The sequence below is a fragment of the Halovibrio sp. HP20-59 genome, from assembly GCF_033052795.2.
Lineage (GTDB): Bacteria > Pseudomonadota > Gammaproteobacteria > Pseudomonadales > Halomonadaceae > Vreelandella.
This window is the reverse complement of sequence record NZ_JAWJUW020000002.1, coordinates 114,916-172,586: the sequence shown is the minus strand read 5'-3', so window position 1 is coordinate 172,586 and position 57,671 is coordinate 114,916. Positions and strand designations below refer to the sequence as shown.

At 54.7% G+C, this 57,671-nt stretch carries 52 protein-coding genes and 1 tRNA gene (2 of these 53 only partly in view); 34 read left to right on the top strand and 19 right to left on the bottom strand.

All coding sequences use genetic code 11. The features are described from left to right. Together RZA33_RS02980 and RZA33_RS02975 are read left to right on the top strand one after the other, a co-directional pair. Nucleotides 1-734, top strand: partial view of a histone deacetylase gene (locus RZA33_RS02980; RefSeq protein WP_317506363.1) — the 3' portion only. Its footprint begins 367 nt before the window's first position; only the last 734 of its 1,101 coding nucleotides appear in the window; its start codon lies beyond the left edge, outside the window; its stop codon occupies nucleotides 732-734. Between the two features lie 208 nt (nucleotides 735-942). Then, nucleotides 943-1,398, top strand: coding sequence for a GNAT family N-acetyltransferase (locus RZA33_RS02975; protein WP_317506362.1), 456 nt, complete (start codon nucleotides 943-945; stop codon nucleotides 1,396-1,398). Nucleotides 1,399-1,768: 370 nt separating this feature from the next. On the opposite strand, the gene RZA33_RS02970 is transcribed toward RZA33_RS02975, so the two are convergent. The 4 genes from RZA33_RS02970 to RZA33_RS02955 all read right to left on the bottom strand — a co-directional run bounded on the left by RZA33_RS02970 (nucleotide 1,769) and on the right by RZA33_RS02955 (nucleotide 3,969). Continuing rightward, nucleotides 1,769-1,845: transfer RNA gene (locus tag RZA33_RS02970), tRNA-Pro, on the bottom strand. 135 nt (nucleotides 1,846-1,980) lie between these two features. Continuing rightward, on the bottom strand, nucleotides 1,981-2,796 hold the full coding sequence (locus RZA33_RS02965) for an inositol monophosphatase family protein (RefSeq protein ID WP_317506361.1): 816 nt from the start codon (nucleotides 2,794-2,796) through the stop codon (nucleotides 1,981-1,983). A 96-nt stretch (nucleotides 2,797-2,892) separates the two neighbouring features. Next, a complete protein-coding gene (locus RZA33_RS02960; RefSeq protein WP_317506360.1) occupies nucleotides 2,893-3,321 on the bottom strand; it encodes an anti-virulence regulator CigR family protein in 429 nt (142 codons plus the stop codon). A 114-nt stretch (nucleotides 3,322-3,435) separates the two neighbouring features. Further along, nucleotides 3,436-3,969: a pilin gene (locus RZA33_RS02955; protein ID WP_317506359.1), complete on the bottom strand. Its 534-nt coding sequence runs from the start codon at nucleotides 3,967-3,969 to the stop codon at nucleotides 3,436-3,438. Between the two features lie 240 nt (nucleotides 3,970-4,209). On the opposite strand from RZA33_RS02955, the gene pilB reads away from it, so the two are divergent. From pilB to RZA33_RS02925, 6 genes are read left to right on the top strand one after another with little or no spacing between them, the layout of a single operon-like run. Continuing rightward, a complete protein-coding gene (gene pilB, locus RZA33_RS02950) occupies nucleotides 4,210-5,967 on the top strand; it encodes a type IV-A pilus assembly ATPase PilB (RefSeq protein WP_317506358.1) in 1,758 nt (585 codons plus the stop codon). Nucleotides 5,968-5,970: 3 nt separating this feature from the next. Then, nucleotides 5,971-7,203 (top strand): type II secretion system F family protein, encoded by a 1,233-nt coding sequence (locus RZA33_RS02945; RefSeq protein WP_317506357.1) that lies wholly within the window; start codon nucleotides 5,971-5,973, stop codon nucleotides 7,201-7,203. Nucleotides 7,204-7,235: 32 nt separating this feature from the next. Further along, a complete protein-coding gene (locus RZA33_RS02940) occupies nucleotides 7,236-8,087 on the top strand; it encodes an A24 family peptidase (protein WP_317506356.1) in 852 nt (283 codons plus the stop codon). A gap of 32 nt (nucleotides 8,088-8,119) precedes the next feature. Continuing rightward, nucleotides 8,120-8,722 (top strand): dephospho-CoA kinase, encoded by a 603-nt coding sequence (gene coaE, locus RZA33_RS02935; protein WP_317506355.1) that lies wholly within the window; start codon nucleotides 8,120-8,122, stop codon nucleotides 8,720-8,722. 33 nt (nucleotides 8,723-8,755) lie between these two features. Then, on the top strand, nucleotides 8,756-8,989 hold the full coding sequence (gene yacG / locus RZA33_RS02930; protein WP_317506354.1) for a DNA gyrase inhibitor YacG: 234 nt from the start codon (nucleotides 8,756-8,758) through the stop codon (nucleotides 8,987-8,989). Nucleotides 8,990-9,007: 18 nt separating this feature from the next. Then, nucleotides 9,008-9,895 (top strand): DNA replication terminus site-binding protein, encoded by an 888-nt coding sequence (locus RZA33_RS02925; protein ID WP_317506353.1) that lies wholly within the window; start codon nucleotides 9,008-9,010, stop codon nucleotides 9,893-9,895. 27 nt (nucleotides 9,896-9,922) lie between these two features. Here RZA33_RS02925 and RZA33_RS02920 read toward each other — a convergent pair whose 3' ends face one another. Then, nucleotides 9,923-10,273 carry a hypothetical protein gene (locus RZA33_RS02920; RefSeq protein ID WP_317506352.1) on the bottom strand — a complete coding sequence of 117 codons (351 nt, stop codon included), beginning with the start codon at nucleotides 10,271-10,273 and terminating at the stop codon, nucleotides 9,923-9,925. 365 nt (nucleotides 10,274-10,638) lie between these two features. Between RZA33_RS02920 and RZA33_RS02915 the strand changes: the two genes are divergently transcribed. Continuing rightward, nucleotides 10,639-11,472 (top strand): helix-turn-helix transcriptional regulator, encoded by an 834-nt coding sequence (locus RZA33_RS02915; RefSeq protein WP_317506351.1) that lies wholly within the window; start codon nucleotides 10,639-10,641, stop codon nucleotides 11,470-11,472. Nucleotides 11,473-11,554: 82 nt separating this feature from the next. Here the strand turns inward: RZA33_RS02915 and RZA33_RS02910 are convergent, their stop codons facing one another. The 8 genes from RZA33_RS02910 to RZA33_RS02875 form a co-directional block, all read right to left on the bottom strand. Then, nucleotides 11,555-11,929, bottom strand: a complete 375-nt coding sequence (locus tag RZA33_RS02910) for a histone-like nucleoid-structuring protein, MvaT/MvaU family (protein WP_317506350.1) — start codon at nucleotides 11,927-11,929, stop codon at nucleotides 11,555-11,557. 300 nt (nucleotides 11,930-12,229) lie between these two features. Beyond that, nucleotides 12,230-13,912, bottom strand: coding sequence for a 30S ribosomal protein S1 (gene rpsA, locus RZA33_RS02905; protein WP_317506349.1), 1,683 nt, complete (start codon nucleotides 13,910-13,912; stop codon nucleotides 12,230-12,232). Nucleotides 13,913-14,095: 183 nt separating this feature from the next. Continuing rightward, complete coding sequence (cmk, locus tag RZA33_RS02900) at nucleotides 14,096-14,791, bottom strand: (d)CMP kinase (protein WP_317506348.1); 696 nt, start codon at nucleotides 14,789-14,791, stop codon at nucleotides 14,096-14,098. Next, the gene (locus tag RZA33_RS02895; protein ID WP_317506590.1) at nucleotides 14,784-17,063 is read right to left on the bottom strand and encodes a bifunctional prephenate dehydrogenase/3-phosphoshikimate 1-carboxyvinyltransferase; all 2,280 of its coding nucleotides are present in this window, start codon (nucleotides 17,061-17,063) and stop codon (nucleotides 14,784-14,786) included. Before RZA33_RS02895 ends, cmk begins: the two co-directional genes overlap by 8 nt. 5 nt (nucleotides 17,064-17,068) lie before the next feature. After that, the gene (gene pheA, locus RZA33_RS02890; RefSeq protein WP_317506347.1) at nucleotides 17,069-18,160 is read right to left on the bottom strand and encodes a prephenate dehydratase; all 1,092 of its coding nucleotides are present in this window, start codon (nucleotides 18,158-18,160) and stop codon (nucleotides 17,069-17,071) included. 5 nt (nucleotides 18,161-18,165) lie between these two features. After that, on the bottom strand, nucleotides 18,166-19,269 hold the full coding sequence (serC, locus tag RZA33_RS02885) for a 3-phosphoserine/phosphohydroxythreonine transaminase (protein WP_317506346.1): 1,104 nt from the start codon (nucleotides 19,267-19,269) through the stop codon (nucleotides 18,166-18,168). Continuing rightward, nucleotides 19,253-21,979: a DNA gyrase subunit A gene (gene gyrA / locus RZA33_RS02880; protein ID WP_317506345.1), complete on the bottom strand. Its 2,727-nt coding sequence runs from the start codon at nucleotides 21,977-21,979 to the stop codon at nucleotides 19,253-19,255. Before gyrA ends, serC begins: the two co-directional genes overlap by 17 nt. Nucleotides 21,980-22,130: 151 nt before the next feature. After that, entirely contained in the window at nucleotides 22,131-22,565 is a 435-nt protein-coding gene (locus RZA33_RS02875) for a thioesterase family protein (protein WP_317506344.1), read from the bottom strand. Nucleotides 22,566-22,713: 148 nt separating this feature from the next. Between RZA33_RS02875 and RZA33_RS02870 the strand changes: the two genes are divergently transcribed. The 11 genes from RZA33_RS02870 (at nucleotide 22,714) to nth (ending at nucleotide 33,554) form a co-directional block, all read left to right on the top strand. Further along, nucleotides 22,714-23,643: a recombination-associated protein RdgC gene (locus RZA33_RS02870; RefSeq protein WP_317506343.1), complete on the top strand. Its 930-nt coding sequence runs from the start codon at nucleotides 22,714-22,716 to the stop codon at nucleotides 23,641-23,643. Between the two features lie 99 nt (nucleotides 23,644-23,742). Then, complete coding sequence (locus RZA33_RS02865; RefSeq protein ID WP_317506342.1) at nucleotides 23,743-24,924, top strand: 1-acyl-sn-glycerol-3-phosphate acyltransferase; 1,182 nt, start codon at nucleotides 23,743-23,745, stop codon at nucleotides 24,922-24,924. A 107-nt stretch (nucleotides 24,925-25,031) separates the two neighbouring features. Beyond that, entirely contained in the window at nucleotides 25,032-25,313 is a 282-nt protein-coding gene (locus RZA33_RS02860) for a hypothetical protein (protein ID WP_317506341.1), read from the top strand. Between the two features lie 120 nt (nucleotides 25,314-25,433). After that, nucleotides 25,434-27,470, top strand: a complete 2,037-nt coding sequence (metG, locus tag RZA33_RS02855; protein WP_317506340.1) for a methionine--tRNA ligase — start codon at nucleotides 25,434-25,436, stop codon at nucleotides 27,468-27,470. 127 nt (nucleotides 27,471-27,597) lie between these two features. Then, a complete protein-coding gene (gene rsxA, locus RZA33_RS02850) occupies nucleotides 27,598-28,179 on the top strand; it encodes an electron transport complex subunit RsxA (RefSeq protein WP_317506339.1) in 582 nt (193 codons plus the stop codon). Nucleotides 28,180-28,194: 15 nt separating this feature from the next. Then, on the top strand, nucleotides 28,195-28,806 hold the full coding sequence (rsxB, locus tag RZA33_RS02845; protein WP_317506338.1) for an electron transport complex subunit RsxB: 612 nt from the start codon (nucleotides 28,195-28,197) through the stop codon (nucleotides 28,804-28,806). Beyond that, nucleotides 28,790-30,481, top strand: coding sequence for an electron transport complex subunit RsxC (rsxC, locus tag RZA33_RS02840; RefSeq protein WP_317506337.1), 1,692 nt, complete (start codon nucleotides 28,790-28,792; stop codon nucleotides 30,479-30,481). Before rsxB ends, rsxC begins: the two co-directional genes overlap by 17 nt. Continuing rightward, complete coding sequence (locus RZA33_RS02835) at nucleotides 30,478-31,518, top strand: RnfABCDGE type electron transport complex subunit D (protein WP_317506336.1); 1,041 nt, start codon at nucleotides 30,478-30,480, stop codon at nucleotides 31,516-31,518. The genes rsxC and RZA33_RS02835 overlap by 4 nt, the downstream gene beginning before the upstream one ends. Further along, nucleotides 31,515-32,150, top strand: a complete 636-nt coding sequence (rsxG, locus tag RZA33_RS02830; RefSeq protein ID WP_317506335.1) for an electron transport complex subunit RsxG — start codon at nucleotides 31,515-31,517, stop codon at nucleotides 32,148-32,150. Before RZA33_RS02835 ends, rsxG begins: the two co-directional genes overlap by 4 nt. Beyond that, nucleotides 32,147-32,863: an electron transport complex subunit E gene (locus tag RZA33_RS02825; protein ID WP_317506334.1), complete on the top strand. Its 717-nt coding sequence runs from the start codon at nucleotides 32,147-32,149 to the stop codon at nucleotides 32,861-32,863. Before rsxG ends, RZA33_RS02825 begins: the two co-directional genes overlap by 4 nt. 52 nt (nucleotides 32,864-32,915) lie before the next feature. Then, nucleotides 32,916-33,554: an endonuclease III gene (gene nth, locus RZA33_RS02820; RefSeq protein ID WP_317506333.1), complete on the top strand. Its 639-nt coding sequence runs from the start codon at nucleotides 32,916-32,918 to the stop codon at nucleotides 33,552-33,554. A gap of 23 nt (nucleotides 33,555-33,577) precedes the next feature. Here the strand turns inward: nth and RZA33_RS02815 are convergent, their stop codons facing one another. Then, nucleotides 33,578-34,636 carry a tRNA-queuosine alpha-mannosyltransferase domain-containing protein gene (locus RZA33_RS02815; RefSeq protein WP_317506332.1) on the bottom strand — a complete coding sequence of 353 codons (1,059 nt, stop codon included), beginning with the start codon at nucleotides 34,634-34,636 and terminating at the stop codon, nucleotides 33,578-33,580. A 203-nt stretch (nucleotides 34,637-34,839) separates the two neighbouring features. On the opposite strand from RZA33_RS02815, the gene RZA33_RS02810 reads away from it, so the two are divergent. From RZA33_RS02810 to RZA33_RS02795, 4 genes are read left to right on the top strand one after another with little or no spacing between them, the layout of a single operon-like run. Next, nucleotides 34,840-35,214: a response regulator transcription factor gene (locus tag RZA33_RS02810; protein ID WP_317506331.1), complete on the top strand. Its 375-nt coding sequence runs from the start codon at nucleotides 34,840-34,842 to the stop codon at nucleotides 35,212-35,214. Next, nucleotides 35,211-37,274 carry an exonuclease domain-containing protein gene (locus RZA33_RS02805; protein WP_317506330.1) on the top strand — a complete coding sequence of 688 codons (2,064 nt, stop codon included), beginning with the start codon at nucleotides 35,211-35,213 and terminating at the stop codon, nucleotides 37,272-37,274. The genes RZA33_RS02810 and RZA33_RS02805 overlap by 4 nt, the downstream gene beginning before the upstream one ends. Continuing rightward, entirely contained in the window at nucleotides 37,271-37,480 is a 210-nt protein-coding gene (locus RZA33_RS02800) for a hypothetical protein (RefSeq protein ID WP_317506329.1), read from the top strand. Before RZA33_RS02805 ends, RZA33_RS02800 begins: the two co-directional genes overlap by 4 nt. Nucleotides 37,481-37,482: 2 nt before the next feature. Beyond that, nucleotides 37,483-40,239, top strand: a complete 2,757-nt coding sequence (locus tag RZA33_RS02795; RefSeq protein WP_317506328.1) for a sensor histidine kinase — start codon at nucleotides 37,483-37,485, stop codon at nucleotides 40,237-40,239. Here the strand turns inward: RZA33_RS02795 and RZA33_RS02790 are convergent. The 3 genes from RZA33_RS02790 to RZA33_RS02780 all read right to left on the bottom strand — a co-directional run bounded on the left by RZA33_RS02790 (nucleotide 40,236) and on the right by RZA33_RS02780 (nucleotide 43,060). Then, a complete protein-coding gene (locus RZA33_RS02790; RefSeq protein WP_317506327.1) occupies nucleotides 40,236-41,363 on the bottom strand; it encodes a DUF294 nucleotidyltransferase-like domain-containing protein in 1,128 nt (375 codons plus the stop codon). The genes RZA33_RS02795 and RZA33_RS02790 overlap by 4 nt on opposite strands. A gap of 28 nt (nucleotides 41,364-41,391) precedes the next feature. Further along, nucleotides 41,392-41,724: an HlyU family transcriptional regulator gene (locus tag RZA33_RS02785; RefSeq protein WP_317506326.1), complete on the bottom strand. Its 333-nt coding sequence runs from the start codon at nucleotides 41,722-41,724 to the stop codon at nucleotides 41,392-41,394. Between the two features lie 115 nt (nucleotides 41,725-41,839). Next, on the bottom strand, nucleotides 41,840-43,060 hold the full coding sequence (locus RZA33_RS02780) for an argininosuccinate synthase (RefSeq protein ID WP_317506325.1): 1,221 nt from the start codon (nucleotides 43,058-43,060) through the stop codon (nucleotides 41,840-41,842). A gap of 203 nt (nucleotides 43,061-43,263) precedes the next feature. Between RZA33_RS02780 and rnt the strand changes: the two genes are divergently transcribed. Together rnt and RZA33_RS02770 are read left to right on the top strand one after the other, a co-directional pair. Next, nucleotides 43,264-43,932, top strand: coding sequence for a ribonuclease T (rnt, locus tag RZA33_RS02775; protein WP_317506324.1), 669 nt, complete (start codon nucleotides 43,264-43,266; stop codon nucleotides 43,930-43,932). Between the two features lie 206 nt (nucleotides 43,933-44,138). Beyond that, nucleotides 44,139-45,398, top strand: coding sequence for a 6-phosphofructokinase (locus RZA33_RS02770; protein WP_317506323.1), 1,260 nt, complete (start codon nucleotides 44,139-44,141; stop codon nucleotides 45,396-45,398). A gap of 296 nt (nucleotides 45,399-45,694) precedes the next feature. Here the strand turns inward: RZA33_RS02770 and RZA33_RS02765 are convergent, their stop codons facing one another. Further along, nucleotides 45,695-47,410, bottom strand: coding sequence for a protein kinase domain-containing protein (locus tag RZA33_RS02765; RefSeq protein ID WP_317506322.1), 1,716 nt, complete (start codon nucleotides 47,408-47,410; stop codon nucleotides 45,695-45,697). 249 nt (nucleotides 47,411-47,659) lie between these two features. Between RZA33_RS02765 and ppa the strand changes: the two genes are divergently transcribed. The 8 genes from ppa to purH all read left to right on the top strand — a co-directional run bounded on the left by ppa (nucleotide 47,660) and on the right by purH (nucleotide 56,607). Continuing rightward, a complete protein-coding gene (gene ppa, locus RZA33_RS02760; protein ID WP_317506321.1) occupies nucleotides 47,660-48,190 on the top strand; it encodes an inorganic diphosphatase in 531 nt (176 codons plus the stop codon). A gap of 216 nt (nucleotides 48,191-48,406) precedes the next feature. Further along, on the top strand, nucleotides 48,407-50,266 hold the full coding sequence (gene dsbD / locus RZA33_RS02755) for a protein-disulfide reductase DsbD (RefSeq protein WP_317506320.1): 1,860 nt from the start codon (nucleotides 48,407-48,409) through the stop codon (nucleotides 50,264-50,266). 332 nt (nucleotides 50,267-50,598) lie between these two features. Next, nucleotides 50,599-51,060: an acetyl-CoA carboxylase biotin carboxyl carrier protein gene (accB, locus tag RZA33_RS02750; protein WP_317506319.1), complete on the top strand. Its 462-nt coding sequence runs from the start codon at nucleotides 50,599-50,601 to the stop codon at nucleotides 51,058-51,060. A gap of 31 nt (nucleotides 51,061-51,091) precedes the next feature. Further along, on the top strand, nucleotides 51,092-52,432 hold the full coding sequence (gene accC, locus RZA33_RS02745) for an acetyl-CoA carboxylase biotin carboxylase subunit (RefSeq protein WP_317506318.1): 1,341 nt from the start codon (nucleotides 51,092-51,094) through the stop codon (nucleotides 52,430-52,432). Nucleotides 52,433-52,511: 79 nt separating this feature from the next. Beyond that, a complete protein-coding gene (gene prmA, locus RZA33_RS02740; protein ID WP_317506317.1) occupies nucleotides 52,512-53,426 on the top strand; it encodes a 50S ribosomal protein L11 methyltransferase in 915 nt (304 codons plus the stop codon). A gap of 93 nt (nucleotides 53,427-53,519) precedes the next feature. Beyond that, entirely contained in the window at nucleotides 53,520-54,572 is a 1,053-nt protein-coding gene (gene dusB / locus RZA33_RS02735) for a tRNA dihydrouridine synthase DusB (protein ID WP_317506316.1), read from the top strand. Between the two features lie 104 nt (nucleotides 54,573-54,676). Further along, nucleotides 54,677-54,976 carry a DNA-binding transcriptional regulator Fis gene (fis, locus tag RZA33_RS02730; RefSeq protein WP_416337840.1) on the top strand — a complete coding sequence of 100 codons (300 nt, stop codon included), beginning with the start codon at nucleotides 54,677-54,679 and terminating at the stop codon, nucleotides 54,974-54,976. A gap of 50 nt (nucleotides 54,977-55,026) precedes the next feature. Next, entirely contained in the window at nucleotides 55,027-56,607 is a 1,581-nt protein-coding gene (gene purH, locus RZA33_RS02725) for a bifunctional phosphoribosylaminoimidazolecarboxamide formyltransferase/IMP cyclohydrolase (protein WP_317506314.1), read from the top strand. 121 nt (nucleotides 56,608-56,728) lie between these two features. Here purH and RZA33_RS02720 read toward each other — a convergent pair whose 3' ends face one another. Then, nucleotides 56,729-57,671, bottom strand: partial view of an NAD-dependent succinate-semialdehyde dehydrogenase gene (locus tag RZA33_RS02720; protein WP_317506313.1) — the 3' portion only. Its footprint extends 515 nt past the window's final position; the window shows 943 of its 1,458 coding nt (coding positions 516-1,458); its start codon lies beyond the right edge, outside the window — the gene reads right to left on this strand; the stop codon is at nucleotides 56,729-56,731.

Sequence of the window (57,671 nt, the reverse complement as noted above, 5' to 3'; positions counted from 1 at the left end):
CTGCTGGAACGGCGATCGCCGCTGTCAAGGCGGTGGTAGAAGGGAGAGCCGAGAGTAGCTTTGCACTGGTAAGACCCCCTGGGCACCACGCTGAACCGGTGCGCGCCCGGGGCTTTTGCCTGTTCAATAACGTGGCAGTGGCAGCAGCCCATGCCCAGGCGGCGCTGGGCTGCGAACGGGTCATGATCGTCGATTGGGATGCTCATCACGGAAACGGCACCCAAGACATCTTTTTGGCAGACCCGAATGTGCTGTTCTTCGATATCCACCGCTCTGCCCCCTTCTATCCCGGCACAGGGAGCCTTGAGGAGGTCGGTATGGGACTTGGAGAGGGTACCACCGTCAATGTCCCCATGCCTGCCGATGCCGACGACGCTGCCTATCTCAAGGCTTTCCGCGATATCTTGGTGCCTGCGGCCCAGTGGTTCCGCCCGGACCTAATCCTGGTCTCGGCAGGATTCGATCCCCACATTCATGATCTCGCGTTGAATGTCTCCTATGATGGCTTTGCCGCCATGACGGGGATTCTCCAGCAACTCGCACGCCAGCAGTGCGGAGGAAGATTGGTCTTCGTTCTGGAAGGCGGCTACAACCTGATATCGCTGTCGCATGGCGTTAGGTCGGTGCTCCAGGTACTGACCGGCGAAGAGCCACCGGAACCTGGCCTGCGTGGCCTTGCCGAGGTGGAGGCCGCGCAGGTCTTCCACCGCGGCGCCTTCGATACCAAACCGTAAGCTTTGGCTGCTTCCTCAGAGCCAGTAAGGACAGCCAATAAAGAGTGGCGTCAGCTAAACAACCTCACCAGTTACAGAGCGGCCGTGTCTCTCGGCTCATCCGACTCAGCCATCCGGCCCTTATCCTAGGTGATCCTGTTTTGGTCGAGGTGACCGTGCGTTTCGGCAGCCCGCGGCTGGATCCAATATCCAAATGGAGGAGCATACGATGGGTGTAACACTAAAGAACATCACCCGAGAGAACTTCGAGGCCGTCATTGCGCTGGAGCTAGCGACTTCACAACGTGACTATGTCGCTAGCAACCTGTACTCCATTGCCGAATCGAGCTTCCATCCAACCTATCAACCTCGCGCTATACATTGCAGTGGGGAAGCGGTCGGCTTCCTCATGTACGAGTCCTTCCACCACAACGGGCAACTGCCTGCCTACAACATCTTCCGGCTCATGGTCGACCGACACCATCAGGGAAGAGGCTTCGGGCACGGAGCCATGAAGTGCGTGCTGGACGAGATCAGAGCACATGGCCCTTTCGAGAGAATCGCGATCTGCTATGTGCCAACCAACCAAGTGGCCCGCGACTTCTACGCCAGTCTCGGCTTCCAAGAGGCAGGGCTGAGCGAAGAAACCGGCGAGATCATCGCCGAGATACGGATGCATGAGTAGCTTAAGCTATCACCGATGACGATTACGGAGTGCGCGGGGAAAATCCCTGAATCTGGAGAAGGCCACCTGAATGCTCCATGACCTTTTCGATATACATCATTGCCTGCTGCAAGCAGGAGTATGAGTAAACCAAAAGGGTTGGACAGATTTATTCAAGCTATCCGGTCGGCAGATGCAGTTGCGGGGCAAGAAGCACTTAAATATGGAATTGGCGAGCTACTTAAGGATGCAAGCAGTTAATTTATGTCGATAGTGCCAAAGCTGACGCACGCTTACACTATTAAGTAGCCTTCCGATGGAACCCAGGACGGCTAGACAGAAAAAAGCCGTTTATAGATTTAACTATAAACGGCTGATTTATATATTCTTTTGGTCGGAGCGACAGGATTCGAACCTGCGACCTTTGCAACCCCATTGCAACGCGCTACCAAGCTGCGCCACGCTCCGCTGTCTTTATTGGCCCTTACATCTTTGCCTCAAGACGGTGCGTATACTAGCCGTTTCTGGGTTAAATGAAAAGCCCTTATAGCGCTTTCTTTTCAAGTATTTGTCACGTATCACTCTGATTCGCGCGGTCATTGATTATTTTTTATCTGCCGCAAGCAGTAGCTCTTCCATGGCATCGTAAACGCCGGATGCGGTTATTAATAAATGCTCAGGGTAAAGGTCAGCAGGTATGGCTTGCGGTACTTCGTACAAGTGCCCGACTCTGGCGCCCGCTTCGCGAGCAATCACCCAGCCGCCCACAAAGTCCCACGGTGAAACCGTTTCGTAATAGGCATCTAAACGCCCGCAGGCAACATCGCAAATATCTAGCGCAGCGGCACCATTACGGCGAATATCTTGGCAGTGATCCAACACGGCCTCTAAGCGCTTGAGCAGCTGCTTTCGCGCTTCTTTACGGTAGGGAAATCCCGTTCCCACCAGCGTGTGCGCTAAGGAATCCGCACCGCTTGGTTTGATAGGCTGACCATTGCAAAAAGCCCCAAGCCCTTCCGCTGCGCTAAAGGTTTCAGCTAGGAACGGGGCATGCACCACACCCACTTTGGCGACGCCATTTTCCATCCAGCCAATGGAAACCGCGACATGGCGTAATCCTTGGGCGAAATTGACCGTTCCATCGATAGGATCGACGACCCAAAGCCGTGGCGCGTCCACCTGCAAAGCGCTCTCTGGCGCGAGCTCCTCGCTCAGCCGCGCCTCACCAGGGAAGTGCTCTTCCAAACGCTGACGAATAAGCTCATCAACGGCCACATCAACATCGGTGACCAGCTCATTATCCTTCTTTAAGCGTTTAGCAAAGTCTTGCTGCTCCCGCGCCTTAGTGATCATCTCCCCAGCTTCTTCAGCGATAGCGATAGTAATATCACGACGTGCGGCTAGCGTATGGTCGCTCATTGAGTCTCCCTTTTAGAACGGTGTAAGCAATAGATACCTTCACCATAAGCCGCCGAGATGTAATTTTCGAGTCACATCGCCGTTCCGTTCCCGGGATTAGCGCAAAACATCGGCAATCACATCCACCACAATGCGCGTAGCGGCTTCAATTAGCACCACGTCAGCACCCACCCGTTCCCACTCATAACCGGGGTATTGCGGCAACTGAGACGCTAACTGCCCGTCAAAACGCTTGGCGATGCCCGGCGGCAATGGTTTACCACGCTCAAGGTTGCGCTGAATACCTGGCGGCAATGATTCTGCTCGCGGCGCATCGTACTGGCGAAACAGCCGACGTAGTTCACGCTCGTTGATACGGGGCAGATCAACCCGCTCATCACGTAAATTTCCAGGCCGGTGAGATTCATGCGGCTGGCCCTTATCACGGGCACCGTGAGCCGGAGCATGGTCAGGCTGGGCAAAGGCAGCGCTATTAAGCAGCAATGCGCCAAGCGCGCTTGTGGCAATCAGTTTGATGGGGTTCACTGTAAGCTCCTTGCTTAAGGTCAGAATTAACAGTGTACTGGGTGAATAAGCAGGAAGTATGGAAATCAAAAAAGGGCCCAACGGCCCTTTTTTGATAAAAGAAATAACTAATAGTTATTCGACATTGCCCCGACAGCTTGCAGGCAAGAAACGTTGGGGAATTGCCAAACCACCTATACCAGAGCGACAAGTCCATTCTATAGAGCCACTGTTTAATTCTTCATTTTCTGATGGCTGAAAAACCAGTTGGTTATTGGCTATATCACTAACAACATCGTCGCTCTTCATTGTCACCACAATGCCACCCTCCTGACCATTACCAAGCGCCTGAATATTAACACTCTGAACATAGTTCCCTTGGATCTGATCGCTTTCTGCAAGACCTGCATCAGCGTTGCTAGTGGGCCAGCTACCAGTAGTAATATACTGCTCAGAGACAGCAGTTTTCGCTGATGAGGCAAGGCTAATTGCCTCACTTACCTGAGCCCGGCCTACGTAATTCTGATATTGCGGCACGGCTAGAGAAGCCAACACCCCGATAATCGCCACGACGATCATCAGCTCAATCAGCGTGAAGCCGCCTTGCTTGGTGCTCTGCTGAATGCCTTGATGAGCATTGGGGGTGGCCAGTTGTGCAGATTTCTGCATGTAGGCATCTCCTGTGGAGTTGAATAAATCTTTTGTAAGAAATGTACTTCCTTAAAAAGAATTAAAAAAAGTGACCCCACATTAGCTGACGGGCTATTTTTTTACAACCAGAGAACTTCATGCTATCAGCTTAACTTCCTCCCTCTTTATAGGGTTTTAGTGACCAGCCATTTAATGCCTGACAGCGCTCATTTATGGTACTAATAGGCTGTACACGCCGACGTCAAACAGGTCTTTTTGATGAGCCAGTCCCCCTACGAGTCAACGTTAAGCCACGCCGCTGCCCGCGGCGGGCTTCGCGGCATTGCCCAGCGCTTGGTCAAGCATGAATTGTTGACGGACGCCCAGGCCGCGACGGCTGAAACGACGGCGTCTGATCTGGGAATATCATTACTTCAGCATGTTATTGAAAGTGGCTTGGTTGAAACGATGGCGGCGACGGTCGCCGCTGGTTGGGAATATGGCCTACCGGTGATTGATTTAGAGGCATTGCGCCTGACAACGCTACCGCCTGCTGCTGACTACCCCATCAAAGTACTTCAAAACCTGAATATTCTGCCGCTAGCACGCCACGGCCATCGCCTCACGGTGGCAGTGCCCTACCCGGCTACGTTAACGCAATTGGATGAGCTGCAGTTTGCCACGGGGCTCAGCGTAGAAGGCATTCTCGCGCCCGCTGACCAAATCTCGGTTGCCCTTAACAGCTACCTTGCTCAAAACGAACGCGGCCTGCTTGATGAGCTAGACAATATCGACGACGCCGTTAGCTCGTTAAATATTGCGAATCACAGCGATGGCAACGAAGTGCCGCTGGATGAATCGTCACAGAATAGCGATGACGCGCCCATCGTTAAGTTTGTGAACAAGATTCTTTTAGACGCGATTCGCAAGGGCGCGTCCGATATACATTTCGAGCCTTATGAAACGCTCTACCGAGTGCGTTTTCGTGTTGACGGCATGCTGATTGAAGTCGCCAGACCACCCTTTGCGATGCGCAACCGTATTGCGGCGCGCCTGAAAATCATGGCGCGCCTGGATATTTCTGAGCGCCGCTTGCCACAGGATGGCGCCATCAAGCTTAAGCTTTCACGCACCCGCTCACTGGATTTTCGGGTTAACTCGCTGCCGACGGTATACGGGGAAAAACTGGTCCTGCGGATATTAGATCCTAGCGCTGCTCAGTTGGGTATTGAGCAACTGGGCTTTACCGATGAGCAGCGCAACCACTATGAGCACGCGCTAAAACAGCCCCAAGGCATGATCCTGGTAACCGGCCCAACGGGCAGCGGTAAAACCGTCTCGTTGTATACCGGGATTAATATACTCAATAAAGTCGAGCGCAATATTTGCACGGCAGAAGACCCGGTTGAAATTAAAGTGGCCGGCATTAACCAGGTCAACGTGCTGCCTAAAATCGGCCTGGATTTTGCCAATGCGCTGAGAGCCTTTCTGCGCCAAGACCCCGACGTGGTGATGGTCGGGGAAATCCGCGACCTTGAGACGGCTGAAATTGCCGTCAAGGCGGCCCAGACAGGTCACTTGGTGCTTTCCACGGTGCACACTAACTCGGCGGCCGAAACGCTCACCCGGCTGGCGAATATGGGGGTGTCTTCATTTAACATCGCCAGCGCCGTTAGTTTAATCATCGCGCAACGGCTAGCCCGTAAGCTTTGTAAACACTGCAAAGAACCGGTGGAGATACCCCACGCAGCACTGCGCAAAGAAGGCTTTAGCAATCAAGAAATTAGTCAAGCGACCATTTACAAGCCCGTGGGATGTAAACACTGTACCCATGGCTACAAAGGCCGTGTCGGCGTCTATGAGGTCGTGCCCGTCACTGAAGCTGTGCGTCAATTAATTATGCGCGACGCTAATGCGCTGGATATTGATCACCAGGCGCGTCGTGAGGGCCATCCAAGCCTTCATCGCAGCGGCTTGCTAAAAGTCATGCAGGGCATTACCAGCCTTGAAGAGATTAATCGAGTGAGCAAGGAGTAAGGCATGGCTAAAACGGCACGTCGACGCCAAACGCCCGCTATCAAACTATCCCGCTGGAAATGGGTCGGTAAAGGTCCGCAGGATAGAACGCTAAGCGGCGAGATGATTGGGCGCAGCAAAACCGAAATAGCCGCTGAACTGACTAAACAGAATATTGTGATTCGGCGTATAAGCAAAAAAGGCGGGTTAGGCGGTTACGGGCGTATCAACGCCAATGACATTATGGTGTTCGCACGCCAGATGGCGACCATGATTCGGGCAGGTATCCCGCTTCTGCAAGCGCTTCAGGTCGTGGCTGAAAGCTTGAAAAAACCCGCTATGGTGGCGTTGGTTCAACATATGATGAGTGATGTTTCCTCGGGCGCCAGTTTTTCAGACGCCTTACGCCGTCATCCCAATCATTTTGATCGCTTGTTTATTAACTTAGTGGATGCGGGTGAACAAGCCGGCGCGCTCGATAAGATGCTTGATCGCGTTGCGACCTACAAAGAAAAGGTTGAATCGCTAAAAGCGCGCGTAAAAAAAGCCCTTTGGTACCCCACCGCCGTAATGACCATTGGGATTGCGGTGACCATGCTGCTGTTGATTAAAGTGGTCCCCGAGTTTGAAAGCATGTTTCAAAGTTTCGGCGCCGAACTACCTGCGCTTACACAGATGACGGTTAATCTATCCGAGCTTGCCCAGCGTTATTGGCTAGCAGCACTGGGCGCCATTATCGCCTTCGTTATTGTGCTTAAAGCCGGTATTAAGCGCTCACCGAAAATCGCCTACCGCATGCACTCATTCCTCCTGCACTTACCGGTCATTGGCGATATTTTACATAAATCTGCCATCGCCCGTTTTTCGCGCACATTAGCCACAACCTTTGCCGCCGGCGTGCCACTCGTTGAAGGGTTAGATACCGCTGCCGGCGCCACCGGCAATAAGGTGTATGAACGCGCAGTCGTGCAAACACGCCAGGATGTTGCGACCGGGCAGCAGTTGCACTTTGCAATGCGCATGACCAACCGCTTTCCTCCCCTGGCCATTCAGATGGTCAGTATCGGTGAAGAGGCGGGGTCGCTGGATGCCATGTTAAACCGCGTCGCTGACTATTATGAAGAAGAGGTTGAGAACAAGGTCGATGCGCTAACGTCATTGATGGAGCCGGTTATTATTGTCGTGCTGGGCATTCTGGTAGGTGGCGTTGTTGTTTCCATGTATCTGCCGATTTTCGATTTAGGCTCCGCCCTTTAAATAAACTCTGCTTATGAACGTTAAGGAGCTACATGCCTCTCCCTTCACTATTCCTGTGGTTTATCGTTTTACTGACCGGGCTATGTCTAGGCAGCTTTCTCAATGTGGTGATTACACGCCTGCCCGTGATGCTGATGCGCCACTGGCGCAGCGAAGCGCGAGCAGCGCTTGAGCTGAGCGCAGAACCCTCACCGCGGTTCAATTTGGCTACCCCCGGTTCCATGTGCCCGCGCTGTGAAACACCCATCGCTTGGCACGACAACCTACCGCTGATTGGATGGCTAAAACGGCGCGGGCGCTGCGCAACGTGTCAGACCGCTATTAGCCTCCAATACCCGTTAGTCGAACTAGCCAGTGGCCTACTGGCTTTGGTGGTTTTAGTACTCCACGGCGCCACAGCAGAATCGGTATTTCTTTACGGTGCCTGTCTCGCGTTGTTGGCGCTCGCGGTTATCGATTTTCGCACCCAACTGCTACCCGACGTCATCACCCTGCCGCTGCTTTGGGCAGGCTTGCTGTTTCAGCTACTCTTCCAGCCGTTTATGCTGCCGAATGCGGTTATTGGCGCGATGGTCGGTTACTTAACGCTTTGGAGCTTTTACTGGCTATTTAAACTCGTCACCGGCAAAGAGGGCATGGGCTTTGGCGATTTTAAGCTACTCGCTGCACTGGGGGCCTGGCTGGGATGGAGCTTTTTACCACTGATTTTAGTGATTTCCGCAGGGCTTGGAGCCATCATTGGCCTCTGTGCACAAGCCTTTTTACCGCGTTTGCGGGGCACACCACTACCCTTCGGCCCCTTTCTGGCCCTCGCTGGCTGGGTGGCGTTACTCGTCGGTGATGAGCTGATGGCGCTGTATATCAACCTAATGATTTACAATTAAGCTATTGGTACATTCACTATTTGAGGTAGACGATGATTATCGGCTTAACCGGTGGTATTGGATCAGGTAAATCAACCGTTGCGCGAGCCTTTGAAACACTTGGCGCTGCCTGGGTCGATGCCGACGATGTTGCTAGAGAAGTTGTCGCCCCAGGGGAGCCAGCTCTGTTAGCCATCAAACAACGCTTTGGCGATTCAGTGATACATCAGGATGGCAGCCTTAATCGTGCCGCACTGCGTGACATCGTGTTTAAAGACCCAGCCCAACGGCAGTGGCTAGAATCCGTTACGCACCCAAAGGTTCGAGAGCGATTATGGCAACATTTAGAGCGACTTAACGCAGAAGGCGCGCCCTATGTGCTGCTGGTATCACCGTTATTATTTGAGTCGGGACAAGATGCGCTTGTCGACCGCAGTATCGTTGTCGATGTTCCTCAACACGTACAGTTATCGAGAACGCGAGAGCGAGATGGGGTGAGCGAAAGCCAGGTGCATGCTATTCTCGCCGCCCAGCTGCCTCGCGAACAACGGCTATCCAAGGCAAATGACGTCATCGATAACAGCGGTGACCACGCCAGCATGATGGCCCAAGTGGCACGCTTGGACGAACGCTTTCGCCAACTAAGTAGCGACTGAAATACCGCGCCTGTTAACCCAACTGGAGTTTTTATGATTCGCCCTGCCAACGATGCCCCACTTGAAGTTAATTGCCCCCAGTGCGCCAAGCGGGTGCCTTGGCTGCCCGAAAGCACTTACCGGCCTTTCTGCAGCAAGCGCTGCCAGCTGCTCGACTTAGGTGCCTGGGCCGAAGAATCGCACCGCATATCGGGCGAATCTGCGATGGATGAAGCCGATATAGAGACGCTGCTAGCGCAAGCGGACAAGGATGCACCGCTCTCTTAGTGAGATTGATAACTGACTATGCCTGTAACTAAACCTGACGATTCGCCACCTTCGGCCTACCACTTGGTGCTGCAATTAGATCAGCAGTTTGATGATCTACTCGACACCATTGAGGCCGCTGTATCGCTATATGAACAGCAGTTTCCTCCTACCTGGGTGTTTCACCAAGCGACACCCAGCCGCCATTGGCTGCGCGAAGCGCTGTTTGATATGTGGCACCAGCAAGATCAGGATGGCCGTGAAACGCGCAATTATATTGCCATTGTGGCCGCTGACGACGAACTACTTAACGCAATAGACGCTGTTAATCGATCTAAAAGACGTTTTAGCGAGATGCTGCAGGCTATAAAACAGACGTACCCGCAGGCATTTAAGGAGGCTAAACATCGCCTAGCGCAGCGCCACCCGCATATCGACGAAGTATTACGCCGTAGTGGACTAGCCAGGTTACATCTTAAACAAAGTTGGCGTCAGTTACCCATTGCTGAAGCACCTGTCTCACGCGTTCGCTTTGCCTGGTATAGCAGCGGGCGTTCGATTAAGCGGCTAACAGTGCAAGAAGCAGAACATAAGCTTTTACAACTTGATACCGACGCGCCGCATGTGCGTATTCAACTGCGTAAACTAGCCAGCCTACCAAGCGGGGAAATACTGGCGCAGGTTCAAACCCAAGCACCGCTTATGCGTGCTAATTTATTTTTTACTGAACCGCTCGCCGATGGACATACACGACGAGCCCTAAATGCAGCCATGCCGATCTTTGTGCCTGCTAATCATCAGCGCCTGCCGCACATTAACTTGCCAGCTTTGCACCCGCCAACCACTCGCACGCGCGCTAGACGCCGCGATGAAAAACTAGAAGACGAAGTGTTCCTGGCTAGTTTACGCATTTACCGTTATCGATAATACGTAACTCAGCGACAAGAAAAGACGTTACGAGCGCTCACTGCCTGGAACCACATCTTGCTGCCAGAGCCCGTAAGTGAGCAGTGTGTCAGCCAGCTCGGCGACGTCTTCATGCCCCAGGTCATATTCGCTCAGCAAAGCGTCAAAACGCTGCTTGAAAGCACGCGCTTGCTCTTGTTGCTGTTGATGTTGCTGAGCGTCTACATCCTCTTTTTCTAACGCCGCAAGCGATCTTACCGGCGGCCCTGTCGGTATATCAAAGTCACTGTTAGGGTCGTCTAACTGGCGTAGAGCTTGCGAAAATGCGTCATCCAGTTCACGGAACTTGCGCAGTTTATCGCGCTCATCTAATTGCTTTTCAACCTTTTGATATTTCATTGACGTTTCATTTACACCTTGCTTGAAATGGTCGATATGACTGCCAACGTAGCGTTTTAAAAAACTGTGCACAAACGCGTAAAACTACCGAGCAAACTTGCCTTTGTCACCCACTTACCAGCATAAAGACACACGCATTTTGCACCTTTTGGGGATAAGGACGTCTACCACATAGCCAACGATGACGCATTACCTTGATGAACAGCATCAACACTACCCAAAAGTAGCCAAAACAGAGCGTTAGCCCTTATTTGTACGCTGATCGTTATTTTCCATCAGCCAGGCTATCTACACGTACAAACACCAGAAGAGTGCTTTTACAGGCGAGATAAGTGCGACCTGTATAATTAACAGGAGGCCAGACAATGTTCAACGCGATGACAAGAGCTGAGATCTGGCTGCAGGATACACTGGATAAACCGATCGGGCTTGAAGATCTGGCTAATCACTTAGGATACTCTGCTTCTCAAGTCCGGCGCCAATTCCGTCAAAGATTCCAGCTTTCCCCAAGCGCCTATCGCGAAAAAAGACGCCTAGAGCGCGCCGCTGTATTGCTGGCGTTTACACCTCTTAATATAGCGCAAATCGCACAGCCCTGCGGCTACCATAATCATTCTTCTTTTTCACGTGCCTTTCAGCGCCATTATCAAGTAACACCGCGCGACTATCGGCGAACGCCGACAACCACAACGCACCAGCGTCCAGCAACTGATGCTGAGTTTGAAACGTGCATTAGAAAGTCTGACAACCGCCAGATGCTCCTGATGCGCCTTTACGAGTCGCATGAGCACATCAATGGGCCCTGGGACCCCTACTGCCATAAAAGGCATCTAGCCTGCCTTCAGGCGCGCTTACGCCTCGCTACTACCACCATTGCACTGCCTGATTTGCTCGCTGATAAAGCCGGTGCGCTCAATGGTGAAACTCACCTGTTTAACCGTACTGACATTGGTCTTTACTTAACACCAAACAACAATGCTCAAGACATAGCAATACCTGTTCCCTATCGGCGCGTCGATCTTCCAACGCATTACTACGTAAAGACGTGCTTTAAAGAGTTAGCCAATCTATCCAATGCATTGGCGTACACTATTACATTCTTGCTGTACAGGCAGGATGAGTACTATGTTAGCGGCCATGCCCCCCAGGTACTGTGGAAAGACAATCATTTGGAGCTGCGGATTCCACTGTTACGGTAGCGATGACACGTTGGTGCTTGGACGAGTATTTCGACAATACAAAACCGGCATTTCTGGATAGAAATGCCGGTCATTAAACGACTTAATCTTCCATGCGTACCAGCCAAGATTCAACGGCCTCATCACCGTACTGATCTTTCCAGCTACGCAAGCCTTTATGATTCCCGCCCCGCGTTTCAATTACTTCACCCGTTTTAGGGTTTTTGTAAATTTTTAGACGACGCTTGCGGCGAGCATTGCCACTTGCTGTGGTTTTAGTGCTGCGCTGATCAGCGGCGGGATCTAACAAAGCAATAACATCGCTGGGGCGCTTGTCGAATTCAGTCATCAGCGCTTCAAGCTTAGCTTTGAACTCTAGCTCGCTTTTAAGACGTTGATCGCCCTCTAAGCGCTGAAGGTCTTCCTGAAGCTGCTTTAGCTGCTGCTCTTTTTGAATATATTCGTTAAGTAATGACATCGGGGGTCCTTTAACATCGGTTCTAACAGAACGGGGGATAACTGTTCCAGCTGCTTACTAGACAACCTTAGCAACCACTAGTTCAGAATGCCGAGCTATTATTACTGTAAAAAAGCTAGCTGACAATAGTCTAGTTGGTTTTCACTCAATTACTAATTGTTTTTTTAAACTCAGCCACTGTTTAATAGCCTAACTCATAAAAGCCAATAGCCCATATTAACAATAGAAATATTTAGCTATTCAAAACAAAAGCGCCGCCCTTACGGGCGGCGCTTTTACATACCAGTCACTAATTTACGATTAGTCTTGGCCCATCTGCTGCTTAATTAGCTCGCCGATAGTGGTCGGACCACCACCTGGGGCTTCTGGCTCTTGCTCACGCATCTTCTTCAGATTCTGACGCGTGTCGTCCTGGTCTTTCGCTTTAATCGACAGATTAATCTGACGGCTCTTGCGATCGACACTGACAATGCGTGCTTCAACACTGTCACCTTCGTTTAGCACGTTACGCGCATCTTCAACGCGATCAGCGCTAATTTCAGACGCCTTCAGTACCGCAATAACGTCAGTCGCCAATTCAACTTGTGCTTCTTTAGCGTCGACTTCAACGATACGACCGGTAACGATGCTGCCCTTGTCATTAACTGACAGGTATTCAGCAACCGGATCGGAATCCATCTGCTTGATGCCCAGCGAGATACGCTCACGCTCTGGGTCAATCGACAGAATAACCGCTTCGGCTTCGTCACCTTTCTTGAAGTTGCGTACCGCTTCTTCGCCAGTATCCGTCCAAGAGATATCAGACAGGTGAACTAAACCGTCGATACCGCCTTCAAGGCCGATAAAGATACCGAAGTCTGTAATTGACTTGATGGTACCTGAAACACGGTCGCCCTTGTTGTATTCACTGTTGAAGGTTTCCCACGGGTTAGCAGTGCACTGCTTAATACCCAGCGAGATACGACGACGCTCTTCGTCGATATCCAACACCATGACGTCAACATCATCGCCCACTTGAACGACTTTAGACGGATGAATGTTTTTATTGGTCCAATCCATTTCAGAAACGTGAACCAGACCTTCGACACCCTCTTCCAGCTCGGCAAAGCAACCGTAGTCAGTCAGGTTAGTGACGACAGCGTGTACTTTCATACCTTCCGGGTAACGCTCTTTGATGTTGACCCACGGATCTTCGCCCAACTGCTTCAGACCCAATGAAACGCGATTACGCTCACGGTCGAACTTCAACACTTTGACATTGATCTCGTCGCCGACAGCAACTATTTCAGACGGATGCTTAATACGCTTCCACGCCATGTCGGTGATGTGCAGCAGGCCGTCGACGCCGCCCAGATCTACGAAAGCGCCGTAGTCTGTTAGGTTCTTAACGATACCTTTAATCTGCTGACCTTCTTGCAGAGTGGCCAACAGCGCTTCGCGCTCGGCACTGTTCTCTGCTTCCAGAACCGCACGACGCGATACCACGACGTTGTTACGCTTCGGATCGAGCTTGATGACTTTAAAGTCCAGCTCTTTATTTTCCAGGTGCGCAGTGTCACGAACTGGACGAACATCAACCAACGAGCCTGGCAAGAAGGCACGAATAGAGTCAACTTCGACCGTGAAGCCGCCTTTAACCTTACCGTTGATAACACCCTTGATAACTTCGTCTTTCTCAAAGGCTGCTTCCAGAATCTTCCAAGCTTCAGCGCGCTTGGCTTTTTCACGGGACAGGCGAGTCTCACCGAAACCATCTTCCACGGCTTCAAGTGCAACATGCACGTCGTCACCGATGGCGATGTTTAGATTGCCATTTTCATCGCGGAATTGTGACGCCGGGATTTGGCCTTCAGACTTCAGACCAGCGTTGACAGTAACCCAGTCACCGTCAATGTCGACAACCTGAGCGGCGACAATAGCGCCTGGCTCCATGTTGATGTCGTTAAGAGACTGTTCAAACAGCTCAGCAAAGCTTTCGCTCATGGTGTTCCTACGTAATTACGTTGTTGAGGCATAAATGCCTTCTCCGCACCACCAGCAAGTGCGGGCCTAATGTCACTCAGCCTTTGGGGGTGTTAACGCTGGTTAGACCTGACCGGGCTCACCGATGTGAGTTTAGTGCCCTGCCACGTCGTGACACCTATCCAAAAGCGCCGCAAGGGAGAATCACACGCCGCTTACCAGCCCTTTTTGGGCGAGCAGTTCGGTCAGTCGATCTACCACTTCCGGTATGCTCAGGCGCGTGGTATCAAGCGTAATGGCATCGTCTGCCGGCTTGAGAGGAGCCACATTGCGCTGCGTGTCGCGTGCATCGCGTGCCTGAATCTCCTTTAAAAGACTCGAAAGACTAGCATCCACGCCGGCTTCCTGCAACTGTAGATAACGCCGACGCGCTCTTTCATCGGCGCTCGCGGTTAAAAAAATCTTCAGCATTGCATCGGGAAATACCACTGTTCCCATATCACGACCGTCGGCCACTAATCCGGGAGATTGGCAAAAATCACGTTGTCGCTGTAGCAGCGCTTGGCGGACCGCGGGCAATGCGGCAACTTGTGAAGCGCGCTCGCCGGCCTGTTCGGTACGGATCAATTGGCTCACATCTTCACTTTCAAGGAAAGTGCGTGGCTGACCATCTTCAACCGGAAATGCGACATCGAGTCGCTGCGCTAAAGATGCCAGCCCTAATTCATCATCGAGAGCGATATGGTGTTTAACCGCTGCCTGGGCAGTTAACCGGTACAGCGCGCCGCTGTCCAGCAAATGCCAACCTAACCGCTCTGCTACTAAACCGCTGATAGTGCCTTTACCGGCGCCGCCGGGACCATCAATGGTAACCACGGGGATTGAAGCGCAATTACTCATGGGCACCCTCTACGCTAACGCCCATGCCAATGCGCGTGGCCAATTCAACAAAATCAGGAAAAGAGGTCGCTACATTGGCACAATCTTCAATCACAATGTCTTCATCGGCGCGAAGCGCGGCAATCGCAAACGCCATAGCAATACGGTGATCACCTAAGCTATCGATACGGCCACCGCCGTAGCTTGCCTGTTGCGTATTACCGTTGCCGGTAATATCGATGCCGTCTTCGACTACACGGTGCTGGACACCTAAAACAGCTAAGCCATCGGCCATGGCCTGAATGCGATCTGACTCTTTAACACGTAGCTCTTCAGCACCGCGCAGACGGGTCACGCCTTCAGCGTTAGCGGCGGCAATAAACAGTGCAGGAAACTCATCGATTGCCAACGGCACTTGATCGACGGGGATATCAATACCTTTAAGCGGCGCGTAGCGAATATGGATATCGGCCACTGGTTCCCCACCTACTTCGCGCTTATTTTCTAGCGTTAAATCGGCTCCCATCAGGGTCAAAATATTAATCACGCCAATCCGGGTGGGGTTAATACCCACGTGTTCAAGGGTGATATCGGCGCCAGGTGTAATGGCCGCCGCGACCAGAAAGAACGTCGCAGAGGAAATATCCGACGGCACATCAATCGGCCCTGCGGTCAGCTTGCCGCCCCCTTGAAGCCAGCAGGTATCGCCTTCGCGGGAAACCGCATAGCCAAAACCATTAAGCATGCGTTCGGTGTGGTCACGGGTCGGCGCGGGTTCGCGCACACGAGTTTCACCTTCGGCATACAGTCCCGCTAAGAGGAGGCAAGATTTAACCTGGGCACTGGCCATGGGCATATCGTAATAGATGCCCTTAAGGTTAGCGCCACCACGAATCTTCAGCGGCGGACGCCCGCCCTCAGCGGTATCGATGATAGCCCCCATTAAACGCAGCGGATCAGCCACGCGGGCCATCGGGCGTTTAGTCAGTGACTCATCGCCGGTTAGCTCACTATCAAACGCCTGGCCAGCGAGCAGCCCTGAGAACAGCCTCATAGCGGTACCCGAATTACCCACATAGATCGGACCAGCGGGCGCTTTTAAGCCGTGCATGCCGACGCCATGAATCGTCACACGGCCCTGATGCGGGCCTTCAATCGCCACGCCCATTTCACGAAACGCCTGCAGCGTCGCTAAGCTATCCTCGCCTTCCAGAAAGCCTTTTACCTCGGTGGCGCCTTCAGCCAGCGCCCCTAGCATAATGGAGCGATGCGACATTGATTTATCGCCGGGAACGCGCAAGCGCCCTTGGGCCTGACCGCCCGGCTGCACACGGTAGCTGACCTTACCTTGTGGTTGCATATGATATTCCGCCTGATAACTGGTTTTATTCAATAAAGTGTCAAAATAGTGCCGGGCATGACTGGCCCGATCAAAGGTAGCAATCAGCGCATCACTGTCACCGGTTTCTACCGCATGGCGCAATCGAGATAGCCCCGCTTCAAAATCATTCAGCGACGCTAAAACCGCCTGCTTATTGGCAATAAAAATATCTCGCCACATGACCGGATCGCTACCTGCGATACGGGTAAAGTCGCGAAAGCCGCCCGCAGCGTAACGGAAAATATCCAACCGCTCATCCTGACGCGCCAGCGTATCTACCAATGAAAAAGCCAGCAAATGGGGCAGGTGACTGGTGCGCGCCAGCACTTGATCGTGGCGCTCCACGTCCATTTCCAGCACCTCGGCGCCGCAGGCTTCCCATAGGCAGCGCACGCGCTGTAGAGCATTCGGGTCTACGCTGGGCTCCGGGGTCAAGATCACCTTGTGATCCACATAAAGACGCGGATTCGCCGCCGCCACACCGCTTTTTTCTGAACCGGCAATGGGATGCCCCAGCACCATATTGGTAGGCACTTGACCGAATACTCGCTGGGCGCAGGCACGAATAGTCGCCTTGGTACTGCCGACGTCGGTGATCACAACGTCAGCCGACGCGTTAGGTAGTGCGTCGGCCAAGCTTGCCATCACGCTCTCCATGGCAAGCACCGGCACCGCTAGCACCACCATGGTGGCGCCATTGACCTGCTCAGCTAGGTGGGTGCCGCCTGAGTCGATCAGCCCCATCTCAATACCGCAACCAATCTCACTACTATCAGGATCACAGGCAACAATTTGCCCCTGAAACCCGGCTGCGCGCAATGCTGCCGCTAGCGAACCACCAATCAATCCCAGACCAACAACCAATATGCGCGACTCATGGCAACTTGATGTTTTAACGCTACCTTCGGCCATTAACGTCACAGCACGCCTATGGGGTAGGAGCCGAGCACGCGCAGATCCGCCGCCCGTAGCTGCACTTCTTCAAGCACTGCTGCAACCTTGGGTTCATCACGATGGCCTTTAAAATCAATGAAAAAGACGTAATTCCAAACCCCGGTATGCGATGGCCGCGTTTCAAGGCGAGTTAAATCTATTTGGTGACGATGAAACGGCTCTAACAACGCATGCAGCGTCCCTGGCTGGTTGCGCATAGCGACCACAATTGAGGTTTTGTCCTCTCCCGCCATGGGCACATCCTGGTTGCCAATAATCAAAAACCGCGTGGAGTTGTCTGGGCTGTCTTCAATTTTTTCGGCAATATGGTCAAGGTCATAGAGCTTAGCGGCCATATCGCCGGCAATTGCCGCGCTATGCCACTCGGTTTTGACTAACTTAGCGGCTTCGGCATTAGAAGAGACCGGTACGCGCTCAGCATGCGGAAAGTGCGCATCAAGCCATTTACGACACTGGGCGAAAGACTGCGGGTGCGAATAGATACGCGAGACTTTGTCCCGGCGCGTGGTTTCGCTAACCAGCAAGTGGTGGTGGATACGCAGCACCACCTCGCCACAAATTTTGATCGAGGAGCCCATAAAGGTATCCAGGGTGTGATTAACCACCCCTTCGGTGGAATTTTCCACCGGCACCACGCCGTAGTGAACGGCGCCCGCCTCCACTTCACGAAACACTTCGTCGATGGCGGCCATGGGCAAACTTACTGCACTTTCGCCAAAGTGTTTAAGTGCCGCTTGCTGAGTAAAGGTCCCCTCAGGGCCTAAATAAGCCACCTTGACCGGCTGCTCAAGCGCCAAACACGCCGACATGATTTCGCGGAACAAGCGCGCCATCTCTTCTGAATCAAGCGGACCTTTGTTCAACGCCATGATGCGCCGCAACACCTGAGCCTCACGCTCGGGGCGATAAAACACCGCGTCGTTATCTTCGGCCAGCTTGACGCGGGCTACCTGCTGGGCGCAGCTGGCGCGCTCGCTGATCAGATTGAGAATATCGCTATCAAGTTGATCGATGCGCTGACGCAGCTCATCAAGATTAGTCGACATATCGGACATGGTGGTTAGCCCCTTGTTTGTTCAAAATCGGCCATAAATGCAATTAATGCATCTACTGCAGACTCGGGCACCGCGTTATAAAGGCTGGCACGCATACCGCCCACACTGCGGTGACCTTTTAAATTCAGCAGCCCCGCCGCATCGGCCTGCTGTAAAAACGCTTTATCCAGCGCCGAGTCGGCCAATACAAAGGGCACGTTCATGCGCGAACGGTTTGCTTTAGCAATGGGATTGCTATAAAACTCGCTTTCATCAATCGCGGCGTAAAGTTTATCGGCTTTACGCTGATTGATAGCATCCATCGCTTCTAACCCGCCGATATCGTCTTTCAGCCACTGAAAAACTAGCCCAGCTAGGTACCAGGCGTAAGTGGGGGGCGTATTGACCATCGACCCAGCGTCCGCCAGCATTTGATAATCAAAGAGCGAAGGAATACCCGCTTGCGCCTTGTCTAATAGGTCGTCACGCACAACCACCAGTGTTAACCCAGCGGGGCCGATATTTTTCTGTGCCCCAGCGTAGATGACGCCAAATTGGCTAACGTCGATCGGCCCAGAGAGGATATTAGACGACATATCACAGACCAGCGGCACGCTTGCGCCGTCGGCACGCTGAACCTGAGGCGTGTAGTCAAACTCTAAACCGCCAATGGTTTCGTTAGAGGTGTAGTGCAAATAAGCAGCGTCGGCACTTACCTGAAGACTGTCACGCGCGGGCACCGCCGTATGGCCATTGGGCTCACTACTGGCAGCCACATGACAACCAAAACCAAGTCGCTTAGCCTCAGCAATCGCTTTTTTGCCCCAAATACCGGTCTGAATAAAGTTGCCGCTACCGCCTTGGCCCAGTAAGTTCATCGGCAGCATGGCGAACTGCATACTGGCGCCACCTTGCAAAAACAGCACTTTGTAATTATCCGGCACGCCCAGAAGCTTTCGAAAATCCGCTTCGGCGCGCTCGGCAATAGCGACAAACTCGTCGCTACGATGGCTCATTTCCATTACCGAAAGGCCGCGGCCATGATAGTCCAGCAGCTCTTCCCGGGCGCGTTCAAGCACCACTACCGGCAGGGCCGCAGGCCCTGCGCAGAAATTATAGTGACGTGTCATCGGTCCCTATGTCCTGTGCGTTATCGGATGATTCGCTCGCCTGGGAGTCGTCAAGGCTGGCTTCTTCAAGATCGCTTACCTCATCGCTCTCTTCCGGCTCATCAACACGCACCGTTTTGACCAGCTTCTCTTCTTTGCCGAGGCGAATCAGCATCACACCCTGCGTATTACGCGACGTGGTCGAGACTTCTTCCACACGAGTACGCACCAGCGTGCCGCGGTCAGTGATCAGCATCATTTCATCGCTGTCATAGATCTGCATCGCCGCCACTAGCGAACCGTTACGCTCACTGGTCTGCATGGCGATGACACCCTGGCCACCACGGCCACGCAGCGGGAACTCTTCCAAGCGAGTGCGCTTGCCGTAACCGTTCTCGCTGGCGGTCATAATGTAGATTTGACCATCAGACGTTTCGGCCACAACACCCTCTTGTTCGCCGCCCTGCGCTTCGGTCTCGGCATCCGCTTCAGCGTCGATCTGCTGACTCTTGGGAATAATCAGGCTGATAACTTCCGCATCGCCAGCCAGACGCATACCGCGAACGCCACGGGCGGTACGACCCATGGAACGGGCATTGCCCTCTTCAAAGCGAATCGCCTTACCATTAGACGACAGCAGCATGGCATGGTCATTACCCGTGGTAATCGCCGCACCCACTAAGCGGTCACCCTCTTCAAGATCAATGGCAATCAAACCAACGCTGCGCGGCCGCGAGAACTGCTCAAGGCTAGTCCGCTTGACGGTGCCTTTGGCCGTGGCGAAGAAAATATAGTTATCGGGGTTGTAGTCACGCACCGGCAAGATGGCGTTAACCGCCTCACCTTCTTCCAACGGCAGCATATTCACCAGCGGTTTACCCCGCGAGCCGCGACTGGCGTTAGGCATTTCATACACTTTCAACCAGTACACTTTGCCGCGATTGGAGAACAGCAGCACGGTATCGTGAGTTGACGCTACCAACAGGTGCTCAATCACGTCTTCATCTTTCATAGCGGTAGCAGACTTACCGCGGCCGCCACGGCGCTGGGCCTGGTAATCCGACAACGGCTGCGTCTTGGCATAGCCAGAGCGCGACACGGTGACCACCATGTCTTCTTCGGCGATCAAGTCCTCCATGGAAAGATCCAGATGACTGGCCTGAATCTCAGTACGGCGGTCGTCGCCAAACTGATCACGCACGGCATGCAACTCTTCGCGAATGACTTCCATCAAGCGGTCAGCTGATGCCAGAATCTCAGTCAATTCAGCAATTTTCTCAAGAATCGACAGGTACTCATCAAGCAGCTTCTCTGTCTCAAGCCCGGTCAAACGGTGCAGGCGCAATTCGAGAATTGCCTGCGCTTGGGCTGGCGATAGGCGATAAGAAGTGGCCGTAGGGTTTAAACCAAAGCCTTCTTCCAAGTCTTCGGGTTTGCAGGAAGTCGCCCCCGCCCGCTCAAGCATCGCGGTCACTTGGCCGGGTTGCCAGGTTTTAGCCAGCAGTTTTTCACGCGCCTCAGCAGCGTTGGGCGAGGCTTTAATCAGCTCGATGACTTGATCGATATTCGAGATAGCCACTGCCAGGCCTTCTAACAGATGGCCACGCTCACGGGCTTTTTTCAGCTCATACAGCGTGCGCCGGGTAACCACTTCGCGGCGGTGGCGAATAAAGGCTTCCAGCATTTCTTTAAGATTGAGCGTGCGCGGCTGTCCGTTTTCCAGCGCGACCATATTGATGCCGAAGACATTCTGCAGCTGTGTCTGGGCAAACAGGTTATTGACCACCACGTCGCCGGACTCACCGCGCTTGATCTCGATGACAACACGCAGGCCATCTTTATCCGACTCATCGCGCAGTTCTGCGATGCCATCTATTTTCTTTTCTTTAACCAGCTCAGCGATTTTCTCGATCAACCGCGCCTTATTCACCTGATAAGGCAGCTCGGTGATGATGATGTGATCGCGACCGGTTTTGTCGTGGTGCTCAATGGTGTGGCAGGCGCGCACATAAATACGCCCGCGGCCAGTGCGATACGCTGACAAAATACCCGCACGGCCGTTAATAATCGCGCCGGTAGGGAAATCCGGACCGGGGATGTACTCCATCAAGTCATCCACCGAAAGCGTGTAGTCGTCGATTAACGCCAAACAGCCGTCGATGACTTCGCGCATGTTATGCGGCGGGATATTGGTCGCCATGCCCACCGCAATACCCGACGAGCCGTTGATCAGCAGGTTGGGCGTTTTGGTAGGCATTACCGCGGGAATACGTTCAGTACCGTCGTAGTTATCGACCCAATCGACGGTATCTTTTTCCAGGTCAGCGAGCAGCTCGTGAGCAAGGCGCGACATGCGCACCTCGGTATAACGCATGGCCGCCGCGTTATCCCCATCGATAGAACCGAAGTTACCTTGGCCGTCGACCAGTACATGGCGCATCGAGAAGTGCTGCGCCATGCGTACGATAGTATCGTATACCGCGCTATCGCCGTGCGGATGGTATTTACCGATGACATCGCCGACGACACGCGCCGACTTCTTGTACGGTTTATTCCAGTCATTACTCAGTTCATGCATGGCAAACAGCACACGCCGGTGAACTGGTTTTAGGCCGTCCCGCACATCGGGAAGCGCGCGGCCGATAATGACGCTCATCGCATAGTCGAGATACGACTGTTTAAGCTCGTCTTCAATATTGACGGGCAAGATTTCTCTGGCGATGTCACCCATGAAAGTCAGATCCTTTGCACTGCATTGGCACTGCGAGAGTTGAAGCGCTTAAAAACACCGCCCTAATAGCAACATAGGGCGGCGCGCAAATACGCTACCATCATACCACTGCAAAAGCGGCAAGGGCAGCCAGGCAGCTCAGCAAAGCCGTTTAGGTAGCAAATGCCTCTTTCGACAAGGTTAATGCGGTGAGCGTCTCGCGCACCTCCCCTTCTATGGCGGCGGCTTTATTGGCACGCATATCCAGCAGTACAAAAGTTAAATCCGCCTGAGCGATTACCTTGCCATCTTTGCGCACAATACGGTGATGACATAAGGCACTACGGTCACCGACTTCGACAATCCCGGTCAAAATTTCCAGGTCATCGCCTTGAAGCGCTGCGGCGAGATAATCAATGTTTAAATTGACCACCACAAACGCGCACCCAGCTTGGTGAAGCTCTTTAATCAGCGCCGGGTGTTGATCAAAAAAATCCCAGCGGCCTTCTTCCATAAACTCCAGATAGCGAGCGTTATTGACATGCCCGTAACCATCCAGGTGATAACCTCGAACACGCAACTGAACCCGTGATAATGATGTCGTCATATTAGCTCCTCTCTGTTAACGGTTAACGGTTAACGGCTCAATCAAACACAAGTTTGAAACACGTGCAACAGCCTGATTGACACCGGTACGCTGGTAGGAATGCCCCGCTTTCGCCATAATGTGCCACCTTTTGAACAGGATTGGCCCCATGTGGTTTAAGCACTTGCATTTATATCGCCTGCACGACGCGCCCGAATTACCCAGCGATGCGCTTGAAGGCGCCTTACAGGAGCATGCCGCCAAACCACTCGGCAATGCCGATGCGCGCCGCCTCGGCTGGACAGCACCCGCCGGACGTTTGGGCAGCGGTCAGCTTGTGCACGAACTCCAAGCGCACCGTCTGCTTTCAGCGCTGCGCCAAGAACGCCTGCTGCCAGCTTCCGTTGTCAAAGAAGAAGTCGATGAGCAGGTTGCCGACATAGAGGCTAGCGAAGGTCGCAAAGTTACACGTAAAGAGAAAACCGCGTTAAAAGAACAGATCACCGAAGAGTTACTCCCTCGGGCGTTTGTACGCAGCCAGAAAATCGACCTTTGGTGGGACACTCGCAGCCAGCTAATTGGCATCAACGCCAGCTCGCGTACCCGTGCCGAAGACATTTTGGATTTGCTGCGCGAAACCCTGGGCAGCTTAAAGGTCACTCCATTGAGTTCTCAAACGCTGCCTATCCGCGCCATGACGACCTGGCTGGGCGATGCAGCCAGCCGCCCTGCCGACCTGCAACTGGGTGATCAGGTTGAGCTCAAAGCCAAGGGCGACGATGGCGTATTACGTGCCCGGCAAGTCGATTTAGACAGCGATGAAATTCAGCAACTGCTTGAGAGCGGCCGTCAAGCCAGTAAACTGGCGATCAGCCTGGAAGGTCGCCTAAGCTTTGTATTACACGACGATTTGGCACTGAAATCGCTGCGCTTTGGCGATGCGTTGATTGAAGAAGCCGACCACGCTGATGACGGTGATGATGCCCTCGCGCGCCTGGAAACGGACTTTATCTTAATGGCGCAGGCGCTATCCGCCGATATCCCGCGCTTGATAGAGTGGCTCGGAGGCGAAACGCAACGGGAACCCGCCGCGCAGTGAGGGCTCTATGCTAGGTTCGTCTAAATAACTTTTTCGTCTCGATGCGCTTAGTCGATACTGATTATTTATATTTCAACGGTTTATCATCTAACGGTTCGCATGACTGATCAAAATAACGTTACCACCGCCTCTAACACGACAGACCCATGGGCCGATATCCGGCCCTTTATGGATCACGAAGTGGCCGATGTGCTTGCCAGGCTTTCACGCGACAACGAGCTACTGGATGCGCTAACCCGCTTTCGGCTGCCTCGTTTGGCCCGCTGGGCCCCTTCGTTGGCTCGCATGCTAGCCAGCCGTGCCGTTCGCCGTGAAGTCAAAGATGTGTCAACGGTTTACGACTTTCAAATGCGTATTGCCCATTATATGGAACGCATGATTCGTACCACCACAGACGCCTTTGAAGTTACCGGCCTTGAGAAACTCGACCCGGCGGGCGCTTACCTGTTTATCGGCAACCACCGTGATATCTCGCTGGACCCCGCCTTCGTCAACTATGCACTTTATCAGGCGAACCGAGGCACAGTGCGCATCGCCATTGGTGACAATCTGCTGAAAAAGCCCTATGTCACTGATCTAATGCGGCTGAATAAGAGTTTTATTGTGCCGCGTAGCGCGCGTGGCAAGCGCGCCATGCTCGCCGCTTTCCAGCAGCTTTCAGCGTATATTCGTCACACAATCACCGAAGACCAGCATTCTATCTGGATGGCACAGCGCGAAGGTCGGGCCAAAAACGGCATCGACCATACCGAGCCCGCTATCATCAAGATGTTAATCATGGCCAGACGAGCCGCTGAGCGTGACATGGTGTTTGGTGAGGCGATTGCCGAGCTAAAACTAGTGCCGGTATCGATTAGCTACGAGTACGATCCCTGCGATGTGCAAAAGGCTCAGGAACTACACGATATCGATACCCAAGGCAGCTACGCCAAAAGTGAGTTTGAAGATATTAGCTCTATTGTGGCGGGCATTACCGGCTCCAAGGGTCGTGTAAGGTTGCATTTTGGCACGCCGGTCGGCGCTGACATGGCCACGCCCGATGAAGTGGCGGCTGAAATTGACCGTCAAGTGATCGGCGGCTATCGCTTGTTCCCCAGTCACTATCTAGCCTTAGAAGCTTTGGGGGAAGCGCCTGAACTGGTGGCCCGTAAAGCGATTACGCGACAAGACAGGGAACGCTTTAACGCCCGTTTAGCCACTGTCCCAGAGCCATTACGGCCCTACTGGCTTGCTCAGTATGCAAACCCTGTTAAGCATAAAGCGGGGCGCCTAACCTTATAATAACTGCATAATGCTAACCATGCCTGCTGGGCAAAAAAATGCTATGGTCAACGCATTGATCGATCTTACTTGGCGCTGTCGTCAATCGCGATCCTGAGGAGACTTCCATGTCCGGTTCAGAAATTCAGAAAACGCGCATTATTAACGAACTACGTGACTTTATTCGTAAGCTGTTACAAGACCCTAAAATCCTCGACCAATCCCTTTCGATTGCTCGCGAACAGCTTGCAGAAGGCAATAGCCCAGCGGTCATGGCGCGTATCGCTAACGAAATTTCCGATACCACTAGCGTGCATATACCGGAAGACCCGGCTGAACACTCTGAAGCCGATAGGCTCTTTTTAGAGCTACTGCGCGAAGTGGTTCAAGAAGAGCAAGCGCTGTATTAACGCCAACAGCGTTTAACACCAATATCGGTAAAAATGTCATCGGCGAAGCCGTTAGCCGCTTCGCTGTCTTTTTTGTTATTGCCTCAACGGCTCCTTATTTACTCGGAACTCTTTTTCACCATGTCTACTACCGCCACGCGCAACATATTGGTGACTAGCGCGCTCCCTTACGCTAACGGAGCCATTCATCTCGGTCACTTATTGGAGTATATCCAGACGGATATCTGGGTACGTTTTCAGAAAAGTCGTGGCCAACAGTGCTATTACGTGTGCGCCGATGACGCCCATGGCACCGCTATTATGCTGCGTGCCGAGCAGGAAGGTATTACCTCAGAAGCGCTGATTGAGCGGGTTTCCAACGACCACCAAACAGACTTTGCCCGTTTCGGTGTTAGCTTCGATAACTATCATTCGACCCACTCCGCTGAAAACCGCCAACTCAGCGAAATGATTTATACGCGCTTGCGCGACAAAGGCCATATCGCCACGCGCGATATCGAGCAGATGTTTGATCCGCAAAAAGGCTTATTTCTGGCCGATCGCTTTATTAAAGGCACTTGCCCTAAGTGCGGCGCTGATGACCAGTACGGCGATAACTGTGAAAAGTGTGGGGCCACTTACACCCCCGCCGACTTGATCAATCCCGTTTCCGCCATTTCAGGCGCCACACCCGAAGTACGCACCTCGACCCACTACTTCTTTAAGCTCCCCGACTTTGCCGACTTTTTACAGCGCTGGATAGATGACGGCCACGTGCAGCCGCAAATTCGCAATAAGCTGATGGAGTGGTTTGAATCGGGTTTTAACGAGTGGGATATTTCTCGTGACGCGCCTTACTTCGGCTTTGAAATTCCCGATGCGCCGGGCAAGTACTTCTATGTCTGGCTAGACGCCCCGATTGGTTATCTCGCTAGTTTTAAAAACCTCTGCGATCGTGATGGCATCGACTTCGATAGTTACTGGAACAAAGACTCTAGCGCCGAGGTGTATCACTTTATCGGTAAAGACATTGTCTACTTCCATGCGCTGTTCTGGCCCGCCATGCTGCACGGTGCCGACCTGCGCACCCCCACCGCCGTTAATTGCCATGGCTTTTTAACGGTGGACGGGGCCAAGATGTCAAAATCCCGCGGCACTTTTATCAAAGCGGCGACTTATGCCGATCACCTTAACCCGGAATACTTGCGCTACTACTTCGCCGCCAAGCTCACCTCCAAAGTCGACGATTTGGATTTGAACCTGGATGACTTCACCGCGCGAGTAAACTCAGATTTAGTCGGCAAAGTGGTCAACATCGCCAGCCGCTGCGCTGGTTTTGTCAAAAAGCTTGGCGGTGGAAACCTTTCCGGACACTGCGCTGAGCCACAGATGATCGCCCGTTTTATTGCTGCCGGTGACGATATTGCCGACGACTTTGAAGCCCGGGAATTTAGCCGTGCAATGCGCAAAATTATGGAACTGGCGGACGAAGCCAACACCTATATTGCCGACAAAGAACCTTGGGCACTGGCCAAGCAAGAGGGGCGCGATTCGGAAGTGCTGGATATATGCTCGGTAGGCATTAATCTGTTCCGCCAACTGATGGTCTATCTTGCCCCCGTGGTACCAGCGATGGCTGAACAAGCCCGCGAGTTCCTAAACATCGCGTCGTTGGATTGGCACTCTCGCCAAAGTGTACTCACCGAGCATTCGATCAACAAATTCAAGCCGCTGATGACCCGCGTCGAACGCGATAAAATCGACGCCATGATTGAAGCATCGAAGGAAGACCTCGTGGAAGAGCAAAAACTCAAAGAGGTGCCCAAAGGCCCGCTGGCGGAAGACCCCATCGCTGAGGAAATCGACTTTGAAGCCTTTGCCAAAGTCGACCTACGCATTGCGCGCATTGCCAAGGCCGGCTATGTCGAAGGTGCCGATAAACTATTGCAGTTAACCCTCGACCTGGGAGGCGAAACCCGCAACGTGTTTTCCGGCATTCGCTCTGCCTACGCGCCAGAAGCCTTGGAAGGTCGCTTAACGGTCATGGTCGCCAACCTGGCCCCGCGTAAAATGCGCTTTGGGATATCGGAAGGTATGGTACTGGCCTCAGCCAACGAAGACGGTATCTACTTGCTCTCGCCTGACACGGGTGCCGAACCAGGCCAACGGGTTACCTAATTAACGCTATCTGTTTCAAGGGCAGAGTCGTCAAGGCACTGCCCTCTCGTCAGCCATTTTTCAGGTCTAGGTCACGCGACACCACGCCTCTAGCTAAAACCTCAATTTCTTCGCACAATACGCTGCTATGAGCGAGCTATTTATCATTTTGATCAGCACCGCGCTGGTTAACAATTTCGTGTTGGTCCAATTTCTCGGCCTGTGCCCCTTTATGGGCGTCTCCAATAAACTGGAGTCGGCCATGGGCATGTCCCTGGCAACGACCTTTGTGCTGACCCTGGCGTCGGCGGCGAGCTTTGTCGTCTATCATGGGCTGCTGGTGCCGCTGGATGTGGCCTACCTGCGCACCATCAGCTTTATTGTGGTGATCGCAGCGGTCGTACAATTCACCGAAATTATGGTGCGCCAGCTAAGCCCGCTGCTGCATCAGGTACTGGGTATTTTTCTGCCGCTGATTACCACTAACTGCGCAGTGCTGGGTGTCGCCTTGCTGTCGCTAAACCGTGGGTTGAGCTTTTTTCACACGACCCTTTATGGGTTAGGTGCGGCGCTAGGCTTTTCGCTTATTTTGGTACTCTTCGCAGCGATGCGTGAACGGTTAGCTAACGCGGATATTCCCAAGCCTTTTCAAGGTGCCGCCATTGCGATGGTGACTGCCAGCCTGATGTCGCTGGCATTTTTGGGCTTTTCCGGCTTGGCACAAGGGTGAAGAAGGCAATAGGCAATGAGTGACAGCATGCAGCTATGGAGCATCATCAGCGCTATCGGCGCACTAACCGGTTTAGGCCTTGGCTTCGGTGCCTTACTAGGCGTGGTTAGCGAGCGTTTCAAGCGCGAAGACAACCCGTTGGTTGAGCAAATTGACGCCCTGCTACCCCAGACACAATGCGGCCAATGTGGCTACCCAGGCTGCCGCCCTTACGCCGAGGCAATTAACCAGGGCGATGCGCTGAATAAATGCCCGCCGGGGGGTGAGGCAACTATCCATGCCCTGGCTGATCTTTTAGGCCGCAAGCCCGAACCGCTTGATGGCGACGCCCCGAGCGACGTCAAAGTCGCGTTTATTCGCGAAGCGGAGTGCATCGGCTGTACCAAATGCATTCAAGCCTGCCCGGTGGATGCGATTATCGGCGCCGCCAAACAGATGCACACTGTGATTGAAGACGAGTGCACCGGTTGCGATCTGTGCCTTGACCCCTGCCCGGTAGACTGTATCGATATGCTGCCGCGCTCTTCACCCATCACCCAGTGGCAGCCGGTTATAACGCCTTCGCCGGATTTAATTGCCAGCGACCAGCAAGGGTCGCTTAGAGGTGTTCATGCCCAGCGCGTTTGATTTTCCCGGTGGCATTCATCCGCCTGAACGTAAGCAACGCTCCAATCAGGCGACGCTAATTGACGCAGCGTTGCCCAGCCGGGTGACACTGCCGCTGCAACAGCACAGTGGCCAGCCTGCCACGCCCTGCGTGACGCAAGGTGATCAGGTAAAAGTAGGTAGCATGATTGCCAAACGCGAAGGCATGATCTCCAGCGACGTGCACGCCAGCCTTAGCGGCGTAGTCACCGAGGTTAGCGCTACACACATCAGCATCGAAGGCGATGGCCACGATACCTGGCAGCGGCTGCCTAGCATCGACTGGCAGTATGAAAAGCCCGCCGTTCTGCTGGAGCGCTTAAACGAGAGCGGTATCGTCGGTTTAGGCGGCGCTGGTTTTCCCACGCATATTAAAGCGCGGGTGGTTGAGCACCACGCGATTCATACCCTGGTGATGAACGCCGCCGAGTGCGAGCCCTATATCACCGCCGACGACCTTACTCTGCGGCATTATTCTAGTGAGGTGCTTGAAGGCGCGCAGATAATCGCCAGGCTGTGCGGCGCAAAAAATATCGTTATTGGCATTGAGGATAATAAACCCGAGGCCATTGAAGCGCTGAAGCAGGCCCTGTCACTTAACCAGGCAAACGGCCAGCCAATCGACGTTGAGCTGAAAGTCATACCCACTCGCTACCCCAGCGGCGGCGAACGTCAATTGATTAAAAAGCTACTCGACCTCAACGTGCCCAGCGGCGGCCTTCCCGCGGATGTCGGCGTGCTGTGCCATAACCCAGGCACGCTACTGGCGGTTCTGTACGCCGTGCGTGATGGCCAGCCGCTCGTTTCCAGAGTTGTCACCTTAACGGGCGAAGCCATTGCCCAGCCCGGTAATCGCTGGGTACGCCTGGGCACATCGGTTAGAGGGCTGCTGGAGCAGGCGGGGCTGAACACCCTGGCATTAAATCAAGTCATTCAAGGTGGGCCCATGATGGGGTCTCCACTGCTAACGCCCGACACCCCGGTGACGAAGCTTACCAACTGTTTAATTGCGGCAACGCTTGAAGAACTGCCACCGGCCCCGCCAGAATCGCCCTGCATTCGCTGCGGCGAGTGCGAAAGCGTTTGCCCTGTGGCGCTGCTGCCACAGCAGCTGCACTGGTACGCCCGCGCCGAAGACGATAAGCAGCTGGAGCGCTATCATCTGTTTGACTGCATTGAGTGCGGCGCCTGCAGCTACGTCTGCCCCAGCCAGATTGCGCTGGTGGATGATTATCGCGACGCCAAGCATCGGCTGCGGCAGCAACGCATTGAGGCGACGAAAGCCGAGCACGCCAAACACCGTTTTGAATTTCGCCAAGCACGGATCGCCCGAGAAGAGGTCGAGAAGCAGGCGCGCAAAGAAGCACGCCAAGCCCAAAGCCGTCGAACGCCTTCCAGCTCGGCGGCAGCCAGCAGCGGAGAGGTTGACCTGCGCGGCCTGCGGATCGCCCATGCGGCGGCCAAAGCATCGGTCAGAAAAGCCGAAAAAAACCTGGCCCGGGTAGCCCAACAGGACCCGCAACAGCCCCTCGATGATTTAGAAACCCAACTGGCAACCGCCAAAGAAAACCTGAACGCCGCAGAGCTACAGCTAGCGCAGGCACAGCAGCAACCGACGCCGACGCCTGCGCCCTCTCCCAGCCAGGAATCACCATGAGCATGATGCACGCCTCACAGGTGAACGATGCCAAGCCTACCGGTGCTACCGTTCCTCCCACCGCTACCTTAATGCGCTGGGTGATCATCGCCACCCTGCCCGGCATTGCCACCATGAGCTATTTCTTTGGCTTAGGCGTGCTCAGCAACGTGGTGTTGGCAGCGGCCTTTGGCCTGGCGTTTGAAGCGGCGGTGTTGCGCCTTCGGCGGCGGCCTTTACGTTCGACCCTAAACGATTCCAGTGCGCTGTTAACGGGCGTGCTGCTAGGTGTATCGCTGCCCCCGGCGAGCCCCTGGTGGCTGATCGGCGTGGGCATGATCGCGGCGATTGTGGTCGCCAAGCAGCTTTATGGTGGTTTGGGCCAGAACCCGTTCAACCCCGCCATGGTTGGCTACGCGCTGTTGCTGGTGTCGTTTCCCACTTATATGACGCTTTGGGCGCCGCCCCAAGGGCTACTGCCCAGCGGCCTGTGGGCACAGATTGCCGGCAGGTTGCCAACCGCGCAGTTAGACAGTTTAAGCGGTGCCACACCGCTGGATGCCTTTAAGCACAAAGGCGAGGCCGTGCTGGCCAGCGAATTCTGGGCAACGAATCCGCTGCCGGATGGAGCCTTAAGTGCCTGGCGATGGGTGGCGCTAGCATGGTTGGCGGGTGGCTTGCTGTTAGTGTTTAAGCGTATTATCAGCTGGCATATTCCAGTCGCCATGCTGAGCAGTATGCTGCTACTGGCCACGCTGTTTTATCTCAGCGACCCCAGCCATTTTGCCTCACCGCTGTTTCACCTGCTCACCGGCGCAGCGCTGTTTGGCGCTTTCTTCATCGCCACCGACCCGGTGTCGGCTGCCAGCAGTCGGCGTGGCAAATTAATTTACGGTGCGGGCATTGGCGCGCTGGTGATCATTATTCGCACTTTTGGTGGCTACCCAGACGCCGTCGCGTTTGCGGTATTATTGATGAATCTGTGCGTGCCCCTGTTGGATATATACAGCGTGCCGCGCCCCACGGGTCATGAGTCACCGCCAGGAGAGCAGCCATGACGCTCTTTCAGGCCATGCAGCGCGGCGCACTTGCGCTAGGCACCTTTGCGCTGGTGACGGCAGGTAGCGTTGGACTAACCCGCGCGCTCACCGCCGAACGTATAGCCACCCATCAATTGGCTTACCAGCACCGTCAGCTAGCGCAAGTGCTGCCCGAATCACTGGCCAATACGCCGGTTAGCCAAGTGCTGGAGGGCACGTTTGTGCTGCCAAACCCGCAGGCGCTAGGCCTGGAAAGTGATAGCCAAGGCTGGTGGGTAAGTGATCATGAGAACGGCGCGGTGATCCTGCCGGTGGTCACGCGGCAAGGCTATAACGGTGAAATCCGGCTACTCGTCGGCATTGACCAACAGCAACGCATCAGCGGCGTGCGGGTTACCCAGCACCAGGAAACCCCTGGCCTGGGTGATGATATTGAACGCCGTCGCAGCGATTGGATTACCCATTTTAATGGCCTAACGCTAGACAGCCTACCGCCGGGAGGCTGGGCGGTGGCTAAAGACGGTGGCCATTTTGACGCCTTTACAGGCGCCACGATTACTCCTCGCGCCGTGGTTAATGCCGTTCATAAAGCGTTGCAATACGCTGACGAAGCGCCGCTACCGATTACCTTTGAGGAGCCCGGCACATGAGCCTCAGTCCAAAAAGCCAATGGCGACAACTAGCCCAAGACGGGCTTTGGTCGAATAATCCTGCGCTAGTTCAGTTGCTGGGGTTATGCCCGCTGCTGGCGGTTAGCGGCAGCGTGGTTAATGCGATGGGCTTGGCGCTGGCCACGCTGTTGGTGATGGTGGGCGCCAGCACAACCATCTCCCTCATCCGTCACCAAGTGCCCAGCGCCGTGCGCCTGCCTGCTTTTGTGATGGTGATTGCCGCTTTCGTCACCTGCGCAGAGCTACTCATGGCCGCCTACGCCTACCCGCTCTACCAAGTGTTGGGTATTTTTCTTCCGCTGATTGTCACCAACTGCGCCATCTTAGGCCGCGCCGACGCCTTTGCCTCGCGCCAGCCAGTGCTGCCCGCGGCTATCGACGGCTTAATGATGGGACTCGGCTTTGGCGCTGTGTTGATACTGCTGGGCGCCCTGCGCGAACTCTTCGGGCAAGGCACGCTGTTTAGCGATATGTCGTTGCTGTTCGGTTCAATGGCAGCTAATTGGCAGCTAACGCTCGCCGATGACTACCAGTTCCTGTTTTTTGTACTGCCGCCGGGGGCGTTTTTTGTCGCTGGTATGCTGATCGCGCTGAAAAATGCCATCGACCAACGCAACGCAGCCCGTGCCAAGCCGGTGGCCGATGTACCTCGTACCGATCGCCGCGTACGGGTCACCGGCACGATTAAATAACCGTTCGTAAAAACTGTTCGTAAAAAACTGTTCGTAAAAAAAGAGACCCGCCATGAATGCCCAAAAGCGTCATGAAATTTTTGCTCGCCTTCAGGCTGAGAATCCACACCCCACCACAGAGCTTAACTGGAACACGCCGTTTGAGCTGCTGGCTGCCGTTCTCCTCTCTGCTCAAGCGACCGACGTGGGCGTCAATAAAGCCACCGCAAGACTCTACCCGGTTGCCAATACACCCCAGGCGATTATTGACATAGGCATTGACGAACTTAAAAACTACATTAAAACCATTGGCTTATACAATACCAAAGCCGAAAATCTGATGAAAACCTGCCATATCCTGGTTAACCAACACGGCGGCGAAGTGCCGGATACCCGCCAAGCGCTGGAGGCCTTGCCCGGCGTGGGTCGCAAAACCGCCAACGTGATTCTCAACACGGCATTTGGTCAGCCCACCATGGCGGTGGATACGCATATTTTTAGGGTTGCGAATCGCACCGGTATCGCCAAAGGTAAAGATGTGGTGGAAGTTGAGCAAAAGCTACTGCGCCATGTGCCGAAAGCGTTTCTCAAAGACGCCCACCACTGGCTGATTCTACATGGCCGATACACCTGCATTGCGCGCAAGCCGCGCTGCGGTAGCTGTATTATTGAGGATCTGTGCGACTATAAAGACAAGACCGAGCTTGCGTAGCAAGTGAAAAACCCACTGCGCCATCATGCTGGACCCATTAGCAGCTGCCGATAAGCCTCACGCCAAGCGGGCCACTCCCAAGCGGTGGTATCAAGGCGCCCAGGACGACTAGCCGGATTGATAAGCCAGGCATTGAGGCGCGCGTAAAGCCCCTCCCGCGTCCCGTCATAACGATAGGCGGGCGGATAGAGCGCGGGGAAGCAGAGCCGATCAGGTACCAGTGGCAGTGCCCCCCGCTGAGCCGCTTCCATAATCGCCAACCCCTGAAACTCATGCCAAGTGGTCGAAATCACAATACCCGTGCTATCGAGCAGCTCTCGATATGCTTCCTCTGGCTGCGGCCCCCAGGCCACAATATGCTTGGCTAAGCGCTGTTCAGCCTCAGCAAAAATAGCGGGAGCCTGCCGAAAACGCTGACCCAGCACCGCCAGCTCGAACGCCACCCCAGCATCGCTGAGAGCAAACAGGACAGCGAAAAAATCATCGGGATTTTTGTCATACTCCCAGCGTTGGTTCCAGACAATGCGTAAAGGGTGCGTTTTATGACGGGCCTCCCTATTGACCGGTATTGGCACCGGCAATATTTGGGCACGCGTTCGCAGCGCTTCCAGTGGTTTTGCGGCGGGCAAGTTTTCCGGCATTTTTTTCAGAAAGGCCCGTGCGCCATCAATAAAGGAGTCGCGGTTATAAGCGCTGTTAAACACCAAGCTATCCGCCGCTAGTGCAGTGTACAGATTAACCATCTGCGCCTCTGCCTGTGGTATCTGGCCGTCCGATCCAGGATAGGCAAATTGGTTTTCATGAAAATAGACGATCTTTTTAGCCTGGCCGAGATGCGGAAATAGTCCGACCAGCGTTGCTAAGTCCACCATTGAGGTAGCTAACACCACATCGAACGACTGGCTCAGCGTCGCGTGCTCTTTGAGCATCCAGCTCAACGGATTGCCGCGAATGCGCCAGGCGAAATGACGCGGCGGCAAACTGAGCAGCGTCCACGCGACTTCGTCCAACTGCGCCATTAAGCTGTGTGCCCAGTAACGGTGACTCACCGCCTCGTAAGCGGATAGAAGTAATACGCGCATTGACAGCCCTATGGGTGAATCAGTAAACGGCCATGGCAAGTGACGCCACGCTAAAAAGGCGCATAGTGTATCAAACCCGGCTTGGTGGCTTGCTAATGACTCGCGCCGCACCAGCATTCGGCCAAGGTCGTCTTGGCTGAATGGTTCGATCTATCTAGACTGCAGCCATGCAGCGTTAAAACAAATACAATCAGGAGAGTTCCATGGCCAGAGTGCTTGTGGTCGATGACGAACCTAACATCGTCCTATCGATTGAATTTTTGATGGAACAAGCTGGTTTCGAGGTCGTTACCGCTGACGATGGTGAACAAGCACTAGCGCAGGTAAACGCCAGCCAGCCCGATTTACTGCTACTCGATATCAGCCTACCCGGGATGAGCGGTTTTGATGTATTAGAACGGCTGCGGGGCGAAGACGCCACCGCGCACCTGCCCATTATTATGCTGACCGCCCACGGCCGCGACGTCGAGCGTGAAAAAGGCCTGGCCCTAGGCGCCGATGATTACATCACCAAGCCGTTTTCCACCCAAGCATTGGTTGAAAAAGTCCAGGCCTTACTGAGCGAGGAACAGCCATGACTCAAGGTGGGCTGCCCAAACGCCAGCGCCTGATTGGCCTCTGGCTGCTGCTTAGCGGCATCAGCCTGCTGGGTGGGGCTATTTTTGCCGCCTGGCTGGATGCCCAGCTCGCCCCTACGGGGATCACGCGTATTGCGCTATGGCTCGGCAGTTTTTCAGGCGGCGTGACAATTTTTCTGGTGGGCTTGCTACTTGAGCGCATGCTATTTACTCCGCTGCGCCATCTTCAAGTGCAGCTGGCTCGTTTAGTCGCCAACCCCGATGCCCGTGACGAACACACACCGGAAGGCTGGCTGAAAGGGCTAGGGCCAGACCTGTGCCGCGTACGCGAAAGCTGGCGTACCGACCGCAGCCGCTTGTCCACAGCGCACGCAGAAGGTGCCCGCAGCGCTGCACGCATTCGCCAGGAACTAGAAACGCTGCTGCAAGTACTCGAAACGCCGCTGCTGCTGTGTGACCATCACCGTCGAGTGATGCTGTTTAATCAGGCAGCCGAAGACTTTTTTGACGGCAATAACGGTCTTGGTTTAGGCAAACGCCTGGAAGCCCTACTACCGGTTGCCAGCCTTCAGCAAGTGCTTAGCCAACTGCCCGACGACGGCTCCCCCAGAGAACTACTGGCTCCTTGCGATAACCGCTGGCTAAAGGTGATTCTGCGCCGCGTGCCAGGCAGCGACCGAGAAACATTGCTAACCTTTAGCGATGCAACGGCCTCCTGGTCGAGCGAAATGGGCGTGAGAGCCGAGCTTGCCGATATGCTCACACCCCTGCGCCAACATACCGCTAGCCTAACCAGCGCCGCCGATGCACTGATCCAATTGCGAAACCAAAACGACGCCAGCACGTCGTCGTTGCGCCAGCGTTTTGAGCGGGTTATACAAGAAGAAGGCAAGACGCTGGGCGACAACGTTGCCAAGATCGGCCAACTACTGGACGACCTGCAGCATCAGGGCGAGCGTTTAACACCGATGTGGTCAAACGACTTCTGGCAGGCGTTGGACGAACGCCTTGATCCCGCTCACCGCCTAATCATCCCGGTGGGAATGCCTGCCTGGTTTAAAGGCGACGCCCCGGCGCTGATCGCACTGTTTGATTCGTTAGTGAAACACCTCAGCGCCCATCTTCCTGACAGCGGCTTTGAGGGTGAGCTATGCCTGGGCAACAAACGCGTCTATCTCGACCTCATATGGCGCGGCAAAGCAATACCCGAGCATGAACTGGCCGAGTGGCGCCAGCAGCCGCTCACGTCTCTACCGCTAAACCCAAGCGTCGGGGACGTATTGCGTCAACACGCCAGTGATATTTGGAGCTTGTCCGACGACGATAACGTTCATGCCCGCCTGCGCCTGCCGCTGCCCGCCATGGAACGCGTCGGCGCCCCGCGGGAAACCGCACCGCCGCGGCCCGAGTTCCACGACTTTGGTATTGCCGACCTACCGCCGCCAGACGAGGCACTTGCCAGCCGTGCCTTGCGCAGCCTAGAGGTAGTGGCATTTGATACCGAAACCACCGGGCTTGAGCTACGTCGGGGCGACACCGTCATCAGCCTTGGCGCCTGCCGCGTAGTCAACGCCCGTCTCTTGGCCAGTGAAGTTTTTGACCAAAAAGTGGACCCTCAGCGCTCCATTCCACCCGCTAGCACGGCTATCCATGGGCTGACCGATGCCGATGTGGCTGGCGCGCCGCCGCTGGATATTGTGTTGACCCGCTTTCGCGACTACGTCGGCGACGCTGTCTTGCTGGCCCATAATGCCGCATTCGATCTGCTCGCCATTAGCCACAAAGGGGTCGCCTTTGATATCCCGGTGATCGATACGCTGCTGATTTCGAGAGCGCTAGATGAAGCCTTGGATGGCCACGATTTAGACAGCCTCGCCCAACGTTACGATTTGGCATTTCCCCCCGGCACTCGCCACACCGCTTTAGGCGATGCCCGCGTTACCGCTGAACTCTGGCTAGCGCTGCTACCACGCCTGGAAGCCCGAGGCGTCGATACGCTGGAGCAGCTACTAGCGCTTCAAGCCAACGCCTTTGACCGACAGGATGCCAGTGCCGTATGAAATCCTCAGGCGCAAAATCTCCCCAAGCCGAACGCCTGATGGCCTTAGTCGCCATCGCCTTCCTGTTGTTTTCTCCGCCGCTGATTATCGTGGTTGACCGCCTGCCCTCGTTTAATGTCGGCTGGCTGCCACTATATTTATTTTGCGCATGGGCAATCGTGATTGGTTTAGCGGCCTGGCTAATGGAACACCGAGCGGGCCGCTGACCATGCGCACAGAGGCTATCATTCTCGGTACCGCCTTTGGCTACTTGGCGCTGCTCTTTGTGGTCGCCGCCTGGGGCGACCGGCGAGCCGAGCAAGGTCGCTCACTGATTGGATCGCCCACGGTATACGCCCTGTCGATTGCCGTGTACTGCACCGCCTGGACCTTCTACGGCAGCGTTGGCCGGGCCGCTGAGCATGGCCCCAGTTTTTTACTTATCTATTTAGGGCCTACGCTGGCGATGCTGCTGGCCCCCTTTGTTATCCGCAAGATGGTGCGTATCGCTACGCGGCAACGGATCACTTCAATTGCCGATTTTATCAGCGCCCGTTACGGCAAAAGCACGGGCTTAGGCGCGCTGGTTGCCCTAATGGCGCTGATTAGCATCACCCCTTATATCGCCCTGCAATTGAAGGCGATCACCGTCAGCCATGCGGTGCTGATTAACTACCCACAAGCGGCCGACACCACCTTGGTGGATGAGCACTTCTGGATGGATAAATCGCTCTGGGTCGCCTTGGTATTAGCGGTGTTTATAATCCTGTTTGGTACTCGCCACCTGGACGCCAGCGAACGCCACGAAGGCATGGTCGCGGCCATTGCCCTTGAGTCGCTGGTCAAGTTGGTGGCGTTTATGGCCGTCGGGGTGTTTGTGGTGTTTGTAATGTTTGAAGGTCCAGCAGCGCTATTTGCCCAGGTCGCGGCCACGCCTGAGCTGGTGGATAGTATGCGTTTAGACACCGTGCCGGGCGGCGCCACCGGCTGGGTGGGTATGCTAGTGCTGGCCTTTCTAGCCTTTTTAACGCTCCCCCGCCAATTCCAGGTATTAGTCGTTGAAAATGTTGATGAGCAGCATTTGACCCGGGCGAGTTGGCTATTCCCGCTGTATATGCTGTTGATTAACCTGTTTGTGATTCCGATTGCCCTCGCGGGTTTGCTGTTAGGGGGCAGCGCGGGCGACCCGGACAGCTTTGTGCTCACACTGCCGCTTTCCGCCGGGCTTGAAGGCCTGCCGCTGCTGGTTTTTATTGGTGGCCTCTCGGCCGCCACGGGCATGGTGATTGTCGAGACCATTGCGCTTTCCACCATGGTCAGCAACCAGCTAGTGATGCCACTGCTAATACGCTCTCGGCGGCTGCATCTAAGCACCAAAGGCGAGCTTGCCGGTTGGCTGCTGGGGATTCGCCGCGTCGCTATCGTGCTGATTCTGTTGCTCGGCTACCTCTACCATGCGCTGATCGGGGACTCCTATAGCCTGGTCACCATAGGGCTAGTCTCCTTTGCCGGGGCTGCCCAGTTTGCTCCTGCACTGCTTATTGGCCTTTACTGGCGCGGCGCCACACGTCAAGGCGCCACTGTCGGCTTAATCGCCGGTTTCCTGGTGTGGGTCTATACACTATTGCTACCCGGCTTTGCTCAGTCGGGTTGGCTAGACCCTTCTTTGCTTGTTGAAGGGCCGTGGGGCATCGCCTGGCTAAAGCCCTACGCACTATTGGGGCTCGAAAACTGGGATATATACAGCCATTCATTGCTGTGGAGTATGCTGGCGAACGTCGGCCTACTGGTGGGCATTTCGCTGTTTACCCGGCAAACACCGCTTGAGCAGACGCAAGCGGCGCTGTTCACCGAAGCAATGCACCCCAACCTACAAACAACGTCACTATGGCGCGGGCAAACCACCCAGGGGGCCCTCAATGAACTCCTCGTTCGCTACTTAGGCACGCAGGCGACCCAGCGCGTTTTCACCCAGAGCAGCGACGAGGGCGCCTTTGCAAGCGATGAGCCCGCCACCGCTGAGCTGATTACCCGCGCCGAACAGGCGCTGGCGGGGTCGTTGGGCAGCGCCTCGGCGCGGGTATTGATCAATTCAGTGGTGCGCGGTGAGGCGTTAGATATTGAGTCGATCCTGAGCATTCTCGATACCACCTCGCAAACCCTCGAATACAACCGCCGTTTGAAACAAAAATCCCAGCAACTTGCGCAAATCGGCGAAGAGCTGCGCAGCGCCAACGAGCGGCTGCGCGAGCTGGATCGGTTAAAAGATGAGTTTGTGGCCATGGTCAGCCACGAACTTCGTACGCCACTGACTTCTATTCGCGCCTTTGCTGAAATCTTGCGCGATAGCGACCAATTACCCGAGGAGAAACGTCAGCACTTTTTGAGTGTGATCGTGCATGAAAGCCAGCGGCTCTCGCGTTTAATTGAAGAAATACTCGACCTCGCGCGCCTGGAAAGCGGCCGTTTAACGCTCGACCCTGTCCCCCTTGATCTTGCCGCCCTCACCCGGCATAGCATTGATGCGATTGCACGCCTGCATGAAGAACGCGGTATTGCGCTAGACGTTAGCATAGAGGCTGACCCGGCAATGGTGGTTGGCGATCATGACCGTTTAGAACAGGTCATTATTAACCTGCTTGATAACGCGGGTAAGTTTGCTGACCGTGAGCAGCCTAAAGTGCGCCTAACGCTTTATCATCATCGCCGTCATTTTCGCCTAAGCGTGGAGGACAACGGTGAAGGTATTAGCGAAGACGAGCGCGAGCGGGTATTTGAAAAATTCCATCAAATAAAACAAGACGGCGATATTCCCCACGGCCGCCCCAAAGGCAGTGGGTTAGGGTTACCCATCAGCAGAGGCATTATCGCCCACTTGGGTGGGCGGCTCTGGGTCGAAGATGCCAAAACCCTAGGCGGTGCCTGCTTGACGCTTGAGCTGCCGAAAGCGCCGGATGACACACCTCTCCCCGCCGCCTCGAACTAGGCGTTTTTCGCTCGCTGAACAAAGGATCGGATCTGCTGCAGGTCAAACTTTAGCAGTAGGCGCTCATCCTCGCGCAGGCGGCTCAAGTCAATCCAGCCATCTGCGGCTTGCCCACGCGCTTTATTATACCGCTGCTGATCTAACAGGCACTGCTGCAGACGCTCAAACGCGGCTATAAGCAACTCCGATTCAGCTGTTGTTAACACATCCGCCGTATGGCTGAGCGCGATCAATCGCTCGTGAGTGCCAATTTCCCGGCGCCGATGGCGCACGCAGAGTAACCGCGCGGCGCTAATCAACGGCATCAAGCCTTGATGCTTCAGATTAATAGCCTGCCCGTGAGGGGCGTCCAGGCCTGGGCTTGAGGCAATACGCCCAAAGCGATCCAGCGCCACCGGCAGCTCATCCAGTAGCGCCGCCATTTCGTGCATAAAAAGCGATGCGTTAGGGAGTATTGAAGCGATGCTTTCAGCCAGCTGCCCAGCCAGGGCTGAGTTGCCCGCGACAGGTGAGAAGTCGAGCAAAATATTGGTTTGCTGCACGCGCTTTACCTGCCGATCGGCGCTCCAAACGTCCAGTTGCGATTGCCACTCGCTTAGCCGTTTGCGCCACATCGGCCAGCGGGCCATCACATGCCCATGGCACAGCGGGATACCTGCGTCATCAAGGCGCTGGGTAAATCGCTCGCCCAGCGCTTGAAAGTAGCCATCGATCTCCACATGGCGGTGGTCAGGGTAGTCATCGATGATCAGCGCATTATCCTGGTCGGGGCCAAGCAGGCTTTCGAAGCGCGCCGCAGAGCCCAGCATCAGCACACAATAATCTACCGGCGGAGGCCCCCATCCTTGCGCCTGCATTTCGTCAAGCGATAGCGTAATGGCACGACGGTAAAGCCAAGCATTTTGGTCACTGATAATTTGACTGATACGCCAGGCAGGCAGGTCGTAATGCACTAGCGCCTCAACGAAAGGCAGTTGCCAAGCGTAGGCATCGACTAATGAGGTGTGTGGCGAAGATATTTTCGTAAAGAGACGCTGCAAAGGGGCTGTCAGTGCAGTGGGCGTTAGGTTCCCATCCACATTAAACAGAGAGCGCCAAGGTGAGGCTCGATGTACGACGCGCATACGCCGCTCCTTCACTCAACAGACGACATTATGACTCGCTATCGCCTGCACGACGCGGGTCGGGCTCGAACATCGCCTCACCCACTTCGTCAATATAGCGCTGCGCTTTGGTGATCATCATGGCATCACAGGCGTCTCTTCCAGGCACCATATCAGAGCGTTCAAAGTGATGCTCAAGCGTTTCACCAGAGGCATCGGTTTTAGTAATCCAGCCGCTGACGCGGTACTGGCCGCTTTGCTCGTCCGGCTGAGACACAATCAAGTAGCCTTTGTATTCTACCGGGTCGGCTGCTTTGCTTTTAGCGCTTGGCTGAGCCTCACGATCACTACCAAAGAGACCGGAAAATATTTTTTTTAGCATGGTGGCTCCTTTTTAAACATAGAGGCTTCTTTTTAAACATAAAAGCTCCTTTGCTTTTAGGGCGGCAGGCAACGCCCACCGCCCTCGCAAGATATGCGCTTTTTTTGGGCTTTAACTAGCTTTGTTTGCGCCCTTTACCCGCAGCAATGCGCAAACGTAGCGCATTGAGTTTAATAAAGCCTTCGGCATCTTTCTGATTGTAAGCGCCCGCGTCATCTTCAAAAGTAGCGATTGATTCATCAAAGAGCGACTCGTCGGACTTACGCCCAACAACGATTGCGTTGCCTTTGTAGAGCTTCATACGCACAACGCCCGCGACATTTTTCTGGGTTTCGTCAATCGCAGCCTGCAGCATCCGGCGCTCGGGGCTCCACCAGTAGCCGTTGTAGATCACTTCGGCATATTTAGGCATCAGCTGATCTTTCAGGTGGGCTTCTTCGCGGTCTAGGGTTAGTGACTCAATGGCACGGTGAGCACGCAGCATAATGCTGCCCCCTGGGGTCTCGTAGCAACCGCGAGACTTCATGCCCACGTAGCGGTTTTCGACAATATCCAAACGACCGATACCGTTGTCGCCACCCAGCTTGTTGAGTTTTTCAAGCACCTCGTGGGCTTTCAACGGCTCGCCGTCGATGGCCACGATATCGCCCTTATCAAACGTTAGCTCAACGTAAGTCGGCTGATCGGGCGCGGCTTCCGGCGAGACGCTCCAGCGCCACATATCTTCTTCGGCTTCGGCCCAAGGATCTTCCAAAATGCCGCCCTCGTAGGAGATGTGCAGCAGGTTGGCATCCATGGAATACGGCGATTTTTTCTTTTTGTTGGAAAAATCAACCGGGATATTATGCTCTTCGCAGTACGCCATCAGCTTTTCACGCGAGGTCAGGTCCCACTCACGCCAAGGAGCAATAACTTTTACGCCAGGCTTTAGGGCATAACCGCCCAGCTCAAAGCGTACTTGGTCGTTGCCCTTACCAGTGGCACCATGAGAAATCGCATCGGCGCCGGTTTCATTGGCAATCTCGATTAAACGCTTGGCGATTAACGGACGGGCGATAGAGGTGCCTAACAGGTACTCACCTTCATAGACAGTGTTGGCGCGAAACATTGGGTAGACGTAGTCACGCACGAACTCTTCGCGCAGGTCTTCGATGTAGATCTCTTTTACGCCGAGGGCTTGCGCTTTGGTGCGGGCTGGCTCTACTTCTTCGCCCTGACCGATGTCGGCAGTAAAGGTTACTACCTCGCAGTTGTAAGTTTCCTGCAACCACTTAACGATTACGGATGTGTCCAGGCCGCCTGAATAAGCCAGCACAACCTTTTTGACATCGGACATTCTTTGCTCCTCGTTGACCATAAGAAATGAATGGGTATTAAGATACATATTGAGACAGACACTGAGTATAGCGTTCTCAATGCCCAGCGAATACCGTCAACGACGCCTGGGGGATAAAGCTGCTAGAATCACACCATTCAAAGCGGCGACTTGCCGCTGATGACTCGCTTTACTATTACTCGCTTCAAACCAAGGAGAGCTGCATGAGCGAGGCAATTGCCCGTGAATTAATGGCCCAACGTTTTCGCAGTTACCTGCCAGTGGTCGTTGATTTAGAAACCGGGGGATTTAATGCCCAAGGTGATGCCGTGCTTGAAATAGCCGCCGTCACGCTGACGATGGATCCGGAGGGCAATCTGCTGCCTGATGCCACCTATGCTTACCATGTTCAGCCTTTTGAAGGGGCGAACGTCGAGCAGACGGCGCTCGATTTCACCGGCATTAATTTAGACGACCCTTTGCGTCACCAGGTAGCGCTAAGCGAAGCTGAGGCACTGGGCGAAATTTTCCGCCCAATCCGCAAAGCAATAAAGGCCCACGACTGTACCCGGGCTATTTTAGTCGGTCACAATGCGGCCTTTGATCAAGGCTTCTTGAACGCGGCCGTTAACCGCTGCGGCATCAAGCGCAACCCCTTTCACCCGTTCTCAAGCTTTGATACGGCAACTCTGGCTGGCTTGATATATGGCCAAACGGTACTCGCACGAGCCTGTCGCGCTGCCGGTATTGAGTTTGATAATAAGGCTGCCCACTCCGCGCGCTACGACACCGAGCGCACTGCCGAGCTATTTTGCGCGATGGTCAATCGCTATAAAGACCTTGGCGGTTGGCGATTGGCCCAGCGCGAGCAAGAAATGGACGGCAACGACTAATTAGTCGGCAGTCGAGACCCGCAGGATGAGCCAGCACCGTCACCGCTGGCGCAGCCGCCAGTGCAGTTGATACGGCTTTACGCTACACTTCGTTACGTTGCCGCATGACAGCATTTTACCGCCACCGCGGGAAGACACGATGTGTTTGACTACGCTGGCAAATCACGCATATTTACCCACCCGTTTTCAAGAGATGAGACGTTTACATGGCCCAGCATAATGCCTTTTACGCCCAGTCCGGTGGCGTTACCGCCGTCATCAACGCCAGCGCCTGCGGTGTTATTGAAGCCTGCCGCCAAGCACCGGAAAAAATTGGTAAGGTATACGCCGGCCATAACGGCATTATCGGCGCGTTAACCGAAGACCTCATTGATGTCACCCAAGAAAGCGATGAAGCCATTGCTGCGCTGCGTCACACTCCAGGCGGCGCTTTCGGCTCCTGCCGCTACAAACTGAAAGATATTGACACTCATCGTGCTCAGTACGAGCGCTTGATTGAAGTCTTTAAAGCCCACGATATTCGCTATTTCTTTTATAATGGCGGCGGCGACAGTGCCGACACTTGCTTAAAAGTCTCGCAGCTTTCCGAAAAGCTGGGCTATCCGCTCACTGCTATTCATGTACCCAAAACCGTCGATAACGACCTACCGGTCACCGATAACAGCCCGGGGTTTGGCAGCGTAGCGAAATATATTGCCACCTCGACCCTAGAAGCCTCGCTGGATATCGCTTCCATGTGCGCCACCTCTACCAAGGTATTTGTGCTTGAAGTAATGGGTCGCCACGCTGGCTGGATCGCCGCTGCCGGTGGGTTGGCAGGCGAAGGCGAAGGCGAGCCGCCGCATATGATTATCTTTCCCGAAATTCCGTTTAATCGTAAAGCCGCCATGGCGCGAGTTGAAGAGAGTGTCAAACAGTTTGGCTACTGCGTTATTGTGGTCTCTGAAGGCGCTCGCTACGAAGATGGCACCTTCCTGGCCGATGCAGGTAATACCGATGCCTTCGGCCACCGCCAGCTTGGCGGCGTCGCACCGACACTGGCGGGTATGATCAAGCAGGATTTAGGCTACAAGTATCACTGGGCAGTGGCCGACTATTTACAGCGCGCAGCGCGCCATTTGGCGTCTAAAACCGACGTTGAACAAGCCTACGCGGTGGGCCGCGAGGCCGTAACGCTAGCGCTGGCGGGTAAAAACGCCATGATGCCCGCTATCCGTCGCATTTCTCAGGCGCCTTATCAATGGGATGTAATTTCTGCCCCGCTTTCCCAGGTGGCTAACCAAGAGAAATTTATGCCTCGCGATTTCATCAGCGAAAACGGCTTTGCGATTACCCAGACGTGCCGGGACTATCTCTCGCCGCTGATTCAGGGCGAAGACTTTCCACCGTTTGAGAACGGCCTGCCAAAAGTCGCCAAGCTGAAACTGGCCAAAGCAGAACGCAAGCTGCCGACTTTTACGCTGTAAACAGCTAACGCAGCAGGTCATTGCGAGAGAGATTGCTTCGTCGCTGCACTCCTCGCAATGACCCACTCTCTGTTATTGCGAACCATTCTCCGTCATTGCGAACGAAGTGAAGCAATCTAGGGGGTGCTGCCACAGAGCATGCTTGGATTGCCGCGTCGCTTCGCTCCTCGCAATGACCCACTCTCTGTCATCGCGAACCATTCTCCGTCATTGCGAACGAAGTGAAGCAATCTAGGGGTTATCTGCCACAGAACACGCTTAGATTGCCCTACTTTATGTGTCTTTACTGCTTGGGCTTATCGTAACAACCAAGACAACACTAACAGTAGCAACAAAATACCCGCCACGCCTTGCCAGAAACGCCGCGGCTCTTGGCGGCTCTCTTCCCGATTGGGTAGTCGCCCGAGCGGCACCCTAAGTGCATGCAAAAACTCCGACAGCCGTCTAAACCGCAATGCCCGCTGGGGGTCTAAAGCGCGGCGTAGCGCATCGTCCAAGTCCGGCGATATTTCCGGGTTGGTGGTTCGCGCGCTGCGATAGGTCAACTCTTCGAGGTCGGTATGGCTGCGCAGCCTGTTGGGTGTCAGCGTATAAGGTAACGCACCGGTCAAAAGCCAGTAAGTAGTGGAAGCTAGCGAGTACTGGTCGCTGCGCCGCCCGATGCTGTCACCCAACGCATACTCAGGGGCGCTGTGCTCGCTAAACCCGATTTGTCGCAGCAGCTCGCCAGAGTGGCGGTGTCCTTCACCATCGCGCATGTGACAAGCGCTAAAATCGGTCAACACTAATTTGCCGTGGGGGTCGATCAACATATTATCGGGATTAATCTGCTGATGAATAATATCGCGGTGGTGCAGCGCCTGAACGGCTTTACCCAACTGATTGGCAATATCCAGACGCTGGATTAAGCTTGCTTGAGGATGCCGCTCTGCCCACTGACGCAGCGTCTCGCCTTCAATATGCTGCATTAGATAATACAGGTAGCGGCGCGGCCGCGATGGCTCCATCACCTTGACCACAAAAGGTGAATTAACCCGCTCCACCACCCACTGCTGAAGGAGAAAGTGTTCAAGATAGGCGTTACGTAGCGAAAGCTCAGGGCTGGGCGCTTTCATCACCATTTCCCGCTCGCTATGCACATCGCGAACGCGATAAACCCGCGACTGTGCTGTACGTGACAGTACGGCAAGCACCTCCAGGCCGTCTAGTCGCTCGCCCGGCGCCAGCTCAGGGGGAATTGGCAGATCACCATAAAGCTGCCCTGGGTGCTCGCTTACCTCGTCGGGTAACTCATCAACTCGCACCAACTGAAAGCAGAATTGATCACCGCCGTAACCGCGCTCCTGGGCCCGCTGCTTGGCTTCATTGGCCAAACGCTCGCAGGCGGCATCCAGGTCGCTAGCGTCTAAGCGAATCAAACGCACGTAGTCGGAAGGCAGTAGCGTGCCACGCACCCCCTGAGTGGTGAACAGGAATAGATCCCCTTGTTTTAATTCGATGTGGGTGTAATCAATATCCACGCTACCGTCCATGCCCAGCGCTCGGGCAGGATAACGATAGCCACCTACGTCGGTCACATGGTCGCGGCTTAGCTGCTCAAACTCGGCCCCCCGTAAGCGAAAGACCAGCGTATCGCCCATGTGAAATAAGTGTGCTTCGCGGCCACGAAATACCATCGCCGACATGGAAGAAACAAAGCTCCCCTCTTTAACGTGCTGGCTTTGACTGTAACACCAGCTGTTCAGCGCACGCAGGACGCGAGTGGCTGATGTTTTAACATCCCAGTGGTCGGGGGTGGAAAAATAGTCAGCCAAAAAACCGCGCACACTAAGATCTCCAGCCTGCTTGGCCATGGTATTGCGTGAAATAGAGTCGCTAATAACCGCACAGCCGCCTTTGGCGCGAAGCAGCGGCGCTTCAGGAAAGCGAACCGACATTGAACTACGATGCAGGCGCCGATCAGGCGCGACAAAGGCTTGACCATAACTGATGAGTAACTGGGCGTGCGACAATTCATCCTCCTAGGCGTTGTCGAGTTTGGCCGTTCAAGAGCAACCAACAACGCTCATGATACACGCAGCCGATCAGAAACGATGCTCACCAAACGTCGCTATTGCGATTGCGTGCTGTTAAGCGCTAAGTACCGTAACCGATCAATCCACCTATGTCGCATTGGTAATCGTGGAGCCATCTTCGTATAATCCCAACCTATAAACGACTCCTAAACGATTACCCAGCCATGCATTACCAAGGAATCAACGATGAACTTCGATAATATCCCCGCTGGAAAGGATCTCCCCAACGACGTTTACGTGGTGATCGAAATTCCAGCTAACCACGATCCGATCAAATACGAAATTGATAAGGACATGGGCGCACTACTCGTTGACCGTTTCATGGCCACGCCCATGTTTTACCCCGCCAACTATGGTTTTATCCCGCACACCCTGGCTGACGACGGCGACGCGCTAGACGCTCTTGTTGTAACGCCGCACCCGGTTCAAGCTGGCAGCATCATTCGCGCCCGCCCGGTCGGCATTCTGAACATGACTGACGAAGCCGGTGAAGATGCCAAACTGATTTGCGTGCCCCACGCTAAGCTAAGCTCACTGTATGATGACATCCAGGAAGTAACCGACCTGCCCGAGCTGCTACGCCAACAGATTGCACACTTCTTCGAGAACTACAAAGACCTCGAAAAAGGCAAGTGGGTGAAAGTAGAGTCTTGGGAAGGCGCTGACGCTGCGCGTAAGGCGCTTGAAAAATCCGTTACCGCTTATCAAAAAGCATAGTGCTAATAAGCTAGTGCTAAAAGTCTAGCGCTGAGGCGAGAACTCATGCGCGCATAAAGGACCTAAAGGCCGCCTACGGGCGGTTTTTTAATGCCAGGCGCATTAAGAGGCTTTATTAGCCTCCGCGACACGTCACCACAGCGTAGACGCCACCGCATTCAGGATGCGGTATGCTATTGCTCTTTTATTACGATGCCATTGATTTAAGGATGCAGCGTGCTATTGATTAAACGCCTAAGCCTGTTGCCATTACTGGTTTGTTTACTCGCCGGGTTACCGCTGGTCGCCAATGCCCAGTGGTTTTCTTCAGCCAATGAACAGGACGATTTTTTACCGGTCATGGAGGCGTTTCAGCCGACCGCTTGGCACGATGGCGACACGCTATATATCGGCATCGACATTGCTGATGAGTACTATCTTTATCGACACCAATTGGCCGTCCTCAGCCAAACCGAAGGTGTCACCCTAAGCAATCCGAACATCCCCGAAGGCATCTTTACCAACGATGAGTTTATGGGCGATGTTTACGTGTTTCGGGATCAATTGCTGTTTGAGGTTCCGCTAGAAACCGCCTACTCAGGCCCTCTTGATATTGAACTAACATTTCAGGGCTGCGCGGACGCTGGGTTGTGCTACCCACCGGAACAAATACGTCTAGAAGCCAGCGAGACTGAGCCACCCAGGCAATTTGCAGATAGGAAAACCGATAATAGCGCCTCCAGCATCGTCGCTGACACCTCCATCCAGGGCGATTTCGCGGTTCCCCAAAGCGAGGACCGCCGCTTTAGCGCTTTGCTTGGCGACGCGAGCTTACCGCTGGCGCTAGGGTTGTTTTTTATCGCCGGCCTTGGGCTCACCTTCACCCCTTGTGTGCTACCCATGATCCCGATTTTGTCGTCGATTGTCGTCGGCCAAAATCCCACACGCCCGCGCGCCTTCGCGCTCTCCTTAAGCTATGTGCTTGGCATGGCGCTGACTTACGCGCTGGTCGGCGTGTTGATGGGTTTATTTGGCGCCGGGCTAAACCTGCAGGCACACTTGCAGTCCGCACCGGTATTGATCACCTTTGCGGCGCTTTTCACACTCTTTGCCCTGGCCATGTTCGGGGCTTTTAACCTCAACCTGTCGCCACGCTTCGCTAACCGTGTCGACGCCTGGCAGGCCCGCGCCCAGCGCAGTGGCCCGGCAGGCTTAGCGCTGGCCGGTGCGCTTTCGGTGCTGGTCGTCTCACCGTGTGTCACGGCCCCGTTGGCTGGCGCGCTGGTATTTATTTCGTCAACCGGTGATGCCTTACTGGGGGGCGCGGTGCTATTGGCACTGGGCCTCGGCATGGGTGTGCCGCTACTTTTGGTCGGCACCTTTGGGGCCACGCTGCTGCCTCGCTCGGGCGCCTGGCTGAATGGCGTGAAAATTGGCTTTGGCCTGCTGCTGCTAGGCGTCGCGATTTGGATGATCGAGCGCCTAGTCGCCGCACCCGTTGCGCTGTTGCTATGGGCGGCACTCGCCATTGGCAGCGCCCTTGCCCTGGGCGCACTTAGCTTCAATCAGCCACAGGGATGGCCGCGGGCACGCCAAACGCTGGGGTTGATGCTACTAGCATGGGGCGTATTGCTCGTGATCGGCGCTGCGCAAGGTGGCAGCAACCCGCTACGCCCACTGGCGAACACCGCCAGTGTTTCAGGTGCAGCACAGGCAGGAGCACTTGCCTTCACCGAGGTCACCAGCCTGACCGAGCTTGACGCGGCTATTGCCCAAGCTAAAAGCGCCAATCAACCAGCGTTTGTGCACTTCACAGCGGAATGGTGTATTTCATGCAAGATAATGGAGCGCGATGTTTATCCCGACCCTCAAGTTGCTGCAGCGCTTAAAGATTACGCCTTGATCACCGCCGATGTTACCCATACCGACCCTGAAAGCCGCGAGCTACTTGAACGATTTAACCTTTTTGGTCCGCCCAGCCTTCTGTTTTTCAGCCAGGGAGAAGAAATTCGCGACGCGCGCATTCAAGGCGAAGTGACCGCCCCTCAGCTACAGGCTCACCTTGAGTCGGTCAGCCAATGGCTGGTGAACCGCTGATTTCTAACCCCGTCATCGTAACGCCCTCAGGCACCAGAACGGCTTTTTGCTGCGAACATCGTCAAACAGATGTTTAACTTCCGGCTAAGCGATGGTTTTAACGCCAACGCTTGCCAGTGCTGGACATCATCGAACTTTTTCGGCAAACTCCGCTCCCATATTAGCGAAAAGCTTCCTTTTAAGGTTGAGAACGCAGTAACGTTCGCTAACATGCAGCGTTCTCTTCATTTTTTAATTTGGTTTACTGCGCTACGTTAGCGCCGCAAAGCGCTCCTTGCTCACCGCTTGGATGGCTGTGTGACTACCTTTTATGACATTGATAGGGCCATGCCATGGATATCCGCAAAGTTAAGAAACTGATTGAGCTGCTAGAAGAGTCCAATATTAGCGAGATTGAAATTCAGGAAGGCGAAGAATCGGTGCGAATTAGCCGCCATCCTAATGGCGCTACTTGGCATCCACAGCCGATGCCACAGTATGGGCAGCCCGCTGCGCCAGCACCGGCTGCCACTGCGCCAGCTGCCACGGCGGAAGCTGAGCCAGCGGGCGTTAGCTACCGCGGTGAAGCGGTGAATTCCCCCATGGTAGGCACCTTTTATCGCAGCCCTGCGCCGGGCGCCAAGTCGTTTGTAGAAGTCGGCGATAGCGTTAAGCAAGGCGATACCGTTTGTATCATCGAAGCCATGAAAATGATGAACCAGATTGAAGCCGATCGCGACGGTATAGTGGAAGCCATCCTGGTCGAAGATGGCGAGCCAGTGGAGTTCGATCAACCCATGGTCGTTATCGCTTAATCTTTCATTTTCAACACGGGTGGACTCTCCCATGCTGGACAAGGTACTTATCGCCAACCGCGGCGAGATTGCCCTCCGTATCCTACGGGCCTGTAAAGAATTGGGCATCAAAACCGTAGCGGTACACTCCAAAGCCGATCGTGAACTGATGCATGTTCGTCTAGCGGATGAAGCCGTGTGTATCGGACCGGCATCGTCCGCGCAGTCGTACTTAAACATTCCGGCCTTGATCAGCGCGGCCGAAGTCACTGATTCTTCCGCCATTCACCCCGGCTATGGCTTCCTATCGGAAAACGCCAACTTCGCCGAACAGGTCGAGCGCTCCGGGTTTACCTTTATAGGCCCGCGCGCTGAGACGATTCGCCTGATGGGCGACAAAGTCAGTGCTATCCAGTCGATGAAAGAAGCCGGTGTTCCCACGGTGCCAGGCTCCGACGGCCCCCTAGGTGATGATGACGCTGCCAATTTGGCCACGGCACGGCGCATTGGCTACCCGGTCATTATCAAGGCGGCCTCTGGCGGCGGCGGGCGCGGTATGCGCGTGGTGCACACGGAGGGCCACCTGCTATCGGCGATTACGGTTACCCGTACCGAAGCCCACGCCGCCTTTGGTGATGGCACGGTCTATATGGAAAAATTCCTAGAGAAACCGCGCCACGTCGAAGTCCAAGTGCTTGCCGACGGCCAAGGCAACGCAATCCATCTTTATGATCGCGACTGCTCGCTACAGCGTCGTCACCAAAAAGTGCTCGAAGAAGCACCGGCGCCTGGCCTTGATCAAGAAGCACGCGCCCAGGTGCTTGAAGCTTGCCGTCAGGCGTGCATCAAAATCAACTACCGCGGCGCTGGCACCTTTGAGTTCTTATACGAAGACGGCGAGTACTTCTTTATTGAGATGAATACTCGCGTGCAGGTTGAGCACCCGGTCACTGAAATGGTCACCGGCATTGATATCGTCAAAGAACAGCTGCGCATTGCCTCGGGCCTGCCGTTATCGATCCGCCAGGAAGACGTGCAGCTTAATGGCCACGCCTTTGAATGCCGCATCAACGCCGAAGACTCGCGCACCTTTATGCCGTCGCCTGGTAAGGTAACGCTGTTCCACGCCCCAGGTGGCTTGGGCGTGCGGATGGACTCGCATCTTTACACGGGCTATACCGTGCCGCCGCACTACGACTCCCTTATCGGCAAGCTGATCACTTGGGGCGCAGACCGTGAAATCGCCCTAACGCGGATGCGTAATGCTCTCGACGAGCTGCTGGTGGAAGGCATTAAAACCAATATCGACCTGCAAAAAGACTTAGTTCGCGACAGCTACTTCCGTCAAGGCGGGGTCAATATCCACTACCTGGAAAAGAAACTCGGCAGCTAACGCCGTCCAGCGCAACTGTGTGATACCCAGCGGGGTGGCCACGTCCACCCCGTACTTGTCTTTAATTGCGGAGAATTCCATGCCCTGGCTTCAACTCAAAGCCCATGTCGCCCCTGAGCAAGCCGAGTTTCTCGAAGAACTGCTGCTTGATGAGGGTGCCACCGCTATTGGCCTTCAAGACGCTCACGATGATCCTGTCTTTGAGCCCGAGCGCGGCACCACACCGCTGTGGGAAGACACCATCCTGACCGGCCTTTACGACGACCTGGAGGGCGTCGAAAGCATGCTGGCGCGTATTGAAGCCGCATGGGCCGAGCAGCAGCCCGGCGAACCCTGTCCCACTATCGAGTATGAGCTGCTCGCCGACCGCGATTGGGAGCGCGAGTGGATGGAAGATTTCAAGCCACTGCGCATGGGCCAGCGGCTTTGGATTGTACCCAGCTGGCACGAACCACCCGAAGCCGACGCTGTTAACTTGATTCTCGACCCAGGTCTTGCCTTCGGCACCGGAACGCACCCCACCACAGCGCTGTGCCTCGAGTGGCTTGATGAACTGGCCGTGGCCGGCCATCTAGCCCAGCAAAGCGTTCTGGATGTGGGTTGTGGTTCGGGCATTCTGGCCATCGCTGCACTCAAGCTAGGCGCCCGTCATGCCGATGCAACCGACATTGACCCCCAGGCGCTGCAGGCCAGCCGGGAAAACGCCGAGCGTAATGCGATTGCCGAGTCGAATCTCAACCTCTACTACCCTGGACAGTTAAGCGATAACGGCGACTATCCTATTGTCACCGCTAATATTTTAGCCGGGCCGCTGGTAGAGTTGGCAGGTATGATTGCCGGGCACGTGGCGCCTGGTGGACGCCTGGCGCTTTCCGGCATTTTGGCCAATCAGTCTGATGAAGTTTATCAGGCCTACGTGGAACAAGGGTTGGCCATGGACGAGCCGGTGATTCGTGAAGGCTGGGTGCGGCTGAGCGGACAGCGGCTACATTAAAGCGACGCCTCGGCCTTCACCCTTTCTTCAAGTAGGCGTATCATGCGTTCCCTCTAAAGCGCCTACTCGCCGACAGCCAAATAGCCTGATGCAATGAAATCGACCACACTGCCTACTTCCACAGGGCCCGCCCGCATTGGTCCGTACGTGTTACCTAGCCGGGTGATACTGGCGCCTATGGCCGGCGTAACCGACCAACCTTTTCGTCAGCTATGCCGACGACTAGGCGCTGGCTGGGTAGTGGGTGAAATGGTCACGGCAGACCCCAGCCTGTGGCACACACGCAAATCTCAGCGGCGAATGGATCACCGAGGCGAGCCCGACCCGCGGGTAGTACAAATCGCCGGAGGCGATGCTGAAATGCTCGCCCAGGCGGCACGCTTGAATGCCGAGTTAGGCGCTCAAATTATTGATATCAATATGGGCTGCCCTGCCAAAAAAGTATGCAATAAAGCCGCCGGGTCTGCGCTGTTGCGCGATGAAGCTTTAGTCGCCGAGATCCTCAACGCGGTGGTGGCGGCAGTGGATATCCCCGTCACGCTGAAAATACGCACCGGCTGGTGCGCCGAATCGAATAATGGGGTGCGCATTGCCCAGCTCGCCGAAGCAGCAGGCATTCAAGCCTTAGCCATTCATGGCCGACATCGCCAACAGCGCTATACTGGACAGGCAGAGTACGACACGATTGCTGAGATCAAGTCTCGCCTTTCGATACCGGTGATCGCCAATGGTGACATAACAAGCCCGGAAAAAGCCGCCGAGGTACTCGCTTATACCGGCGCTGATGCGGTGATGGTTGGCCGCGGCGCTCAAGGCAACCCGTGGATCTTTCAACAGATCAACCACTATCTCCAGTATGGAGAGCGGATAGCTTTGCCTAGCCTGACGGAGCGTCACCAAGTGCTTCACGGGCATGTAGCGGCGTTGCACGCTTTTTATGGGACCACCATGGGCGTGCGTATCGCACGCAAACATGTTGGCTGGTACCTCAGCGAAGACCTGCGCTTTACGCCGCTTCAACAGCGTGCACTTAAGCAGCAGTTCAATGCGTTAGCGTCACCTGAAAGGCAATTTACTTGGATCAACGACGCGATGGCCCTCGATGCGGCCACGCGTTTGCTAGCCAAAGGAAGCTATGCTGCATGACCGAACGCGACATTCTCTCTAGCGATACTTATTCTAGCGATAGCTACGCTAGCTCTAGCGATGCTTATCCCAGTGATGCCTTGCCCAGCGACGTTTTTTCCAATATGAGCAGCGCACATTTAACGGGCACACTGGCTGATCCCGCCGCTAGCACGACACCGCCGCAACCATTACGAGAAGCGGTAGAATCGGCTATGCGCCGCTACTTCGAGCATCTCGATGGCAGCCAGGCAAGCGACCTGTATGCCATGGTGATGGCCGAAGTAGAAGCGCCTTTACTGGCTTGCGTTTTGGAACATACCGATGGCAACCAAACCCGAGCCGCCGATATTCTGGGCTTAAATCGCGGCACCCTGCGCAAAAAACTCAAGCTTTACGGACTTATCGAAGGTGACGCCCCATAACATTGGGGCGTTGTTATTTTTAATTCGCGACTTTGCACACGAGCATTCTCATGGCCGAAAACATTGCTACCCCCGTCCGCCGCGCCCTTTTGAGCGTTTCTGATAAAACCGGCATTGTGGAATTCGCCCGCGGCCTGACTGAACGCGGTATTGAGCTGCTCTCCACGGGAGGCACTTTCCGTCTACTTCAGGAAAATGCTATTCCAGTGAAAGAAGTCTCTGAACACACAGGTTTTCCTGAAATCATGGATGGCCGCGTTAAAACGCTGCATCCTAAAATCCACGGCGGCATATTGGCCCGGCGCGGCCAGGATGACGCTGTGATGGCAGAGAATGATATTACCCCGATCGATATGGTGGTTGTTAATCTCTACCCCTTCGCCGCCACCGTTGCCAAACCGGAGTGCACACTAGAAGAGGCTATCGAAAATATCGATATTGGCGGCCCTACCATGGTCCGCGCCTGCGCTAAAAATCACGCCTATACCACCATCGTGGTCAATAATGGCGATTACGAACGCGTGTTGGGAGAGCTAGCCGCCCACGATGGGCAGGTGAGTAGCGCAACACGCTTCGACTTAGCGGTTAAAGCCTTTGAACACACCGCCGGCTATGATGGCGCGATTGCCGACTACCTCGGCCGCAAGGTCAACACCGCCGATCAGGCCTTCCCGCGCACCTTTAACCTGCAGCTGCATAAAAAGCAGGATATGCGCTACGGTGAAAACCCGCACCAGCAGGCAGCGTTCTACGTTGATCCTCAGGCCAGCGAGCCCAGCGTCGCCACTGCCAAAATGCTCCAGGGCAAGCCCCTCTCCTACAATAATGTCGCCGATACCGACGCCGCCTTTGAGTGCGTAAAAGCCTTTAGCGAAACCGCATGCGTGATCGTTAAGCACGCCAACCCGTGCGGCGTGGCGGTTGGCGAGTCAACGCTTAAGGCCTACGACAAAGCCTTCGCCACCGATCCTACTAGCGCTTTTGGCGGGATTATCGCCTTCAATGTGCCGCTAGATTCGGAGACCGCTCAGGCAATCATTGACCGTCAGTTCGTCGAGGTGATTATTGCCCCGGGGGTGAGCGATGAAGCCGCGGCTATCGTGGCCAACAAGCAGAACGTGCGACTGTTAGATGTTAGTGCGCAATGGCCCGGTGAGCATCAGACAAGCGTTGATTTTAAGCGCGTCAATGGCGGTTTGCTGGTGCAAGAGCGAGACGACGGCATGGTCACTCGGGACAACTTAACCGTGGTTAGCCAGCGTGCGCCCAGCGAGCAGGAACTTCGCGACCTCGCCTTTGCTTGGCGGGTAGCTAAATTCGTCAAATCCAACGCCATCGTATACGCCAAAGACGGCCAAACGGTGGGCGTCGGCGCTGGGCAAATGAGCCGTGTGTATTCGGCTAAAATTGCTGGCATTAAGGCTGCTGATGAAGGTCTATCGGTCCCCGGCTCGGTGATGGCGTCTGATGCATTTTTCCCCTTCCGTGACGGCATTGATGCCGCCGCAGCGGCAGGCATTACCGCCGTTATTCAGCCGGGGGGCTCGATGCGCGATCAGGAGGTAATTGATGCTGCCGACGAAGCAGGCATTGCCATGGTATTTACCGGCATGCGCCACTTCCGCCACTAGGCGGGTATAACCCCAAAGCCCCTATCAGACGCTTTACAAAGGCGTGCTGATAGGGGCTTTTTTAGGCTATTTTTTCAGCGCGTTTTTGGCTATCAGTGAATGCTAGAAAAAGGCCAGACACTTAGCCAAGATCAATACACAGATACTTGGTTTCCAAATATTCTTCCAAGCCCTGATGGCCACCCTCGCGACCTAACCCAGAGGCTTTCACCCCGCCAAACGGCGCGGCGGCGTTGGAAATAGCCCCCGTATTAATCCCCACCATGCCGTACTCCAGCGCTTCGGCGACCCGCCATACACGAGCAAGATCGCGCGAGTAGAAGTAAGAAGCCAATCCATACTGGGTATCATTGGCCATCTCAATAGCGGTTTCTTCGTCGTCAAACGGGAAGACCGCTGCTAGCGGGCCAAAGGTTTCCTCGTGAGCCACTTTCATTTGATCGGTGGCAAAACTGATTAGCGTTGGTGTAAAGAAATTGCCCCCGAGCGGGTGCGGATGGCCGCCGAGCAGCAGCTCTGCGCCATTATCCATTGCGTCTTGAACATGCTCGCTGACTTTTTTAACGGCATCCGCGTCGATTAGCGGGCCGATATTAATATTCGGTTGGGTGCCGTTGCCCACGTGCAACTCACTGTTCATTGCCACGGCCAACTTTTCACAAAAAGCGTTGATCACACTGGACTGCACTAAAAAGCGGTTGGTGCACACACAGGTCTGACCTGCATTGCGGAATTTCGCCGCCATCGCGCCTTCCACGGCGGCGTCTAAATCAGCATCTTCAAATACAATAAACGGCGCGTTACCACCCAGCTCCAAAGAGATTTTCTGTATGTGTTCGGCAGCTTGCGTCATTAGCTTGCGGCCTACTTCAGTAGACCCGGTAAACGTAATTTTGCGCACTTTAGGCGACTGCGTCATGGCTTGCGCTATCTCGCTAGCGCTGCCCGGCACCACGTTGAAGACGCCGCGAGGAATACCAGCGCGCTCGGCCAATAGCGCCAGCGCCGTGGCGGAAAACGGGGTCTGGCTGGCGGGCTTAACCACAATAGTGCAGCCAGCGGCC

Bases quoted from the DNA above. Each gene is read 5' to 3' on its own strand.
- RZA33_RS02835 (WP_317506336.1), top strand. From the start codon at position 30,478: ATGAGCATGATGCACGCCTCACAGGTGAACGATGCCAAGCCTACCGGT.
- RZA33_RS02945 (WP_317506357.1), top strand. From the start codon at position 5,971: ATGGCTAAAACGGCACGTCGACGCCAAACGCCCGCTATCAAACTATCC.
- prmA (WP_317506317.1), top strand. From the start codon at position 52,512: ATGCCCTGGCTTCAACTCAAAGCCCATGTCGCCCCTGAGCAAGCCGAG.
- RZA33_RS02875 (WP_317506344.1), bottom strand. From the start codon at position 22,565: ATGACGACATCATTATCACGGGTTCAGTTGCGTGTTCGAGGTTATCAC.
- RZA33_RS02965 (WP_317506361.1), bottom strand. From the start codon at position 2,796: ATGAGCGACCATACGCTAGCCGCACGTCGTGATATTACTATCGCTATC.
- RZA33_RS02785 (WP_317506326.1), bottom strand. From the start codon at position 41,724: ATGCTAAAAAAAATATTTTCCGGTCTCTTTGGTAGTGATCGTGAGGCT.
- RZA33_RS02925 (WP_317506353.1), top strand. From the start codon at position 9,008: ATGCCTGTAACTAAACCTGACGATTCGCCACCTTCGGCCTACCACTTG.
- RZA33_RS02920 (WP_317506352.1), bottom strand. From the start codon at position 10,273: ATGAAATATCAAAAGGTTGAAAAGCAATTAGATGAGCGCGATAAACTG.
- RZA33_RS02910 (WP_317506350.1), bottom strand. From the start codon at position 11,929: ATGTCATTACTTAACGAATATATTCAAAAAGAGCAGCAGCTAAAGCAG.
- RZA33_RS02915 (WP_317506351.1), top strand. From the start codon at position 10,639: ATGTTCAACGCGATGACAAGAGCTGAGATCTGGCTGCAGGATACACTG.
- rsxB (WP_317506338.1), top strand. From the start codon at position 28,195: ATGAGTGACAGCATGCAGCTATGGAGCATCATCAGCGCTATCGGCGCA.
- rpsA (WP_317506349.1), bottom strand. From the start codon at position 13,912: ATGAGCGAAAGCTTTGCTGAGCTGTTTGAACAGTCTCTTAACGACATC.
- rsxA (WP_317506339.1), top strand. From the start codon at position 27,598: ATGAGCGAGCTATTTATCATTTTGATCAGCACCGCGCTGGTTAACAAT.
- pilB (WP_317506358.1), top strand. From the start codon at position 4,210: ATGAGCCAGTCCCCCTACGAGTCAACGTTAAGCCACGCCGCTGCCCGC.
- coaE (WP_317506355.1), top strand. From the start codon at position 8,120: ATGATTATCGGCTTAACCGGTGGTATTGGATCAGGTAAATCAACCGTT.
- RZA33_RS02870 (WP_317506343.1), top strand. From the start codon at position 22,714: ATGTGGTTTAAGCACTTGCATTTATATCGCCTGCACGACGCGCCCGAA.
- RZA33_RS02865 (WP_317506342.1), top strand. From the start codon at position 23,743: ATGACTGATCAAAATAACGTTACCACCGCCTCTAACACGACAGACCCA.
- RZA33_RS02805 (WP_317506330.1), top strand. From the start codon at position 35,211: ATGACTCAAGGTGGGCTGCCCAAACGCCAGCGCCTGATTGGCCTCTGG.
- nth (WP_317506333.1), top strand. From the start codon at position 32,916: ATGAATGCCCAAAAGCGTCATGAAATTTTTGCTCGCCTTCAGGCTGAG.
- RZA33_RS02790 (WP_317506327.1), bottom strand. From the start codon at position 41,363: ATGCGCGTCGTACATCGAGCCTCACCTTGGCGCTCTCTGTTTAATGTG.
- RZA33_RS02940 (WP_317506356.1), top strand. From the start codon at position 7,236: ATGCCTCTCCCTTCACTATTCCTGTGGTTTATCGTTTTACTGACCGGG.
- fis (WP_416337840.1), top strand. From the start codon at position 54,677: ATGAGCAGCGCACATTTAACGGGCACACTGGCTGATCCCGCCGCTAGC.
- rnt (WP_317506324.1), top strand. From the start codon at position 43,264: ATGAGCGAGGCAATTGCCCGTGAATTAATGGCCCAACGTTTTCGCAGT.
- RZA33_RS02825 (WP_317506334.1), top strand. From the start codon at position 32,147: ATGAGCCTCAGTCCAAAAAGCCAATGGCGACAACTAGCCCAAGACGGG.
- ppa (WP_317506321.1), top strand. From the start codon at position 47,660: ATGAACTTCGATAATATCCCCGCTGGAAAGGATCTCCCCAACGACGTT.
- yacG (WP_317506354.1), top strand. From the start codon at position 8,756: ATGATTCGCCCTGCCAACGATGCCCCACTTGAAGTTAATTGCCCCCAG.
- pheA (WP_317506347.1), bottom strand. From the start codon at position 18,160: ATGTCCGATATGTCGACTAATCTTGATGAGCTGCGTCAGCGCATCGAT.
- metG (WP_317506340.1), top strand. From the start codon at position 25,434: ATGTCTACTACCGCCACGCGCAACATATTGGTGACTAGCGCGCTCCCT.
- gyrA (WP_317506345.1), bottom strand. From the start codon at position 21,979: ATGGGTGACATCGCCAGAGAAATCTTGCCCGTCAATATTGAAGACGAG.
- serC (WP_317506346.1), bottom strand. From the start codon at position 19,269: ATGACACGTCACTATAATTTCTGCGCAGGGCCTGCGGCCCTGCCGGTA.
- rsxG (WP_317506335.1), top strand. From the start codon at position 31,515: ATGACGCTCTTTCAGGCCATGCAGCGCGGCGCACTTGCGCTAGGCACC.
- accB (WP_317506319.1), top strand. From the start codon at position 50,599: ATGGATATCCGCAAAGTTAAGAAACTGATTGAGCTGCTAGAAGAGTCC.
- RZA33_RS02955 (WP_317506359.1), bottom strand. From the start codon at position 3,969: ATGCAGAAATCTGCACAACTGGCCACCCCCAATGCTCATCAAGGCATT.
- RZA33_RS02780 (WP_317506325.1), bottom strand. From the start codon at position 43,060: ATGTCCGATGTCAAAAAGGTTGTGCTGGCTTATTCAGGCGGCCTGGAC.
- RZA33_RS02770 (WP_317506323.1), top strand. From the start codon at position 44,139: ATGGCCCAGCATAATGCCTTTTACGCCCAGTCCGGTGGCGTTACCGCC.
- rsxC (WP_317506337.1), top strand. From the start codon at position 28,790: ATGCCCAGCGCGTTTGATTTTCCCGGTGGCATTCATCCGCCTGAACGT.
- RZA33_RS02815 (WP_317506332.1), bottom strand. From the start codon at position 34,636: ATGCGCGTATTACTTCTATCCGCTTACGAGGCGGTGAGTCACCGTTAC.
- RZA33_RS02975 (WP_317506362.1), top strand. From the start codon at position 943: ATGGGTGTAACACTAAAGAACATCACCCGAGAGAACTTCGAGGCCGTC.
- RZA33_RS02895 (WP_317506590.1), bottom strand. From the start codon at position 17,063: ATGGCCGAAGGTAGCGTTAAAACATCAAGTTGCCATGAGTCGCGCATA.
- purH (WP_317506314.1), top strand. From the start codon at position 55,027: ATGGCCGAAAACATTGCTACCCCCGTCCGCCGCGCCCTTTTGAGCGTT.
- RZA33_RS02810 (WP_317506331.1), top strand. From the start codon at position 34,840: ATGGCCAGAGTGCTTGTGGTCGATGACGAACCTAACATCGTCCTATCG.
- accC (WP_317506318.1), top strand. From the start codon at position 51,092: ATGCTGGACAAGGTACTTATCGCCAACCGCGGCGAGATTGCCCTCCGT.
- RZA33_RS02795 (WP_317506328.1), top strand. From the start codon at position 37,483: ATGCGCACAGAGGCTATCATTCTCGGTACCGCCTTTGGCTACTTGGCG.
- cmk (WP_317506348.1), bottom strand. From the start codon at position 14,791: ATGAGTAATTGCGCTTCAATCCCCGTGGTTACCATTGATGGTCCCGGC.
- RZA33_RS02860 (WP_317506341.1), top strand. From the start codon at position 25,032: ATGTCCGGTTCAGAAATTCAGAAAACGCGCATTATTAACGAACTACGT.
- dusB (WP_317506316.1), top strand. From the start codon at position 53,520: ATGAAATCGACCACACTGCCTACTTCCACAGGGCCCGCCCGCATTGGT.
- RZA33_RS02800 (WP_317506329.1), top strand. From the start codon at position 37,271: ATGAAATCCTCAGGCGCAAAATCTCCCCAAGCCGAACGCCTGATGGCC.